This window comes from Neorhizobium sp. PAMB6630, assembly GCF_058242775.1.
This window is the reverse complement of the sequence record NZ_CM177836.1, coordinates 477,081-531,571: the sequence shown is the minus strand read 5'-3', so window position 1 is coordinate 531,571 and position 54,491 is coordinate 477,081. Positions and strand designations below refer to the sequence as shown.

The 54,491-nt window shown below is 60.2% G+C and carries 58 protein-coding genes and 1 tRNA gene (2 of these 59 cut by a window edge); 16 read left to right on the top strand and 43 right to left on the bottom strand.

All coding sequences use genetic code 11. The features are described from left to right. Together argJ and AC4CWF_RS02480 are read right to left on the bottom strand one after the other, a co-directional pair. Positions 1 to 808: the 5' portion of a bifunctional glutamate N-acetyltransferase/amino-acid acetyltransferase ArgJ gene (gene argJ, locus AC4CWF_RS02485; protein WP_491283564.1), read on the bottom strand. Its footprint begins 428 nt before the window's first position; only the first 808 of its 1,236 coding nucleotides appear in the window; it begins with the start codon at positions 806 to 808; the stop codon falls past the left edge of the window. A gap of 67 nt (positions 809 to 875) precedes the next feature. Then, positions 876 to 1,718: a peptidylprolyl isomerase gene (locus AC4CWF_RS02480; protein WP_491283563.1), complete on the bottom strand. Its 843-nt coding sequence runs from the start codon at positions 1,716 to 1,718 to the stop codon at positions 876 to 878. A 261-nt stretch (positions 1,719 to 1,979) separates the two neighbouring features. Here AC4CWF_RS02480 and secA point away from each other — a divergent pair, with 261 nt between their 5' ends. The 4 genes from secA (at position 1,980) to AC4CWF_RS02460 (ending at position 8,032) form a co-directional block, all read left to right on the top strand. Then, positions 1,980 to 4,688 carry a preprotein translocase subunit SecA gene (gene secA / locus AC4CWF_RS02475; RefSeq protein ID WP_491283562.1) on the top strand — a complete coding sequence of 903 codons (2,709 nt, stop codon included), beginning with the start codon at positions 1,980 to 1,982 and terminating at the stop codon, positions 4,686 to 4,688. 197 nt (positions 4,689 to 4,885) lie between these two features. Beyond that, positions 4,886 to 6,310: a lipopolysaccharide biosynthesis protein gene (locus tag AC4CWF_RS02470; RefSeq protein ID WP_491283561.1), complete on the top strand. Its 1,425-nt coding sequence runs from the start codon at positions 4,886 to 4,888 to the stop codon at positions 6,308 to 6,310. Between the two features lie 61 nt (positions 6,311 to 6,371). Further along, entirely contained in the window at positions 6,372 to 7,634 is a 1,263-nt protein-coding gene (locus tag AC4CWF_RS02465) for a GNAT family N-acetyltransferase (protein ID WP_491285164.1), read from the top strand. Positions 7,635 to 7,825: 191 nt separating this feature from the next. Then, the gene (locus tag AC4CWF_RS02460; protein WP_491283560.1) at positions 7,826 to 8,032 is read left to right on the top strand and encodes a hypothetical protein; all 207 of its coding nucleotides are present in this window, start codon (positions 7,826 to 7,828) and stop codon (positions 8,030 to 8,032) included. A 783-nt stretch (positions 8,033 to 8,815) separates the two neighbouring features. Here AC4CWF_RS02460 and AC4CWF_RS02455 read toward each other — a convergent pair. Further along, positions 8,816 to 9,502: a hypothetical protein gene (locus tag AC4CWF_RS02455; RefSeq protein WP_491283559.1), complete on the bottom strand. Its 687-nt coding sequence runs from the start codon at positions 9,500 to 9,502 to the stop codon at positions 8,816 to 8,818. A 967-nt stretch (positions 9,503 to 10,469) separates the two neighbouring features. Between AC4CWF_RS02455 and AC4CWF_RS02450 the strand changes: the two genes are divergently transcribed. Next, positions 10,470 to 11,393, top strand: coding sequence for an SIR2 family protein (locus AC4CWF_RS02450; RefSeq protein ID WP_491283558.1), 924 nt, complete (start codon positions 10,470 to 10,472; stop codon positions 11,391 to 11,393). Next, a complete protein-coding gene (locus AC4CWF_RS02445; protein ID WP_491283557.1) occupies positions 11,390 to 14,152 on the top strand; it encodes a hypothetical protein in 2,763 nt (920 codons plus the stop codon). The genes AC4CWF_RS02450 and AC4CWF_RS02445 overlap by 4 nt, the downstream gene beginning before the upstream one ends. A 502-nt stretch (positions 14,153 to 14,654) precedes the next feature. On the opposite strand, the gene AC4CWF_RS02440 is transcribed toward AC4CWF_RS02445, so the two are convergent. Then, positions 14,655 to 15,494, bottom strand: a complete 840-nt coding sequence (locus AC4CWF_RS02440; protein ID WP_491285162.1) for a DNA adenine methylase — start codon at positions 15,492 to 15,494, stop codon at positions 14,655 to 14,657. 415 nt (positions 15,495 to 15,909) lie between these two features. On the opposite strand from AC4CWF_RS02440, the gene AC4CWF_RS02435 reads away from it, so the two are divergent. Next, a complete protein-coding gene (locus tag AC4CWF_RS02435) occupies positions 15,910 to 16,122 on the top strand; it encodes a hypothetical protein (protein WP_491283556.1) in 213 nt (70 codons plus the stop codon). A gap of 124 nt (positions 16,123 to 16,246) precedes the next feature. Here the strand turns inward: AC4CWF_RS02435 and AC4CWF_RS02430 are convergent, their stop codons facing one another. The 12 genes from AC4CWF_RS02430 to AC4CWF_RS02375 are packed head-to-tail and all read right to left on the bottom strand — an operon-like array spanning position 16,247 to position 25,142. Further along, a complete protein-coding gene (locus tag AC4CWF_RS02430; protein WP_491283555.1) occupies positions 16,247 to 16,591 on the bottom strand; it encodes a hypothetical protein in 345 nt (114 codons plus the stop codon). Continuing rightward, positions 16,575 to 17,027, bottom strand: coding sequence for a hypothetical protein (locus AC4CWF_RS02425; RefSeq protein ID WP_210105706.1), 453 nt, complete (start codon positions 17,025 to 17,027; stop codon positions 16,575 to 16,577). Before AC4CWF_RS02425 ends, AC4CWF_RS02430 begins: the two co-directional genes overlap by 17 nt. Next, complete coding sequence (locus AC4CWF_RS02420) at positions 17,024 to 17,266, bottom strand: hypothetical protein (protein WP_491283554.1); 243 nt, start codon at positions 17,264 to 17,266, stop codon at positions 17,024 to 17,026. The genes AC4CWF_RS02425 and AC4CWF_RS02420 overlap by 4 nt, the downstream gene beginning before the upstream one ends. Next, a complete protein-coding gene (locus AC4CWF_RS02415) occupies positions 17,151 to 17,387 on the bottom strand; it encodes a hypothetical protein (RefSeq protein WP_491283553.1) in 237 nt (78 codons plus the stop codon). The genes AC4CWF_RS02420 and AC4CWF_RS02415 overlap by 116 nt, the downstream gene beginning before the upstream one ends. 1 nt (position 17,388) lies before the next feature. Next, positions 17,389 to 18,330 (bottom strand): glycoside hydrolase family protein, encoded by a 942-nt coding sequence (locus AC4CWF_RS02410; protein WP_491283552.1) that lies wholly within the window; start codon positions 18,328 to 18,330, stop codon positions 17,389 to 17,391. Between the two features lie 56 nt (positions 18,331 to 18,386). Continuing rightward, positions 18,387 to 18,926 carry a hypothetical protein gene (locus tag AC4CWF_RS02405; RefSeq protein WP_491283551.1) on the bottom strand — a complete coding sequence of 180 codons (540 nt, stop codon included), beginning with the start codon at positions 18,924 to 18,926 and terminating at the stop codon, positions 18,387 to 18,389. Continuing rightward, a complete protein-coding gene (locus tag AC4CWF_RS02400) occupies positions 18,926 to 20,194 on the bottom strand; it encodes a hypothetical protein (protein ID WP_491283550.1) in 1,269 nt (422 codons plus the stop codon). Before AC4CWF_RS02400 ends, AC4CWF_RS02405 begins: the two co-directional genes overlap by 1 nt. Then, entirely contained in the window at positions 20,194 to 20,412 is a 219-nt protein-coding gene (locus AC4CWF_RS02395) for a hypothetical protein (RefSeq protein ID WP_491283549.1), read from the bottom strand. The genes AC4CWF_RS02400 and AC4CWF_RS02395 overlap by 1 nt, the downstream gene beginning before the upstream one ends. A gap of 4 nt (positions 20,413 to 20,416) precedes the next feature. Further along, on the bottom strand, positions 20,417 to 23,356 hold the full coding sequence (locus AC4CWF_RS02390) for a phage tail protein (protein ID WP_491283548.1): 2,940 nt from the start codon (positions 23,354 to 23,356) through the stop codon (positions 20,417 to 20,419). Between the two features lie 36 nt (positions 23,357 to 23,392). Continuing rightward, positions 23,393 to 23,827, bottom strand: coding sequence for a GNAT family N-acetyltransferase (locus AC4CWF_RS02385; RefSeq protein ID WP_491283547.1), 435 nt, complete (start codon positions 23,825 to 23,827; stop codon positions 23,393 to 23,395). After that, complete coding sequence (locus AC4CWF_RS02380) at positions 23,827 to 24,492, bottom strand: hypothetical protein (RefSeq protein WP_491283546.1); 666 nt, start codon at positions 24,490 to 24,492, stop codon at positions 23,827 to 23,829. Before AC4CWF_RS02380 ends, AC4CWF_RS02385 begins: the two co-directional genes overlap by 1 nt. A 5-nt stretch (positions 24,493 to 24,497) precedes the next feature. Continuing rightward, on the bottom strand, positions 24,498 to 25,142 hold the full coding sequence (locus AC4CWF_RS02375; protein ID WP_491283545.1) for a hypothetical protein: 645 nt from the start codon (positions 25,140 to 25,142) through the stop codon (positions 24,498 to 24,500). An 833-nt stretch (positions 25,143 to 25,975) separates the two neighbouring features. Here AC4CWF_RS02375 and AC4CWF_RS02370 point away from each other — a divergent pair. Then, positions 25,976 to 26,929, top strand: a complete 954-nt coding sequence (locus AC4CWF_RS02370) for a hypothetical protein (protein WP_491283544.1) — start codon at positions 25,976 to 25,978, stop codon at positions 26,927 to 26,929. 55 nt (positions 26,930 to 26,984) lie between these two features. Here AC4CWF_RS02370 and AC4CWF_RS02365 read toward each other — a convergent pair whose 3' ends face one another. Beyond that, complete coding sequence (locus AC4CWF_RS02365; RefSeq protein ID WP_491283543.1) at positions 26,985 to 29,675, bottom strand: tape measure protein; 2,691 nt, start codon at positions 29,673 to 29,675, stop codon at positions 26,985 to 26,987. 235 nt (positions 29,676 to 29,910) lie between these two features. Between AC4CWF_RS02365 and AC4CWF_RS02360 the strand changes: the two genes are divergently transcribed. Further along, on the top strand, positions 29,911 to 30,888 hold the full coding sequence (locus tag AC4CWF_RS02360) for a hypothetical protein (protein ID WP_491283542.1): 978 nt from the start codon (positions 29,911 to 29,913) through the stop codon (positions 30,886 to 30,888). Positions 30,889 to 31,208: 320 nt separating this feature from the next. Here AC4CWF_RS02360 and AC4CWF_RS02355 read toward each other — a convergent pair whose 3' ends face one another. Continuing rightward, positions 31,209 to 31,817 carry a LysE/ArgO family amino acid transporter gene (locus tag AC4CWF_RS02355; RefSeq protein WP_491285160.1) on the bottom strand — a complete coding sequence of 203 codons (609 nt, stop codon included), beginning with the start codon at positions 31,815 to 31,817 and terminating at the stop codon, positions 31,209 to 31,211. A gap of 99 nt (positions 31,818 to 31,916) precedes the next feature. Here AC4CWF_RS02355 and AC4CWF_RS02350 point away from each other — a divergent pair, with 99 nt between their 5' ends. Further along, positions 31,917 to 32,822: a LysR family transcriptional regulator ArgP gene (locus AC4CWF_RS02350; protein ID WP_491283541.1), complete on the top strand. Its 906-nt coding sequence runs from the start codon at positions 31,917 to 31,919 to the stop codon at positions 32,820 to 32,822. 134 nt (positions 32,823 to 32,956) lie between these two features. On the opposite strand, the gene AC4CWF_RS02345 is transcribed toward AC4CWF_RS02350, so the two are convergent. From AC4CWF_RS02345 to AC4CWF_RS02245, 21 genes are all read right to left on the bottom strand, one after another. Beyond that, positions 32,957 to 33,109: a hypothetical protein gene (locus tag AC4CWF_RS02345; RefSeq protein WP_491283540.1), complete on the bottom strand. Its 153-nt coding sequence runs from the start codon at positions 33,107 to 33,109 to the stop codon at positions 32,957 to 32,959. Between the two features lie 62 nt (positions 33,110 to 33,171). Next, positions 33,172 to 33,585, bottom strand: a complete 414-nt coding sequence (locus AC4CWF_RS02340; protein WP_491283539.1) for a gene transfer agent family protein — start codon at positions 33,583 to 33,585, stop codon at positions 33,172 to 33,174. A 35-nt stretch (positions 33,586 to 33,620) separates the two neighbouring features. Next, on the bottom strand, positions 33,621 to 34,055 hold the full coding sequence (locus AC4CWF_RS02335) for a phage tail tube protein (RefSeq protein ID WP_491283538.1): 435 nt from the start codon (positions 34,053 to 34,055) through the stop codon (positions 33,621 to 33,623). A 39-nt stretch (positions 34,056 to 34,094) separates the two neighbouring features. Continuing rightward, the gene (locus tag AC4CWF_RS02330) at positions 34,095 to 34,526 is read right to left on the bottom strand and encodes a DUF3168 domain-containing protein (protein WP_491283537.1); all 432 of its coding nucleotides are present in this window, start codon (positions 34,524 to 34,526) and stop codon (positions 34,095 to 34,097) included. Continuing rightward, a complete protein-coding gene (locus tag AC4CWF_RS02325; protein ID WP_491283536.1) occupies positions 34,523 to 34,939 on the bottom strand; it encodes a hypothetical protein in 417 nt (138 codons plus the stop codon). The genes AC4CWF_RS02330 and AC4CWF_RS02325 overlap by 4 nt, the downstream gene beginning before the upstream one ends. Beyond that, entirely contained in the window at positions 34,936 to 35,274 is a 339-nt protein-coding gene (locus AC4CWF_RS02320) for a phage head completion protein (RefSeq protein WP_491283535.1), read from the bottom strand. The genes AC4CWF_RS02325 and AC4CWF_RS02320 overlap by 4 nt, the downstream gene beginning before the upstream one ends. Beyond that, positions 35,267 to 35,452, bottom strand: coding sequence for a hypothetical protein (locus AC4CWF_RS02315; protein WP_491283534.1), 186 nt, complete (start codon positions 35,450 to 35,452; stop codon positions 35,267 to 35,269). The genes AC4CWF_RS02320 and AC4CWF_RS02315 overlap by 8 nt, the downstream gene beginning before the upstream one ends. Before the next feature lie 8 nt (positions 35,453 to 35,460). Next, positions 35,461 to 36,060, bottom strand: a complete 600-nt coding sequence (locus AC4CWF_RS02310) for a head-tail connector protein (protein WP_491283533.1) — start codon at positions 36,058 to 36,060, stop codon at positions 35,461 to 35,463. Continuing rightward, positions 36,060 to 36,470: a DUF7302 family protein gene (locus AC4CWF_RS02305; protein ID WP_491283532.1), complete on the bottom strand. Its 411-nt coding sequence runs from the start codon at positions 36,468 to 36,470 to the stop codon at positions 36,060 to 36,062. Before AC4CWF_RS02305 ends, AC4CWF_RS02310 begins: the two co-directional genes overlap by 1 nt. Before the next feature lie 80 nt (positions 36,471 to 36,550). Beyond that, the gene (locus tag AC4CWF_RS02300; protein ID WP_491283531.1) at positions 36,551 to 38,026 is read right to left on the bottom strand and encodes a phage major capsid protein; all 1,476 of its coding nucleotides are present in this window, start codon (positions 38,024 to 38,026) and stop codon (positions 36,551 to 36,553) included. A gap of 27 nt (positions 38,027 to 38,053) precedes the next feature. After that, positions 38,054 to 38,920 carry a head maturation protease, ClpP-related gene (locus AC4CWF_RS02295; RefSeq protein WP_491283530.1) on the bottom strand — a complete coding sequence of 289 codons (867 nt, stop codon included), beginning with the start codon at positions 38,918 to 38,920 and terminating at the stop codon, positions 38,054 to 38,056. Beyond that, positions 38,917 to 40,230 carry a phage portal protein gene (locus AC4CWF_RS02290; protein WP_491283529.1) on the bottom strand — a complete coding sequence of 438 codons (1,314 nt, stop codon included), beginning with the start codon at positions 40,228 to 40,230 and terminating at the stop codon, positions 38,917 to 38,919. Before AC4CWF_RS02290 ends, AC4CWF_RS02295 begins: the two co-directional genes overlap by 4 nt. Then, a complete protein-coding gene (locus AC4CWF_RS02285) occupies positions 40,230 to 42,047 on the bottom strand; it encodes a terminase large subunit (RefSeq protein WP_491283528.1) in 1,818 nt (605 codons plus the stop codon). Before AC4CWF_RS02285 ends, AC4CWF_RS02290 begins: the two co-directional genes overlap by 1 nt. Next, positions 42,031 to 42,498 carry a P27 family phage terminase small subunit gene (locus AC4CWF_RS02280; protein ID WP_491283526.1) on the bottom strand — a complete coding sequence of 156 codons (468 nt, stop codon included), beginning with the start codon at positions 42,496 to 42,498 and terminating at the stop codon, positions 42,031 to 42,033. Before AC4CWF_RS02280 ends, AC4CWF_RS02285 begins: the two co-directional genes overlap by 17 nt. Before the next feature lie 117 nt (positions 42,499 to 42,615). Then, complete coding sequence (locus tag AC4CWF_RS02275) at positions 42,616 to 42,939, bottom strand: HNH endonuclease (RefSeq protein WP_491283524.1); 324 nt, start codon at positions 42,937 to 42,939, stop codon at positions 42,616 to 42,618. Between the two features lie 238 nt (positions 42,940 to 43,177). Beyond that, positions 43,178 to 43,858: a transcription termination/antitermination protein NusG gene (gene nusG, locus AC4CWF_RS02270; protein ID WP_491283523.1), complete on the bottom strand. Its 681-nt coding sequence runs from the start codon at positions 43,856 to 43,858 to the stop codon at positions 43,178 to 43,180. Continuing rightward, positions 43,845 to 45,140, bottom strand: coding sequence for a helix-turn-helix domain-containing protein (locus AC4CWF_RS02265; RefSeq protein ID WP_491283522.1), 1,296 nt, complete (start codon positions 45,138 to 45,140; stop codon positions 43,845 to 43,847). Before AC4CWF_RS02265 ends, nusG begins: the two co-directional genes overlap by 14 nt. Continuing rightward, positions 45,140 to 45,433, bottom strand: a complete 294-nt coding sequence (locus AC4CWF_RS02260; protein ID WP_491283521.1) for a hypothetical protein — start codon at positions 45,431 to 45,433, stop codon at positions 45,140 to 45,142. Before AC4CWF_RS02260 ends, AC4CWF_RS02265 begins: the two co-directional genes overlap by 1 nt. Then, entirely contained in the window at positions 45,430 to 46,071 is a 642-nt protein-coding gene (locus tag AC4CWF_RS02255) for a hypothetical protein (protein ID WP_491283520.1), read from the bottom strand. The genes AC4CWF_RS02260 and AC4CWF_RS02255 overlap by 4 nt, the downstream gene beginning before the upstream one ends. Further along, a complete protein-coding gene (locus AC4CWF_RS02250; protein ID WP_491283519.1) occupies positions 46,068 to 46,634 on the bottom strand; it encodes a hypothetical protein in 567 nt (188 codons plus the stop codon). Before AC4CWF_RS02250 ends, AC4CWF_RS02255 begins: the two co-directional genes overlap by 4 nt. Further along, positions 46,631 to 47,128, bottom strand: coding sequence for a hypothetical protein (locus AC4CWF_RS02245; protein ID WP_491283518.1), 498 nt, complete (start codon positions 47,126 to 47,128; stop codon positions 46,631 to 46,633). Before AC4CWF_RS02245 ends, AC4CWF_RS02250 begins: the two co-directional genes overlap by 4 nt. 105 nt (positions 47,129 to 47,233) lie before the next feature. Between AC4CWF_RS02245 and AC4CWF_RS02240 the strand changes: the two genes are divergently transcribed. The 3 genes from AC4CWF_RS02240 to AC4CWF_RS02230 all read left to right on the top strand — a co-directional run bounded on the left by AC4CWF_RS02240 (position 47,234) and on the right by AC4CWF_RS02230 (position 49,934). Next, the gene (locus AC4CWF_RS02240) at positions 47,234 to 47,647 is read left to right on the top strand and encodes a hypothetical protein (protein WP_491283517.1); all 414 of its coding nucleotides are present in this window, start codon (positions 47,234 to 47,236) and stop codon (positions 47,645 to 47,647) included. Positions 47,648 to 47,676: 29 nt separating this feature from the next. Further along, positions 47,677 to 48,366: a S24 family peptidase gene (locus AC4CWF_RS02235; RefSeq protein WP_491283516.1), complete on the top strand. Its 690-nt coding sequence runs from the start codon at positions 47,677 to 47,679 to the stop codon at positions 48,364 to 48,366. Positions 48,367 to 48,827: 461 nt separating this feature from the next. Then, positions 48,828 to 49,934: a tyrosine-type recombinase/integrase gene (locus AC4CWF_RS02230; protein WP_491283515.1), complete on the top strand. Its 1,107-nt coding sequence runs from the start codon at positions 48,828 to 48,830 to the stop codon at positions 49,932 to 49,934. Between the two features lie 2 nt (positions 49,935 to 49,936). Here the strand turns inward: AC4CWF_RS02230 and AC4CWF_RS02225 are convergent. Further along, positions 49,937 to 50,021, bottom strand: a tRNA-Leu gene (locus tag AC4CWF_RS02225). A 192-nt stretch (positions 50,022 to 50,213) separates the two neighbouring features. Between AC4CWF_RS02225 and AC4CWF_RS02220 the strand changes: the two genes are divergently transcribed. Then, positions 50,214 to 50,729: a disulfide bond formation protein B gene (locus AC4CWF_RS02220; protein WP_491283514.1), complete on the top strand. Its 516-nt coding sequence runs from the start codon at positions 50,214 to 50,216 to the stop codon at positions 50,727 to 50,729. Positions 50,730 to 50,751: 22 nt separating this feature from the next. Here the strand turns inward: AC4CWF_RS02220 and AC4CWF_RS02215 are convergent, their stop codons facing one another. Continuing rightward, entirely contained in the window at positions 50,752 to 51,309 is a 558-nt protein-coding gene (locus tag AC4CWF_RS02215) for an HNH endonuclease (protein WP_491283513.1), read from the bottom strand. A 100-nt stretch (positions 51,310 to 51,409) separates the two neighbouring features. After that, positions 51,410 to 52,051, bottom strand: a complete 642-nt coding sequence (locus tag AC4CWF_RS02210) for a DNA-3-methyladenine glycosylase family protein (RefSeq protein WP_491283510.1) — start codon at positions 52,049 to 52,051, stop codon at positions 51,410 to 51,412. A 33-nt stretch (positions 52,052 to 52,084) separates the two neighbouring features. Here AC4CWF_RS02210 and gluQRS point away from each other — a divergent pair, with 33 nt between their 5' ends. Further along, positions 52,085 to 52,966, top strand: a complete 882-nt coding sequence (gene gluQRS, locus AC4CWF_RS02205) for a tRNA glutamyl-Q(34) synthetase GluQRS (protein ID WP_491283509.1) — start codon at positions 52,085 to 52,087, stop codon at positions 52,964 to 52,966. On the opposite strand, the gene AC4CWF_RS02200 is transcribed toward gluQRS, so the two are convergent. Continuing rightward, a complete protein-coding gene (locus AC4CWF_RS02200; protein ID WP_491285158.1) occupies positions 52,931 to 53,881 on the bottom strand; it encodes a YihY/virulence factor BrkB family protein in 951 nt (316 codons plus the stop codon). The genes gluQRS and AC4CWF_RS02200 overlap by 36 nt on opposite strands. An 80-nt stretch (positions 53,882 to 53,961) precedes the next feature. On the opposite strand from AC4CWF_RS02200, the gene AC4CWF_RS02195 reads away from it, so the two are divergent. Next, positions 53,962 to 54,491, top strand: partial view of an SDR family oxidoreductase gene (locus AC4CWF_RS02195; protein ID WP_491283508.1) — the 5' portion only. It continues 304 nt past the right edge of the window; the window shows 530 of its 834 coding nt (coding positions 1–530); its start codon is at positions 53,962 to 53,964; its stop codon lies off the right edge, out of view.

Here is a 54,491-nt window from a genome sequence, read left to right as displayed (position 1 = left end):
GGTCGTTGAGGGCCGCGCGAAATCCGTCGATGCGCGGATCATCTGCTGTTTCCACCCGCACCTGACCGTCCGCCTTGCCCGTTGCAAAGAGAAGCAGCGTATCGGAGGTGGACGTATCGCTATCGACCGTCACCGAGTTGAAGGTGGCGCCGACGCCGGCCGACAGCAGTGCCTGCAGAGCGTCCGGCGCGATATCGGCGTCCGTTGCAACAAAGGACAGCATGGTCGCCATGTCGGGTGCGATCATGCCGGCACCCTTCGCAATGCCGTTGAGGGTGACGGTCACGCCGCCGATCTCTGCGGTGCGGGTGGCAACCTTCGGATAGGTATCCGTCGTCATGATGGCCTTGGCCGCTTCCAGCCAGAAGCTGCCGGTGGCAGCACCGTGCATATCACCCAGAACGCCGGCAAATTTCGTCGCATCCAGCGGCTCGCCGATCACGCCGGTCGAGGCGAGATAGACTTCGCCGACATCGCAACCGACCGCCTCGGAAGCCGATTTTGCCGTCAGCTCCGTCGATGCCTTGCCCTTCACACCCGTAAAGGCATTGGCATTGCCGGAATTGACCACAACCGCGCGGGCGCGGCCGTTGCCGAGGTTGGCGCGGCAAAAATCCACCGGTGCCGAGGGGCATTTCGAACGGGTAAACACGCCCGCAACGGAGGCCGGTTCGTCAAACACCATCAGCAGCACGTCGGTGCGGTTCTTGTACTTGATGCCGGCAGCAGCCGTTGCCATGCGCAGGCCCTTGATGGCCGGCATGTCGGGATAGGATTTGGGAGCGAGGGGAGAAACGGTTGCGGACATGTGCTTCAAGACCCGGACAAGAAAAGGCCCGCAAATGCGGGCCGGTTGATGAAATATCGAAAGCGGCTTATTCGCCCTTGGTCATGTCTTCATAACCCTTACGCAGGGTTTCGTCGACAATCTCGACCTTCTGGTCGGCCTTGGCCGCATCGATGATGGCAGAATACTTCTCCTGCATGACGATCTGGCGAACCTGCGGCTCGACCTGGTCGAATGCCGGCGGCTGCGCATCACGCTTGTCTTCCACCTTGATGACGTGGAAGCCGAACTGCGACTTTACCGGCGTCTTGGTGTAGGTGCCCTTTTCAAGCGCAAAGGCTGCTTCTTCGAATTCCGGAACCATGCGGCCCTTGGTGAAATAACCGAGATCGCCACCGTCGGACTTGCTGGTGTCTTCCGACTTTTCCTTGGCGAGTTCCGTGAAATCCTTGCCTTCATCAAGCTGCTTGATGATCGCCTTGGCCTCGTCCTCGGTCTTCACCAGGATGTGGCGGGCGTGGATTTCCTCTTCCTTCGGCATGGCTGCGACTTCCTTGTCGTAGCGGGCCTTGACCTCTTCCGGCTTCAGCGTTTCGAACTGCTGGCGCAGATAGGCATTGTGCAGTTCGCGTTCCTGCAGGAAGGCCATGCGCTTCTTGAAGTCGTCGCTGTTCTGCAGGCCGGCTTCTTCAGCCTTCTTCGAAACAAGCTTGATGTCGATGATCTGCGACAGCGCTGCGACCTTCTTCTGGTCATCCGGCATCTGCTGATACTGCTGGCTCAGATTGGCGATGGCCGCGTCGAGTTCCGACTGATGGATTTCCACGCCGCCAACCTTGGCGACCAGGGCATCGTCCTGTGCAAAGGCGGGCGCCTGGAAAAAGACGGCCACGGCCACAGCGGCAGTCGCGAGGAATTTATGGCGAAACATAAGGAACTACCTTTCGAATTGGGCACCGGCCCCGGATGTCGAGACCGGCCGGAACACTGTCAGAAACACCGGATTGTGGCCATTCTGTAACGGCGGGAGCCGTTGACATCATTCGACCCCCCTCTTATCTGTCACGCTACTTCGCGTCCAGAAGAGTTTCCGGGCCGGTGTTTGTATTTTGCCTGTCGCACAGACAGTGCAAAACCACCTGCCGGAAGATGCTTTAAGGGATGCCACATCAGTTTGGAAAGGACCACTCGAATGGTCAGCTTCGGTGGGATAGCCCGCAAGTTTTTCGGTTCGGCCAATGAGCGCCGCGTCCGTGCCTATCGTTCCCGCATCGAAGCCATCGGTGCGCTGGAAGAAAAGACGAAAGCACTCTCCGATGAGCAGCTTGCCGCCAAGACGGTGGAATTCCGCGAACAGCTGGCCAGTGGCAAGACGCTGGACGATCTGGTCATTCCAGCCTTTGCCGTAGTGCGCGAGGCTTCGCGCCGCGTCCTGGGCATGCGCCCCTTCGACGTGCAGCTCACCGGCGGCATGATCCTGAATGACGGCGCCATTGCCGAAATGAAGACCGGCGAAGGCAAGACGCTGGTGGGAACGCTTCCGGTCTACCTCAATGCGCTCTCCGGCAAGGGCGTCCATGTCGTGACCGTCAACGACTATCTCGCCAGCCGCGACGCCGCCATCATGAGCAAGCTCTACAGCTTCCTCGGGCTCACCACCGGCGTCATCATGCATGGCCTCGATGACGACCAGCGCCGTGCCGCTTACGGCTGCGACATCACCTACGCGACGAATAACGAGCTTGGCTTCGATTATCTGCGCGATAACATGAAATATGATCGCGGCCAGATGGTGCAGCGCGGCCACAACTACGCGATCGTCGACGAAGTCGACTCGATCCTGGTGGACGAAGCCCGCACGCCGCTGATCATTTCCGGCCCGCTGGATGATCGCTCGGACCTCTACAACACCATCGACGCCTTCATCCCGGCGCTGACGCCCGACGATTACGAGATCGATGAAAAGCAGCGCTCGGCCAACTTCTCCGAAGCCGGCACCGAGAAGCTGGAAAACCTGCTGCGTGAGGCAGGGCTTCTGAAGGGCGAATCGCTCTACGACGTCGAGAATGTCGCGATCGTCCACCACATCAACAATGCGCTGAAGGCCCACAAGCTGTTCCAGCGCGACAAGGACTACATCGTCCGCAACAACGAGATCGTCATCATCGACGAGTTCACCGGCCGCATGATGCCGGGCCGCCGGTATTCCGAAGGCCAGCACCAGGCGCTGGAAGCCAAGGAAAAGGTGCAGATCCAGCCGGAGAACCAGACGCTCTCCTCGATCACCTTCCAGAACTATTTCCGCATGTACGAAAAGCTTGCCGGCATGACCGGCACGGCCTCGACGGAAGCGGAAGAATTTTCCAACATCTACGGCCTCGACGTCGTGGAAGTGCCGACCAACCTGCCGATCCAGCGTATCGACGAGGATGACGAGGTCTACCGGACCGGCGAGGAAAAATTCAAGGCGATCATCGAGGAGATCAAGGCGGCGCATGCGCGCAACCAGCCGGTTCTCGTCGGCACCACCTCGATCGAAAAATCCGAACTGCTGGCCACCATGCTGCGCCAGGACGGATTTGAGAATTTCCACGTTCTGAACGCCCGTTACCACGAGCAGGAAGCCTATATCGTTTCCCAGGCCGGCGTGCCCGGCGGCGTGACGATTGCCACCAACATGGCCGGCCGCGGCACCGACATCCAGCTCGGCGGCAATATCGACATGCGCCTGGAACGTGAACTGGAGGGCATGGAGCCCGGCCCGGAACGCGATGCCAAGGAAGCGGCGATCCGCGAAGAGGTCAAGCAACTGAAGGCCAAGGCGCTGGAGGCCGGCGGCCTTTACGTGATTGCCACCGAACGCCATGAAAGCCGGCGTATCGACAACCAGCTGCGTGGTCGTTCCGGCCGCCAGGGCGACCCGGGCCGCTCAAAATTCTACCTGTCCCTTCAGGACGATCTGATGCGCATTTTCGGGTCCGACCGCATGGATTCGATGCTGCAGAAACTGGGTCTCAAGGAAGGCGAGGCCATCGTCCATCCCTGGATCAACAAGGCTCTGGAGCGCGCGCAGAAGAAGGTCGAAGCCCGCAACTTCGACACCCGCAAGAACCTTTTGAAATATGACGACGTTACCAACGACCAGCGCAAGGTGATCTTCGAGCAGCGCATCGAGCTGATGGACGCGCCGGATCTCACCGAAACCGTCACCGACATGCGCCATGAAGTCATCGACATGCTGGTGACCAAGCATATCCCCGAGCGCGCCTATGCCGAGCAGTGGGATGCCAATGGCCTGAAGGAGGGCGTCGAACGCCTCCTCAACCTCGACCTGCCGATCCATGAATGGGTGCAGGAAGAAGGCATTGCCGAAGACGATATTCGTGAGCGCGTGCTTGCGGCAGCCGATGCCGCCGCCAAGGACCGCACCGAACGCTTCGGCCAGGAAATCATGACCTATGTCGAGCGCTCCGTGCTGCTCCAGACGCTGGATCACTTGTGGCGCGAGCATATCGTCAACCTCGACCACCTGCGCTCCGTCGTCGGTTTCCGTGGTTATGCCCAGCGCGATCCGCTGCAGGAATACAAGGCGGAAGCCTTCGAGCTGTTCCAGGCGCTGCTTGCCAACATGCGCGAAGCTGCAACCTCCCAGCTGATGCGCGTCGAACTGATGCGCGACGCACCACAGGCACCGGAGCCACCGCCGGTCATGCAGGCGCACCATCTCGACGCCACCACCGGCGAGGATGAGTTTGCCACCGCCGCCCTCCTGCCGTTTGCAGCACCCGAGGACCGCGATCCGAACGATCCCGCCACCTGGGGCCGTATCGGCCGCAATGAGCTTTGCCCCTGCGGCTCCGGCAAGAAGTTCAAACACTGCCACGGCGCCCTGATCGCCTGATCGGCAGGCATGAAGCACAGCCCTCCAAGGCATGATTCGCACAAAACAAAAGGGCCGCTCCGCAAGGGCGGCCTTTGGCGTTATGGCGGGAGAAAACCCGCACATCCCATGCCGGTGAGCCTCCGCCGCAATCGTTTCTTAACAGTAAAGACCGCATGATCGGGGCTGGATCCTTGCCCCAGTAGAACGTGCCCTTCATGACGGTCATCGACACAGCGCAGAAATTGCTGCCGCTCAGCGTGAAGACGCGGCTGTCACCGTTGCTGCGCGGGCTCGAACCGATCCTTGCCGGCAGCGATGAGACCGCACGCGCCCAGCGCATGGCGATCATTGCCTTTGCCATCCGGGTTCTCAGCGCGGCCATCGCCTTTGTCGCACAGATCGTCATGGCGCGCCTGATGGGCGAGTTCGATTACGGCATCTTCGCCTTCGTCTGGGTTCTGGTCGTGGTGTTCGGCAATCTCTCCTGCCTCGGCTTCCACACCACCGTCATCCGTTTTCTGCCGCAACATCAGGCGCGTGGCGAGGATGATCTGGTGCGCGGCCTCAACTGGACGGCGCGGGTGTTTGCCCTGTTGTCGGCAAGCCTGCTTGCGGGCGTCGGTTTTGCCTTCCTTGGGCTTTTTGACGAAGCGGTGGCCGATTACTGGCGCGTGCCGGTGTTTCTCGGCCTGTTCACCTTGCCCATGATTGCGCTTGGCGATGTTCTGGAAGGCACTGCCCGTGCCAATGGCTGGGCGGTTACGGCGCTCAGCCCCACCTATCTCATCCGCCCGCTGCTGATCCTTGTCCTGATGTTGCTTGCCATCCAGCTTGACGAACCGCGCACCGCAACCACCGCGATGACGGCAGCCCTTGCCGCCACCTATCTCACCACGCTCTTCCAGTTCATCCGCGTTACCTGGCGCCTGCGCCGCCACCTCGGCCCCGGTGGCCTTGCCTTCGACATCCGCCCCTGGACGCGCTTTGCACTTCCCCTCTTTCTCGTGGATGGCATCGGCTTCCTGCTCACCAATTCCGATGTAGTGGTCGTCGGGCTTTACCTGCCGCCGGACCAGGTGGCGGTCTATTACGCGGCGGCAAAAACCATCGCATTGGTGCAATTCGTCTATTTTTCGGTGAAGGCCGCCGCCGCCCCCGGTTTTGCCGCCATCATGGCAGGCGGCGACAGGGCCGGGCTTGCCGTCTTTGCCGGAAAGTCTGCCCGCTGGAGTTTCTGGCCATCGCTTGCTGTCGGCCTTGGGGTCGCGGCACTCGGACATCTGCTACTGTCGCTGTTCGGGCCAGCCTTCACCGAGGGCTATCCGTTGATGCTGGTGCTGCTGGCCGGCATTCTGGCAAAGGCCTCCGTCGGCCCCGGCGAAGTGCTCCTCAACATGGCAGGCCGGCAAACGCTCTGCGTGGCGCTTTATGCCTGTGTGCTCTCTGCCAGCATCGCCCTCAATATCGTGCTCATTCCACGCCTCGGCCTGATGGGTGCCGCAATCGCCACGGCGTCTGCCATGACGCTCGAAGCGGTGCTGCTGCATATCGCTGTTCGCCGCACCCTCGGCATTGTCATTTTCGCGTTTGCGCGGCCGTGCCCCGCTATTTCAGATGAAAGGCCGGACGGTCATGACTGAACATCCGCCGATGACGAAACCGTTTGCCCAGGCGGCAGAGGTCCGGTCACCCCGTTTCGAGATGCCAGCACCCACCCGTCTATCGACCGAAGCACCCGCGGCGGCTGTTTCGCGACAACGGCCGGCAAGCCCCGTCGCACCGCTCACCATTGCCACCGGCCGGCCGGGCCGCTCGCTTGCCATCTATCCCGGAGCCATGGGCTACGATCTGGAGGAAGAACTCGATTTTCTCTCCAACCGCGTCATGGAACCGAACATCTTCTTTGCCGGACGCGTGCTGGCACCGGCCATGCCGCGCATCGAAGACCGCAAGGTGCAACTGGCGCTGATCCGCGACGAGACCGAGCGCTCCAGCCGCATGCGCTTGCTCATGCCGTTTTCCGTCGAAAAACCCGGCTTTGCGCTCGGCGCGCCAATTCTTCGGGCGTGGTCAAACCCGTATGGGCCGCTTGGCACACCCCTGGTGGACGCCGAGGACGCGGCCGAAACGCTCGATAACCTGCTGGAGGCGCTGGGAGACCGGCAAACCTCTTTGCCCAAGGTGCTGGTTCTGCCTGATCTCAGGCTGTCCGGCCGATTTTCCCAGTTGATCCGCGCCGTGGCCGTCGGTCGCAACCTGCCGGTTTCCGTTACCGGCACCTATCAGCGCCCGATCCTGCACAGCAGCCTCGATGGGGAAACCTATCTCAGGCAATCGCTGTCTGCCCACCACCTGCGCGACATGCGCCGCCAGTGGCGCAGGCTTGCGGCATCTGGCACCCTCACCCATGATGTCGCCCGCCAGCCCGCCGATATCCGCCGCCGCACGGAAGAATTCCTGGCGCTTGAGGCGCGCGGCTGGAAGGGAAAGAAGCGCTCGGCCCTGATCAATGACCGCTACCATGCAGCCTTCGCCCGCGAGGCCATCGGCAACCTGGCCGAGGTTGACGGGGTGCGCATTCACACGCTCAATCTCGACGGCCGCGCGATCGCCTCGCTCATCGTTTTCATCATGGCCGGTGACGCCTATACCTGGAAGACGGCCTATGACGAAGCCTATGCAGGCTTCTCACCGGGTAAGCTGTTGATGATGAAGCTCACCGAATGGCATCTGGACGATGCCAATATCACCCGTTCCGACAGTTGCGCTGCCTTCGATCATCCGATCATGAGCCGTTTCTGGCGCGAACGCGAAACCATGGGCACGCTGGTCATCGGCCTGCAGGAAAGCCTGGACCGCGACACCCGCCAGGTGGCGACCCAGCTTCACCTCTATCGCAACACCCGCAACATGGCCCGCCTGCTGCGCGAAAAGATCCTGCGGCTGCGGGTCCGCGAGGAATGATGCCCCGCCCTTGGCGCCTGATCCCTTGCACTTTAACGGTTTTTGCAGGTCGTTTTGATATCGAAATGCCCGACATCCGGCCTACGCAACCGCACACCTGCTTTCTGTCGCCCACGCCGGCATGGTCCGCACAAGGAAGCGCATGGCATCGGTTCTGCAGAAAGCCTATGCCCCCGCTTCGAGGATAGACAATGATGGACCTGATCAGCTTCAAGAACACCCATGACCAGCAGATCTACATCAACCCGCAGCACGTGGTTTATGTCGCCCGTTTCGAGGATCAGGTCACGGTCGTTGCCCTTGCCATCCCCCATAACGGCAGCCACTTCCAGTTCTACGTGCGCGGCGCGGCCGAACAGGTCAGGCAGAAACTTCTGGGGCCGCAGCACGGAAGATAATGAGATATTTTCACGGCCTTGAACTGGGGCCGGACGTAACAGGAGGAGCTGCCGACAAATCGGTTTAAGCTGAGTGCAGATCGAGATCCGCTTCCCCCACCTCAATTCGAGTGCGGGAAAAGGCCAACATTCCACAACGAAAACAAAGTCGAATTCGTAAAGTGGTGCCCCGTGCCGCCGTAGAATACGACTGTGATTTCAGGTGCTTGAGCATCCCTCACCGCCATACCGTGGCAGTTGGATTATTTCAACGATCTGCACAACCTACCGCACCTGAGATTATTATCGATCGCGATCCAGGACTAGTTAATGGTTCTCGGTCAAACCAGCCACCGGACCGAAGAACAAGATCAGAAGAGGCAAGTGCCTGGCGGGGAACAAGGTCGTCCGCGCCGCAGGACCAGCGAACCCGGTCGGCCTATATCTTCGGCGCGATTTGTCCCAAGTTTGGAAAGGCTGCCGCTCTTGTCACGCAGTGGTGAGAAACCCATGCCATGAACCAGCACCTCATCGACGTCTCGCGCCATATCGCTGACAATGCCAACGCCATCCTCATCATGGACCAGAACAACGCGGGTTGGCATATGTCCAAAAACCTCGTCGTTCCACAAACCATCACAATCCCGCCACTACCGCCCAAATCGCCCGAGTTGAACCCCGTCGAACCTATGGCAGTTCACGAGGGACAACTTGCTCTAAAACCGCGTCTTCAAGTCCTAGGAGGATCGTTGAACTGTCGACCACAGCTGCTACGCTTGGAGGACACTGCATCCTTTGGTGGCATCAATTTCTTCTCAGCACAGCGGTCACGTCCCTGCCATTCCTCTCAATCTGTTCAAAAACATATTGCGCGCCATTAGCCCAGGGCACCGAACAGGTTCTGCTATATGGACAGGCCTCTACACCCCGACCCGGCACTCTTGTCTGCACGCCTGACCGACTGTCGTAGATCGCGATAATCTCAGCGAGCAATCTGCCTGTTTGATCACAAATAGTCATGCCGACCTTCAGTCTAACTACCTCGGTATCCAGCGCCTCTGCTGCCAAGCAACCGTTGGCCGGTGCAGAAGACATCGGTGCAGCGATTGACGCCAAAGTCTGCGTAGGTTTCATTTTCGCCAACGCTACGGCAATAAGATTCTCGATTTGATCCGGAGTGACAGACGAACCCGCTGGTCCCTGTGGTCCCCGATCGCCCTGTTTACCTTGTGGCCCAGTGTCTCCCTGATCCCCTTTTGGGCCTTGTGGGCCCGCTGCGCCGCGTGGCCCGGCACCTGACACACCCTGGGTTTTTTCAAGAATGGTCTGGAGCTGGGTTACCTGCCCTTTGAGCTGCGCAACCTCCTGTTGAGAATTATCGACCTGGTTTTTGAGATTTCCTACCCATACTCCAAGAGCGATAAGCGCGCCTGCAACAGTCACTAGACTTGGCAAGTCCCCGATTAACCGCTTCAACCATCCCTCGGTCATGCTAGCTCCGACATAAGAAATACCAATTATATTCTGAGCTTACGACAAGAAGGAGTCGAGTATTAACTGATAAACTATGAAAATTTTGCGACAATATCCCCAACATATAAACAACCTTCTATTTAGACACCATTCTATTGACGGTATAACGGCGGTTCGAGTCCGTCCTCGCCCACCATTTTCCTTTTTTCAGGATGATAGGTTGTCTTCGCCGTCTGGGCTTGCTCTCTCACATGCATCCAATTCCAATGAATCTCGGCGGTCTGGTCCTCGAGGACGGCGGCGACCCGGAGGGCCTGCGAAGCTGCTGCGCAATCAGATACTTAGAAAAAGGGTTAGCCAGCCATGTTCATATATTGCTCCAGAAACTGGGCTAACCGCCTGCGCCTTGGACTACAGATCTCATTCAATAGCAGCGGCACCTATGGAGCCGGAAGCACGCTGTTCGATTTTGGCGGCCCAGGGTGAATACCTGGGTATGCGCCGCCGACCACCATTGTCGCTTTCGAGCTAGTTGCGAGCGGTCAGGCTACTCGTCACCGCCGTGTCAAACTTGTCATTCGTATTGGAATCGGCTTCCAGGCTTCATGATGCAGGAGGCAAAGGCAGCATCTAGCTGTTCAATCGAAAAACAGGGCAATAGATTGAAGAAAAGGATTCGTGACCTGAAGGCTTAAGGGCTGTGCCAGACAATACGATTGTTGAGGATAGAGTTATACAATTAGGCCGCGGGCTATCCGCAATCCCGGAGCGGCTCCTTCTGGCTCATGCGCGGGGGGAGGTCCTGTTCATTTGCGGTGCAGGCATCTCCCGGCCCGCCGGGCTTCCGGATTTTCGTCAACTTGTACTCGACGTCTATGCCAAACTCGATGCTTCGACGCACAGCGTCTTGACGGGCTTGCCACCGAGAGCTTGCAACCAGTGGCAGGCCAATTGTGCTGGCCTGACAGATCGGCAGACAGCGGAAGTGAAACGGTTCATCTCAGGGGACTATGATGTTGTCCTCGGCATGCTTGAGCGCCGATTAGACGATCAGACACGTGGCGATAGCCAGGTGAGGCGCACAGTAGCGGCGATCCTACGTTCAGGTGCAGCAAGCCCAGCCGCGATCCACAAGGCGCTCATTGCCCTTGCCGATCGCGGCGGAGCCAAGACCATCGTGACAACAAACTTTGATCTTTTACTTCAAACCGCCGCGCAACGGCTTCGGTCACCCTTAGAGACCTATTCGCTCGGCTCGATCCCAAGGCCATCGCGGAATTCTGAGTTCTCTGGCGTGCTTCACATCCATGGCGCGCTCGACAAGCGCTCCGAACGAACTTCTGAAGTTGTTTTATCCGATCAGGATTTCGGCGAGTTCTATCTGCGCCGCCGCGTTGTTCCGGATTTCATCTACGATGCTGCGCGCCTTTATCATTTGGTGCTGGTCGGCTACAGCGCCAACGATCCGCCTATGCGTTACCTGCTCAACGCGGTCGCAGCGGACGGCAAACGGTTTGACGATCTGAAGGAGCGCTTCACTTTTTTCGGCACGAACTCGCCTGACCCGGTCGCAGTTGCGGACTGGAATGGGCGCGGTATCACACCGATCCACTACGACTCAGCGAACGACCACCACGCGCTAAGGGCGACCCTAGAACGATGGGCGGCTTTGTCTGCGATCAATGGGAAGAAAGAAATCGTCGATGCAGAATTACGAAGAATTGTAAGAACATCGCGGTCTGCTGCTAAGGACCCTGACCGCGACCTATTTGACCATTTCTTCCGGAGAAGCAACGCAAGCGAACGCGTGCGTCTTTCGGCGCTCGTTTCCGACGCGAAGGCAGAGCTCAGCTGGCTCGATGCAGTTATAGAGATTTGCGCTGAAGCCGCGTGGGGGCGGAAGCCATGATCCGGCCCTGGGCTTCTCTTGATCCGCGAGACCGCGAGACGTTCCGAGCGGTAATCGCCTTCCTGAACAAGCGCCTTGCTGAGCAAGGAACGATCGATTGGGCTCTGAAGCTCAAAGCCGGGCAGCGGGTGGAGCGTATTGCAGTTGAGGATTTGTTGACCGCCCCAGTTGCGCACAATCTTCCAGAACCATGGGCCTCGGCATGGCGGCTGATCGAAGAAAGCTGGGCAGCGCCTTATTCGGACGGAAACCATGGAACTGCTATTTACGACATTCAGAAGCGGCTACAGGGAGGAGATCGGTCCGGTGCAGCGATCGCCGCAATTGTTGATCTTGTTGCGCCGAGACTTAAAGTCGAGCCGATTGATGCGTGGCGATGGACCTACATCAAGAAACCGCGCAAGCCGAAGATGGTCGAGGACATTCTGTCAGCCGGCCTGACGAGCGGAGATCTGGTTGATCTGAATATACTCGAACTGGCTAACCTCAATGATGTCGCTTTTCTGACGTCGCTGGCCAATGCGCTGGAAGCCGCCGTCAATCACGGCCTCGACACTGCTCGCAGACTGGGCTGGGATGGACAAAGGCGCCTATGGCAACTTGGCGATATGAGACGCGCCTACTACGTAGCTAACGCTCCAAAAGCGCGCGAGGATGGTGACCCAGACGCGTACCATCGTGGCATCGCGCCATCAGTGAAGCTGCTGCATGCCGTCGTCGCTAGAATTTCGGAAATTGATCTCGCTGGTGCGCGGAGTTTTGCTGGGCGCTGGAGGCTGAGTAGCTCGCCGGTTCATCTTCGTTTGTGGGCTGCGATCTCTCGGAACGAACAGATTACGCCCGCTGGAGAGGTGTCAGCCTTCCTCACTGCCCTCGATCAGCACCGGTTTTGGGATGTGCAGGGGTTCCCGGAAATCGCTGAGCTTCGCGCCGTCCGATTCCGCTACATGAACGCACAAGAGCAAGCCGCAATAGTCGCCAGGATTCAGAAAGGCCCTCCGCGGGATCGTTGGCCGAAGAAAGTGGATGCCGCGGAGGTAAAGAATGCACGGCTGTTTTGGTCCTTGCGGGAACTACGGCGCATCGAAGTCGGCGGAGGTGTCTTACCGGATCGAGTTAAGACTTGGCTTGATGCGCGGACGGCGCAATTTGCCGAACTCGCGGAGATGACAATCGATGAAGGTTTTTCCGGCGGGGTTACCGTCACTAGTCGTGAAGCGAAACCGGATGCGAAATTCGATACGGTTTCAGGCGTGGAACGGCTCAAAGCGCTCGAAGCAGCCTTGGGAACCGGACGTCGTGGCTGGGATGATGATCCAGCGGAACGCGCCAACGACTGGATCAACCAACGGGGCAATGCAGACAAGGTGCTAGCTGACTTCGAGACCACGAGGAATGGTGGCGACGACTTCCCGAAGGTCTGGAACCGCTTTGGCTGGGCGCATAAATTGCGCGAGCAAGCCGGCGATGAGGCACAGGATGCACTGCTAAGCAGAGAGGCTGGCAGGGTTCTCGGCTTGCTGAACCAACTGTCCGATACAGCCTTTTCGAGCTCGATCGATGGAATTTGTGCCTGGCTGGATGCTTGGGAGAAGCTCGCCGTTCAGCTGCCATTGATCTTGCCGATCTGGCTTCGTCTCTGGCCAATCGCGGTTGAGGTCACGAATGGAAGGCCCGAAAATGTGGAAGGTGAGGACCTGAGCGTTGTCGCGCGCGCTGGAGATGATGACCGCCAGTCGATGGATCTCGACACGCTCAACACGCCTGCTGGCAAGCTCGTTGGCGTGTTTCTGGCTGCATGTCCAAGACTGCCGCCGGGAGCACAAGCTTTTCCCGCAGATTCGATGGAAAGGCTAATGCGCGACATCGTCATTGCAGCGGAAGGCCGCAGTGGGCTTATCGCCAAACACCGGATGATCGAGTCGTTGCCCTACTTTCTGCGCGCTGATCCTGATTGGGCGCAGGAACATCTCATCGCGCCTCTGCTCAAGGATGATGGAGACGCTTTGGCGCTCTGGCGAGCGGTTGCAAGGCGCACGCACTTTACCGAAGTCTTGGAAAGCATTGGTGCGGCAATGGCCGAACGCGCGAATGATCGCCGATTGAGCCGAGAAACACGCCGTCGGCTAGTTTTCAGCCTCGTGATCGAATCCCTTCACGCTTTCCACGAGAACCGTGCACCTGCAGTGCCTAACCAACGCATTCAGCAGATGCTACGAACGCTGGATGATGAAGTGCGCGCATCGGCGGCGAATGCAATCCAGCAATTCGTTCTTGAACTCTCTGCGAATGCAGAAACCAAAGCACCAAAAGATGGCAAAGAGCAAGAAGACCCTGCAACCGCAGCCGCTCTCTTTCGCTCAAGCGCCGCACCGTTCCTTCGCGAGGTTTGGCCGCAGGAGCGTTCGCTGGCGACGCCTGGGGTTAGCGAGGCGCTTGCTGATCTTCCGGCGACATCAGGTGAGGCATTCGCCGAAGCTGTGGACACAATTACCCGCTTTCTCGTGCCTTTCCATTGCTGGTCGATGGTCAACTATGGCCTTTATGGCGACGATGGCGAAACAAAGAAGCTCGCCGTCATCAATGATGAAGCGAAGGCGCGGGCTTTATTGAAGCTACTTGATCTCACAGTCGGCACCTCGGAAGGTGCTGTCATTCCTCACGATCTCACTGATGCATTGGATCAGATTTTGAAGGTCGATCCTGCACTCTCGACAAGCGCAGTGTTCCGTCGCCTGGCTACTGCCGCTCGACGCTAGAAAATATGGCTGCGTTCCCCGCTCCGTACTACGAAGCGAACGGGCGGAAAACACCTCAAATTCTGATACTCTTTCTGGTTAGGCGAACGGCAGCTTCTAGAAAATTCCACGGCGAGCTGAATGGCCGATTTAAAGGCCCAAAGCAGCCACTCACCCCACGCCATAAACGACGCACTCCTTCACCCCCCTACCGCGCCGCCTTGGTCATCACCCACTCATTCGTCCCGATATTCCCACAGTTGCGACACCTGAGCTTCAACCGGATCTCCTCCAGCGGCTTCCTGGACCCAAACCGACGCTCCATTGCCCGGCGGTCAACACCCCCGCTCCTCCCGCATCGGCTGCACACTGCACCCAGCAGATACCATTCCGGCACGGTCTCAAAGGTCGCCGGCCTGTCAAAGACAATACGGCTGTAATCGTCAGGCCGAAGATTGATCCCGCGCCGGAGTTTCATGTTCTTCTTTTGTTCTAGTATTGAAGGCTCGTCAATCGGCGCACATCAAATCAGCGGCAGGTTTGCAATCGATGGGTGCCTGCCGTCCATGATGATTACCTCCCCCACCTCTTTGCCAGCACCACCGCGGATGGTGTAGGTGAGCGCCGCTTGCGCCATCGGATAGCGACTGAATATCTCCCTCACCTCTGGCGTATCATTCAGCGAGATCATGAAGCGGCCTTTGATCGAGGCCAGGCGCTCGGCCATCTCGGCAAAATCATCCCGGCTGAAGACGTTTTTTCCATAATCGTTCTCGCACCCATAATAGGGCGGATCGAGGTAGAACATGGTGCCGGGGCGGTCGTAGCGGTCGATGAACTTGCGCCAGTCGAGGCATTCGATGACGACCCCGGAAAGCCGCTCATGAACTTCCTCAAGGATCGGCGCCAGGCGGGTGAGGTTGAAGCGTGCGCCGCCTGTTGTATCGACACCAAAGGTGCGGCCGGTGATCTTTCCACCGAAGGCAAGCTTCTGCAGATAGAGAAAACGCGAAGCCCGTTCCAGATCGGTGAGCGTGCTCGGATCAAGCGACGCCAGGCGCTCGAACTCCCGTCTGGAGGTGATCTGGAATTTGAGCACATCCATGAGCTGGGGATAGTGCCGCTGCAGGATCCTAAACAGCGTCGTGACGTCGCCGGACACATCGTTGATGACTTCAGCACGCGGCACAAGCCGGCGCCGAAAGAACACGCCACCCATACCAGTGAAGGGCTCTGCATAGAGATCGTGGGGGATTTGTTCGAGCATGGAGGCGATCCGCGCCGCGAGCTGCTTCTTGCCGCCTAGATAGGCAGCAGGAGGAGAGACGGGACGAACCTCGGAAAAGTGAAAGCTGTCTTGCATTGTGTACGACCATATTTTCTGACAAACCGCCCCGGCCTGCGCAGGCAGCGGGTGCGGCAATGATCGTGAGTGATTGTCGAGCGGGGTATGACGCCAATCTGAACCCGCTGTTGCAGCCATGATGGCTGCGACCACCCGTGCCCGGGCGGCAGACCTTGGCCGGAAGGGAAAACCCTTCCGGCCATACATGGTGTTTTGAGAGACCTGATACGGTCGCCAAAATCTCGTCGCGCCGTTACGCCCGACGCTCACCGAATTCGACTGAGGGCGGTGCAGATGAGAACATCATCTGAAACGCTCATACGTTCTGTAGCCGCACGCGAAGCTGGCGCAGTCAGACGTTCAAGCGCACCATTGCCTATCGCGGGCGCTTGCCATAGCGTGCCGCCTATAGGTAGCGGAAAGAAACAGCTTCATGACCTTGCGAACCGGCACCATCGTGCTTGCCCTCCTGGCGGCAACCGCAACCTCAGCCTTCTGCGAGGATGCTCCGAATACGGTGCTGCAGACCGAAGCTACGGATGGCCTGCCGGATGAGGCAAAGCCGGTTGCGGTGCCAATCGTCAAACCACGCCCGGATGACAGTAAACTGGCAGATAGCATCGATGACGGTGCGGAGGGCGGCTGAAGAGCTAAAGGCGACGTCTGCATTCGCCCTCAGCTCATTCTGCCGGTGAATAACCCGAGTGCCTTCAGCACTCAACGCAGTTGCGAATGATCCCCTCGTTGCTTTGAAACTGCGTATGCGCCGATCACATATCGTCGCGCCGTTGCGCCCGTCGCAGCTCCCGCTCCAGCCGCATTTCCTCGCGAACCCGCCCCAGCTCGATCCCAACGATTTCATGCGCACGCGCCAGACGCTCTCCGATCTCGACTATGCGGTGCATTTCGGCGGTGTGATCCTCAAGCACGGCGGCTGCCCTATTCAACGCGGTTGGATCGACAATCACGGCTGCCACCTGTGCAGCGGCCGGTGAGGTTGCCGGCGATGTGCGCGCGCCCTGCATCAGGCCGAGGTGGCGAACGGCGAAGATAACCGCGATCGTTGCGCCGAATGTCATCAGAGCAAGTGGCGGCAGATTAGCCAGTTGTTCCATTGCGGATTTCCCCTTGATCGCGGGCTGCGCGATGAATGTTAATCAGCTCGCCAAGGGCAAACAGCGGGTAGACGGCAAGCCAGGTGCTGGCGACATCGGAGGAGGCAAAGCCGTAGGAGATGCCCGACCAGATGACGCAGCCGATCGCGGCCGAGAGCTGGCGGATCTGCGGTGTCACCCGTTCACGGGCACCGTTGATGACAAGGCCAATGATGCGCAGACAACCGATCAGCAGCATCGACCAGCCGAGGCAGTCTTCCGAGGGGACAAGATCGCGGAAGGACCAGAACTGCGGCTGATTGAACGTCTCGGCCGGCAACAGCAGCACCCAGCCGAACATGATCATGTGGCCGGCCATCATCCATTCCATCATGCGCGGGCCGAACCTGTGGCGGATGCGGATCCAGATACCGGGGCCGAGATAGCCTTGGCTCATGGCCTCCCCTCCCCGTGTGCGCCGCATTCGGGTTTTGACCAGACGTCAGCGGCACAGAGGGCAACGACGGTGCGGTCGATTCTGCGCTGGTCGGCAGGCGTTGCGCCACGCGCGCCGATCAGATCAGTTCCGACCACGCGGTGAAGTCCCGCGACACTTGCCGGCGCCGTAGTCCCACAAGCCGTGAGGGCAAGCGTCGAAACGAGCGCGAGCATCATCGGCATTGTTACCTGCTGCATTGTCCTGCCTTTCGATGGAGATGCGCGCATCATTGCCGGCCTGTTTCCAGAACCAGATCCCGAAGGCGCCAAGGATTGAGAGAGCCGCCAGGACGGCCGCGATTTTGACGGTCGCCGGCATGTCACACCTCGACCGCTTTGCCGCGCCAGGTGTTGAAGCGGCGGGCGATGAGATCGCGGTTGCGATACGCGACGTAGGCTAGGGCAATGACGACGGCGCCAACGGCCACCCACGCCCAGGGCAGACCCGCCGCCCAAGCGGCCGCCGCCGTCCCTGCCCCGCTGCTCCCGGCTTTCGTCAGTGCCTCACGGGCGGCCGAACCATCGCGCCGGAGCTGAGCGAGCGTTGCCGGCCCGATGATGCCATCGGCGACCAGGTGCGGATGCGCCCGCTGATAGGCAATGACGGCGGCCTTGGTCTTTTCGCCCATCCAGCCATCGATGGCACCGGGATTGAGGCCGGCGGCCGTCAGCAGCTCCTGCGCCTCACGCACGACAGGATCTTGCCCGGCAGGTTTGGTGTCGGTTGCCGTGCGAGGCGCACCTTCCGGCATTGCGCCGGACACACCGGTGTAAATGCCGGTGGCGAACAGCAGCGCCTCCTCCTTGCGCCGCCGCACCAGGCCGGGAAGCTTTTGACCGCCCGCCGTATTGTAGTGGCTGGCGAGGTAGTCGGCGGCCGCCTTCAGCTTGCCCGCCCGCCAAAGCTTTGCCCATTGCCACGTCATGGCGCCGACGCCGAGATTGAAGCAGGCAGAGGCGGCGGCATCGAGCTGGTACTGCGTGCGATCGCTCGGGCTGTTTGCTACCACGGCCGGCACGAACTCCGAGGCCATGACGGCATCGAGGATCGCGTCGGATTGTTCGGCGGTGACCCTGGTCTTTCCGGGGATGAGCTTGGTGATGCCGATCCTGGCCAGCTCACGCCGGCAGCTTTCGCTGCCCATCGTAAAGCCCGTGCCAATGGTCGGGATTTTGCGGCTATCGAGATAGCAGGTGAGCGGATTGCCTTCGAGCAGGCGCACGAAAGCCCTCCCCGGTGCGGAGATTGCGGTGACTGGCACGGATGCCTCCTTGGATTATGATTGAAGGTTGCGCGGGAATGCGCGTGCGGTTGGACCTAAAGCGTGGTTACAGGCCAACGGATCGGCGCGAGTTCGGAGACAATCTGCTCGACGGTCGGCTGCGGGCGCTCTCCCGCCTCGACCCTTGCCAGTTCGTCATAGGCAAAGGCCCAGACGCTATCGCGCCAGGCGATGAAGGCTTGCGCCTCGGCCGCCCAGCGCGGGTTGGTTGAGTTGGCGTAGGAGGCAAGACTGTTGCCGCTGTCATAGAGGCGAGCCTGCGCCGTGCGATCGACCGTTGCCTGAATGGCGGCCCGATAATCATCAAGGCTCAGTGGCGCAACATAGTCAGGCATGACGTCATGAGCGCAGGGTTCGTCATCCGGCCCATAGGGCACGATGACCTGCACATGAACGTCACCGTCCTGTCTGAAGACGGGAGCGGCAATAAGATCGCAGTCGATCTGTGCCTGCGTGCGAACTGCGGAAAGATCAAAGGCGTGACCGTTGATCGTCAGCGTTTCGCCTTGCGTGCTGCACTCGATGGTCAAGGCACCGTCACGACGCTGTGGTGTTTGATAAAGACGGATACCCATCAGAACCACCTCCCAATGGCAATATAGCCGGGATAGCCAGTTTCGGTTTGTCCAAGCGAAACCATCTGCAGAGCCGTGGCTTGGGTTGTCGTGTTTTGATTGGCGAGAAAAGGCCACACCGCTCCCGTTGTGGCGGACGTTCGAGCAATGACCGGGACAACAAAAGGCGGGGCCGAAAACACCGATGGAAACACCATCGATACCGGGCCAGTAAGGATATAGAACGGCCCGTAGGCCGCGGTCGCTGTCGATAAGGTCGGGCTTTTGGCCCAGCAGATCATGGTGCCGTCGGCATAACGCACAAAATCGCCATTCGCATTGCTGCCTCTCTCGATGATGGCCCCTGTTGGAACACCACCAGCTTGCGCGACCGATCCGAGGACATTGTCTTTCGCATAGGCTCCCGCCGCTTTGACCACGGCAAGCACGTCTGCGGCCGACAGCCCCTTCAGCGCCTTGCCACCATTGCCGTCAAAGCCAGCGACCTGGCCATTTGCAACGCCACCGGCAGGGCCGACCACATCCCCGGTTCCCGTGCCGTCGGCGCCTTTCGGCAATGACAGATCGAGCCGCACGGTATCGGCATCCACCTGCACCACGTTGACGGATGCCGGCTGGCCAGAGGCCAAGGTGGTGACAGGTCCAAACGTCAGTTCCGTCAGTGGTCCGGCAGGCCCCTGGACACCAGAGACGTAAAACGGCGCGCTCCAGTCAGCCGCTGTCGCTGATCTCTTGGTATAGAAGGCCGAGCGGTTATTGCCGGCATTGGCGACCAGCACCCGAAACCCTTTGGCCTCCCGATCATAGGCGGCGCGATCGGCCAGAGCTGCCACTTCCGCATCGAACTTCACCGCCTGGACGAGATCATCCTTGGCGATTGTGCCGAAGACGCCAGGACCCATGGCGATCGGGATCTGCTGCTCATCGAGCTGCAGCTCGGCAAGGCTGGTGAGGTTGCCCCTCGACAGTGAGGCAAACAGCCGGCGCATGGCATCAATGGCAATGACCTGCGGACTGGTCAGCTCGACCTTGTACGGCGCCTGCTGCTGCGATGGCCCAGGCCAGGCATCCGCCAGGGTGATTTGCGTATTGCTATCGACGCTTTCGATGAGGATGGGGCGACCAACATGGAGGCCGAACTTGTCGCCGGCCTTGATCGGGGACAGTCCGCCGTCTTCTGTCCGCCATCCGGTGCCAAGGCCGGTGACGATACGCTCGCCTTGCACGACCGACGCCGTGCCGGTGCTGTAATAGGCAGATCCTGCCATCACTCGTTCTCCTCGTGTTCGCTGCCACCTTCGGTACGCAGCAGTTTTAGATCAGCCTCAAGGCCAGTGATGGTTTCCGAGAGCTTTTTGTTCTCCTCGGACGCCACTCGAAGCGATTGCGCGAGGAAGAGATTGCGCTGCTTGAAGAACTCTTCACGCGCAGCCGCCTCCTGCAGGGCGACCATAGGATCGACCTGCATGCTGTTTCCTGTTGTCATGGGATCACCTTTTGTAGGCTGAAGCACAGATGGAACGCCCCGAGATGCGCAGCGAACCTGTCGTGTTGACGTTGAGGGAAAAGGTTGTTGCTGCCCGCCCGGCAGGCGGATCAAAGCGGTAAAACCGGGTAATTGCCCCAGCCACCCGAGTTGTGCTGTCAGTGCCATCGACGGTGAACTGTTCCAGCACCACGCCGTCCGTGTCGTTGCGGACGACACAAGACGTGTAGTTACTGCCGGTAGCAAAAAACGTGATGTCCACCCGCACGCGCGGAGATCCAACCCCGTGATTGAGGGTGACGGTGGTTTCGCCAAACTCGACAGCAGTGACAGCGCCAGCTTCAATGTTCGACGTGCCCACCACCAGCGAGCCGATAGTGGCATTCGAGATATCGACATTGCCGAGATTGGCCGACAGCGCCGACAGGCTGTTGACCTTGACCTGGTCGAGGTAAAGCACACCATTTTGAAACACGAAGGGCCGCGCGATAGTGGCATCGTCGTCGCTCACCATGACCACCTGCCCTGCCTTCATGATGATGCGCGAGGGCAAAGCGGGATTGGCCGGCACATCCATCAGGAAGGATGCCGCCCGGTACCGCCCATCGTTGACGGCTGCCTGAATGCCATAGCGCGCCGCATAACCTGCAGGTGCTGCAACCGCCGACCAGGCCACATTGACGCTGGCATTGTTGCCGCCAAGCGCCGCGCTCAGGTTTTGAACCCGGCCGCTTAGTGCCGCATTGGCATTGGCAACAATCTCGATATCGTCACTCAGCTGCGCAGTGGCCGCCCCAAAGCTCACCTCAAGCGTTTCCAGCCGGGTGGCAACCGCCTGCGTGGCCGTCAAACCGACCTCGATCTTCTCGCGATATTCCGCCCGAGCCGAACCCAGCGACACCGAAAGCTCGCGGCGGATCTCCTGGGACTGCGTAAACGCCTGCGTGGACAATTCCATCTGGCCGGCAATCAGGCCGTTGATGGCATCCTTTGCCGTTCTGACACCATCGCGCAGCCAGCCGAGCGCACCGTCGATGCCGGTGAGATCGATATCGACATAGACATCCTTGTCGGTCAGCAGGACGTTCGGCGTGGTGACCGGGATGAAGCCCGACCACAGCACCGGCCTGTCGCCCCGCGGGATATAGCGGGCACGCACCACATAGGCTTCTAAGGGCAATAACCCTTGCGAGATCAGCAGCGACCCCGCCTGTGGCTGATCGGTGCGGCCTTCATGGACGCGGTCAAGGCTTGCCTGCAGGCGCACCTCGTATTCGATGCCGATCACGTCATCGAGGCGGCCATCGGAATTATCCCAGGTGAGGCGAATGGCCGGCCGGCGATCGCGCCCGACACTGTCCTTGACGGTGGCCGGTTCCGCATACCAATCGACCAGGGCTTGTGGCGCCGGGCGAATGATGCCGACTGCGCCATCGACGGGCGGCTTGAACTCTTCCGATGACGTCCAGCCGTGGTCGGCCGGATCGACCTCTGTGATATCGATCATCACATCGAGATTGCCGCGATCGACAGCGCCATCGATCCGCATCAGCTTGTTCACATAGCCGTTACGCTCAGACGTCCAGGAGAACACCGCGCACGGCGTGGCATAGGCCCAGAACTTTGGCGGCAGCACGATCGTGTGCCGGCGAAACCGCCTTGCCTCCTCCAGCGCCGACTTCATCAGGCGCTGCACCTGCTCGGCATAGGGCACAAACGTCAGTTCGACATCGGCCATCAGACGGCGGTTGCCGTCATTGGCTTCGAGATCCGGCCGGTAAAGCGGCGGTGCAGTCTTGACGACCCAGCCATCGGCCGGCGACGGATAGGTGGCCGAGACGCCGTTGATGGTATCGGCCAAGCCGAGGAAGGGAGTAAACTCCTGTTCTTCGGTCGAGAGGATATCGTCATCGGTAAAGGCGATCACCGGTGCATCCGGCGCCCCGCAGTGAAGCGTATAGACGCCGCCGACTTCAGAGATCTTGCCGTGGCATGCTGTCAGCAGCGCTTCGAGTGCGGCAGTCAGCGGCGCCTGCACCTGCACTTCGCCACCGCTTCGGAAGGTGGCGACGATACCGCCCGCCTCCTGAATGCCGGCGCGGTTCTTGTTGATCTGGGCAATCCAGTTGGCGACAGGCAGTCGTGCGGCCGGCATGTTCTGCAGCCCGTAGAACCATTGGCCGTTAAACGTCAGGCCACGCAGGAGATTGTAGATCTGCACGGCCGGCAGGAAGTCGCCATCACCGCCCCAGGTGGCGGGATCGGCATAACGCTGCGGGCCATTGCCGCCGACCGAGCTGTCGCCCGAGGGATCGTAAAGCCGCAGCCCATCGATGACGAACTTGAAGGAGGGAACGCCGCTGAACATGTTCTGCGACACGCGCGCCGTGACGATCACATAGGCGACGCCTCGCCCGATGCGATCCGGGTTCCACCAGCGGTTATTGTTCGAGGCCGAGTTGAACAGAAAGCCATCGGCTGTGGTCTGCGTGCCGTCGTAGAATTTGACCCAGAGGCAGTCGGGATATTCGTTGATGGCATAGCCACGCTCGGACAGTGCCCCAAGCGTCACCTTCTCACCGTTCACGAAGACGTCCGCCAGACCCCGCACCGGCAGATCGGACACCGGGATGACCTGTGTGAGGAAGGCGTTCGGTGTATCGCCATCGCGGCCCCAGGTGTTCACCCAGGCAAGCGAGCCTGCCGTCATGGCACGGCCGAGGAGGAAGGACCGCGAGAGGTCGCCGCCGCCTTGCAGCGTGCCGTTGATCGAGAACGTCGGATCCTGCGGCTTGCCGGCCAGCGACTGCGCCAGCAGGCTGGTGCCAAGGCCCACGGCTGCCTTGAGGACAAAGGAGCCGATTGCACCAAGGCCGCCGATAAAGGTCGAGACAGCCGAGATCGCACCGCTGATCAAGGCAGCAGCGCCGGAGAAAATAGCCATTGATGTTCCTGAAGTATTTAAGCGCCGCTGCGGAAATCAGAGAACGAGCGGTTTTGCGAAATGGGTTTCGATCGGCGCATAACCGCGCCGCTCAAAGATCCGCGAGACGTCATTGCTGGAAAGCGACGCCATGCCCGCCGAGCTGCAGCCGATACCTTTGGCCCAGTTCTCATAGGCATCGAGCATGGCAAGCCCCAATCGGCCGCGGGCTTTGGAAGAGACAAACCAGACGGTTTCCTTGGCCATGCGACCGGCGCCAAACGGATGTTCATAGGCAACGGCCAAGAGGATGCCGCAAGCCGGCTCGCCAGCGACCAGCACACAGGCCATGGGTGAGGCCAGGTGCTGTTGAAACAGCCGGTCGGCATAGGCTGCCTGGAACGGGAAGGTGAAGCCGGCCGCCGCATGGCTTTCGCGCAGGAGCGCCACCACGCGGTCGCGGTCTTCTGGGCGAGCGTGACGAACCGTCATCAGAAGAGGCCTAAAAACTTCTTGCGCTTCTTCTGGGTCGGCACGACGCCCTTTTCCGAGCCCCAGAAGAACTCCCATTCCGTCACCGTGTCGGCATCCTGATAGAACATATCCCCGGCCTGGCGCAGGATCTGCGTGGCATGGCTGCGGGTGACGGGATTGGAGCGGGTCATCTCTTGTGTGTGGCTGGCACAGGTCATGGTCACAGAGCCCACCTCGTTCTCGGACGGCGTCTTGATCACCACCTGGTCGATGACGCCGACAAAGCGGCATTCGGCCGGCGCCACCATCTGGCGCGTGTCGGGATCGAACAGGCCGCGATAGATCTCCACCCTGCCCTGTTTGCAATCGTAGAGCCGAACAAGCGTCTGGACGTGTTCGCTCACCTGCGACATGCGGATGGTGACGTTCTGCACCGAAAGATTGGCAACAAGCGGAATGTCATCGACACCGATCAGCGTTCCTGATCCATACCAGTCGCGGGTAACAGGAATGCCGGTATCGGGATGGATGACGGCAGCAGAAATATTGCCGACGTCCGACCACACGCCATCGGTCACCGGTGCGCCGCTTGCCCGATCGCGAACGGTAAACCAGATGAAGTCACGGGCAACCAGCTCGCGCGCCTCAAGGGCGGCAAGGTTCTGAGCCGAGATGTTACGCATGGATGTTACCTTGCTTCGATCGCCTGAAAGCTGATCGCCCCTCGCCCCGTGCCGGGATCGGCAGACGAGGAGACCGAGCCCGGCACCACCGTCATCAGGCAGGCGGGTTGTTTGACGGTGACGGCAACAGGGGCGGAAACCCCTGGCCAAAGATGCGGACGGATCTCGAACTGCGGAGAGACGCCATTCTCATCCACCACAGCCGCTTCCACGACCTGGTGCAGATCCTTCTCCCCGATCTGGAGATAATCCCCGATCGAGAAGCGGTAGCCGGCTGGAAAACCGGACACCGAGACAGCCTTGCGATTTGCGGCAATAGTTGCGATCGAGCCGACGCCGGCAAAGGCGTCTCCCATCAGCCATGACCCTTTGGGATAGGCAATGGGAAACCAGCGGATTTTTGGAAAGGCCCGGAACGTCTTCAGGCCGTTTTCCAAGGTCGTCAGCCGTGCGCGCCAGTAGTCCAGCTCGTTCGGCTTCAGGCTGCGGGATTGCGCTGACAGCCGCCACAGCGGTGACCCGAAGTCCTTCACCACGGTTCGACCGCCGGCCGTGCGTGATTGCTCCTGGCGCCACAGAAGATCGAAATCGGTGGTGATGCCGGGGAGGCTTGCCAGGAAGGGTTTGTCGAGCGGATAGGTGATGGGCATGGGGGCCGGCTCTGTGTTCGGTTGAGAATAAGGACAGTTTCGGGGAGCGGTGAATGATGCGCTTTCAGAGCAAGGGGCCGCTTTGGGAAATATTTGGGGTGGTGCAACGACCAGAGTGCCGAGCGTAAATGAACGCTTACCGCAATACTGTTACCGCCTGTCCACACTCTACTTAGTCAACCAAGTGGCGAACACGCGCCTGCTAGACACGCAAATATTCTCGATTTATCGTTTCTGGATTAATCCAAAATATTAATAATGGCCGACCAGTGACGGAACATTTCGACGATATTAGACTACCGCACTTTTCTATAACGATGGACGATGGACGGCTCGCATGGCCAGTTGCCGAAGCCAACGGCGTGACGCTTGAGGAATTCTACTATCGCCTCAGTATGCGCTGGTCCGGCCAAAAAGCGGCAACGCATACGGCGCCTTCAAGGCAGAGAAGATCGCCACCACAGCGGCCATCGCTCAAGCTGTCGACGTTCCTCGCCGATGGTCGATTGGCTTGGCCCGTTGCCGCATCAAGAGGCGTCAGCGAGACCCTGTTCTATGCCCGGTTAAAAAGGGGTATGACGCCAGATGAAGTGGTATTTACACCGGTGATGTCGCGGGGGTGGCGGCGGCACCGACGTTAGTAGATCGGTTAAATGGGAGACGCGGGCTCTATGACGAAGAGCTCAATTAGGGCCCTCGCCGCCCGTATCGATTCAAGTTTCCCGCAGCATTACGCCCTGAGTTCTGAACAAGGTTATGCAGAAAGAATCCACAGGATCCTAGTGTAAATACGCCGGCGTGCTGTATGGTAAAATAGGTCAGGAGGCCCGTGCATGGACTCGAAGACACCCCCGACTGCAAACGGATCATTATCCGCGCCTTCACCGAGCCCGGATCAGCAGGATTTGCTGCCGCCTGCTACGACTAATGTCATTACGCCCGCTCCAGAACCGAATAAAGAACCGTCGCTATTTCACATAATTAAATCGATGACTGTCCGCGAGTGGGTGGCCGTTATCAGCACGGTGTTTGTTGTTTTGAGCACGGTCGTTGGCGCCGCCACGTCGATTGGGAAAGCCCGCGAAAAAGAGCAAAGGGACGCCCTGATACAAGCAGCGCTGGTTCCGCTCCAAACGGAGCTAAAAGCAGCAACGAACAACTTGGCAGCCGCACAGGGGGAGAATGCGAGGCTAAAGAGCGCGAATGGTGCGATGGAAAGTCAAATGAACGTCTTGATCACCAGACTTCAGGCTGAAAATGCGTTCTCCCTCTTTGCAGAGGAGTACATCAACTACCTTGCGGCTCCTTCGAGCACGACCCAAAACATCCTAGCCGACTTGGTCTGCAAGCTATATCGCGACAGCCAACAGGCGAGCACCAACGTTAGTTTCACGCCGGTACGAATAGAGGAGATAGTGCGCGGGGATTTCGCGACCAGCTTGGATGATCTGGCCGCCAGCGGTTACAACGTTGATGTCTTGAAGGAACTTCGCCAGCTGCAGACGGAAGGGCGGGTCACCCGACCTATGCCCGAGGTGTCGCATCTCATCGGGCGGTCCGTGTCACCGCAAATCTCGCTGCGGCCAGTGGTGTCGCCTCAAACCATACCTCGTCCGATTCTACGAAGTGAAGATGCCGCTCCGATCATCGCACAAGCTACAAAGCAAATCGAAGGTGCAACCGGCAGATTGATTAAGATCGTGACCTTTCCCGGCCACCCACCTTTCACCATGCCGGCACCCATTGCAGCACAAGTGCATTCGGATCCAAGTTGCCGGATCCGCTAACCGAACGAAGAGCGTAGCCGCTGTGCTTTGCCATGGAACGCCAGTTGCGCCACGTTCACCGCAACTTCACATTCTTCCCCGGCGCCTCCCGCACAGTCGTGAGGATGGTTGCCTTGAGGTCGCGCTGCGTTCGCTTGAGGCTTTCATCGATCCGTTTGACCGCCTCGACATCGGCGCCACGCGCATCGATCACAGGCGCGAAGGTCATGCTCATGGCCCCAGACGACGCTCGCATCTGCGACATGTCGGGCAGTTTCGGCATCGACGGCACACGCGGGACGATCTTGCCGTTTTGATCCGGAACGAACAGTTCCGGGCGGTTTTCCCCGACGACATAGGGCTGCCCCTTGCGCACCGGCCCGCCTGTGGCACGGAACATGTTGCCGAAACCGGAAAACAGGCTGCCAAACGCGCCGCCGCCCGAACCGCCTGAGGCCGGCTTAAATAGCGAATCAAAGGCACTGCTGAGCAGCATGTTACCGAGCTGCTGGGCGAGATTGGCAAGTGCATTGCCGAGGCTCTTTGCCCCCGTGATGGCATCAAGCGTATTGCTCTTGAAGTTGTCGTAGAACTCACGTGCGGCATCATCGGCGCGGTCCTGCGCTTCGGTGACCTGGCGCAGGATATCGGCCTGGCGCGCATAGGCGTCCGAGGCCTCATCGATCTTCTGCCGCTGCTCGGCGGAAAGCTGGATGCTTTCCAGATCCGTTGCCCCCTTGCGCCGCGCCTCCTCGCGCAGATCGGCAAGTGCCGACTGTTCAAGGTCGAGTGCCAGGCGCCGCTTTTCCTGCTCCCGGTAGGATTGCCCGACGATGTTCTGTTCCTCGATCAATGCCGCCGTGCGGTCGCGGATCGCCTGAATATCGCCGTCAAACCGGCTGTCAGCCGTTGGCTTGATCGAGCTGGAGCCCGAGCGCCCGGATTTGTTGCGGGCTTCGGATGCTGCGACATTGGCGGCCGCCTGTGCCTTGATCTGATCTTCCGGCAGGAAGCCGCCCTTTTCCGTGAGATCCTTGCGGATCGAGGCGATTTCCTTCTCGATCGCCAACTGCTCACGGCTCAAACCGTTCTGGCGCTGGGCTTCTTCCGAATAGGCCTTGCCGATCCGCAGCATCTCCTCGCCTTGCGCACGCGAGGCGGCATATTGCTTGTAGCCGGCAATCTGCTCTTCCGAGAGTGTTGAACCCGTCGTGCCAGCCAGTTCCGCACGGGCAGCCTTGGCGCCTTCAACGACCTCTTTGAGACGATCCAGCAGCGGCGCAAATGCATCCGCCACCCCCTGAAAATCAGGGTTCGAATTTGCCAGCGCATAAAGTGCGTTCTTGGCACCGGCTGCGCTGACGCTGCCATTGTCGAGACCGGCTTTCAGTTCTTCAAGCTGGGCGAGCTGTGCCGGCGAGATCGTATCGCGATCGACGTTCCTGAACAGATTGTCGAACAGATCGGAAACCGCTTCGGAGGCTTCAGCCGCCGCGTTGGTGGTTGCAGCCACTTCCTTCTGCAGCTTATTGACCAGCACCGCGTTGATACGGTCGCCGGCATCTTCCGTCTTTTGGGCAGCTTCGTTTGCCGCCTCGCCCATGCGCTTCAGGCGCTCTTCAAACAGAGCCGCCCCTTCGCTGGCTTCCGCGGAGCCGGAATAGAACAGCGCCAGCGCCCCGACAGCCGTGGCGCCGATCACGGCACCAATCGGGCCGGCGGCGACCGTGAGGCCGCTCATGGCAGTGGCGAGACCGGCAATGGTGCCGGCCGCACGAATGGCGGCCACAAACCGGAAGACCGCCGTGGTGGCGAGGCCGAGGCTTGCAATCATTCCAGCAATGGAGCGGCCGACCAGGGCGCCGGCAATGATTGCGGCGACCTTCAGCACGACATCCGCCGTCTGCTCGAAATTGTCAGCAAGCGCATTGAGGCCGGCGACCAGGCGCGCGCTGGCGCCAAGGCTTTCATCGGTCTGGCCGATATATTTGGTGAAGGCGTTGTTCACCTTCGTCATGCCTTGCTCGATCGTCTGCGTGGCATTGGCGGCCATGGCCTGAATGCTCGGCAGCCCCTTGAGGAAAGCCTGAAAGAACTGCTGTCCCGACACCTTGCCGTCGTTGACCAGCTGTTTCAGCTTCGACACAGATCCGCCGGCCTCATCGAGACCGTTGGCGACCGCCATCAGGATCGGCCGTGCGCCTTCGTTGATCGAGTTGAATTCTTCCGCCTGCACGCGGGTCTGGCCGAGCAGCTGCCCGAGCTGGGTCAGCGCGCCGGATGCTTCAGCTGCGCTCTTACCCTCCACCTTCAGTGCCGTTGCCACGCCGTCCGAGAACTTGAGCAACTCGCCCTGGCTTGCGCCCAGCACGTCGGAGGCCTGCGAAGCCTTGCCGAAAAGATCTGCCAGCGCCCCGATCGGTGCGGCATTGTCCTGCGCCGACTGATACAGGCGATCGAGAACCGCCGTCTGGTTATCGCCAACCACGCCGGCCACCGCCAGGCTGTTCTTTGCCGTGGTCCAGGCGTCGGCATATCGCTGGACGGCATCCACCGACAGCGCCGCGCCAATGCCGAGCAATGGCGTCGCGAGGCTATGGGCCATGTTGCGGCCGATATTGTCGAGCCGCTTGTTCGTCGCAAGCCACGTCGTCTCGACCTTGCGCGCCGTCTGCGCCGTGACGCCGTTGACCTTCTGCAGGTCCTTCATGAAGGGGTTGAGCTCCATGCGCATGACAGCGCGAAGCTCATCAAGGGTGACGGCCATGATGTGTCCTGATTGGGTTTTATGAGTTCTGAAAAGGGGCCGACTAGCGGGTGCGGGCGTGCATTCCGGGCATCAAGGCCACCGCTGCGAACATGCGGAACGCTAATCAGCCACATCAGAGAAGGTCGGACTAACTTAGTATAATTACGTATTTTTGGTTATAAAAATTTGTATATTATCGTCATGCCCAAATATGTAAGGTCTTTTATAATAGCGACAACATTCGGAGGCACATATGGTTGAAATGCCATGGCGAAGTGCGGCCCGCCTGTTTAGGATGCAAGGCGCTCGCCCTGCAGTATTTTCCCTGGTAGTTGCCTTTGTTATAGCTGTTTTAGACAGCGCGACCACAGCTGTCATTCCCGCCCTAGGCACTTGGCTCAGGGACGCCCTGTGGCCACCGGCTTTCACTGTAGAGCTAACAACATCAACGAAGATAACAGGCGTCTCCCTTTCTTCGCTTGAAGATGAAACAGAACACGACGTCAAATTCACGCAACGCGGTGACAAATATCTCACCATAAATGCAGCGACCGGCAATTATTATATGACTTTGCGTCAGCAGACCGACGGTGTTGAGCGAAAGCTGATTACCAAGGCGGACCTGCTTGTCGGCGGCCAAACGGTGACTGTGAAGACAGAGACAAGCAATTGGGCATCGGTTCAAGAACTTAAGAGCATCGGTGACACCGCGGCCACGCCAGGAGGCGTGCTCAAGTATACCCGCTGGACAAGCACAAAGGATGATGAGCTATCGCTTCTCGGCGCAACGGGTGCAACAGGGCGAATATTGAAAGCGGCATTTGGCGAACTCGGCGTTCACGAGAATGACTCCACGGCCGATGCAGAACGTATCGCGCAATATTGGAAGGCAGTCCCGAGTTGGCCGAAATCCCAGAATACAGCGGGCGTCCCATGGGGTGGCACGTTCTTGAGCTGGGCAGTTGAAGAGGCAGGCGTAGCTTCACCGAAGTCGGCATCTTTTTTCGCTTGGCAAAATTGGGGCAAAGCGGTCCAGAGAGATGAAGCCGTTCCCGGAATGATCGGCATCGTTCCCCAAAGCGAGCTGACGCAGGCTCCCAGCCGACTGCTAGTCGGCATAATTTTGCGCCGGTTGCCGGAATGCACGGAAATCGTGGCGGGCAACGTTGCTGATCGCGTTGTCGTGACCTGCGTCAAAGACGACAGGATGATGGTTCGGGCACCTATCTAGTAGATTTCTCCGGTCGCCTGGACGCCCTCAACTCTGGAGCAGAGATCCCGCTCCCTTACCCCGCCAACCTCCTCAACATCTCCTGATGCTGTTCAAAGCTCGGTGGCTCCGGCACCTCGTCCGCCCCATTGGCCTTGGCATAGCCATCGGCGCAGGCAGCAAATGCCCATAACATTATGCTGTCCACCTCAGACGGCGCAAACCCCATGATGGGGCCGAGGCCATATAAGTCCGCGAAGACCAGGCGCCCTCGCCTTACCTACATTTCAAGGCGCGAAGAAACAGAGGGTTGATCATCCGATCTTTCCTATTCTGGATGTTCAAATGCCGGTCAGCAGCTTGAACGCAATCAGCCACATCACGCATGCGATGACGGCTTCGAGAATGCGCCATGCCGACGGTCGCGAGAAGATCGGTCGAAGGCGAACTGCGCCATATCCCAAAGAGAAAAAGAAGAGGAATGAGCCTGTCGTTGCTCCGGCGGCGAACTCGAACTGGTGTCCCGGGAAACGAGTCGAGATCGTCCCAAGGAGCACGACGGTATCCAGATATACGTGAGGATTTAGCCAGGTTAGAGCGAGGCACATCGCCAAAGTTCTGGCGAAGCTCACCGACGTGCCGTCGTTAATCTCAAGAGCACCGGAAGCTCTAAGCGCGGACAGCAGGCTCTTCGCCCCGTACCAGAGCAGGAAGGCTGCCCCTCCGTACCGCATCATGGGATCGAGCCAAGGGAGCCACCGTACGATCTGCTGAAGACTGGTGACACCCAGAATGATCAAGATTGCGTCGGAAAGCGCACACACGAAGCAGACGGCGAAGACGTGTTCGTTCCGAAGGCCCTGACGCAGCAGAAACGCGTTTTGGGCACCGATTGCGACGATCAGGCTCAGCCCCATCGTCATCCCAGCAAGGAAGGCAGTTAGATTCATGGTGGCGACCTGATCGTCCGCAGTGATGGACCGATCCATAGACGCCACTCCCACATTAGGATAGTTAAACATACTTACCGTGATTAAGTCTGGCTAACCATGTTCGATTATAGCGCCCTCCGAGTTCTCCTCGCCGTTGTTCAATCCGGCAGCTTTGAGAAGGCTGCCTTGTCCCTGAACGTAACGCCATCGGCGGTCTCTCAACGCATTAAGCAGTTAGAGGAGCGCTTCGGCACCGCCCTTGTAGTGCGGGGTAATCCTTGCACAGCGACCGAGAAAGGGGATCAGCTTTGCAGTCATATGGAGAATGTCGGGATTCTCGAACACGAGCTCTTCACGAGGTTTCCTGCGCTGGTCGATAATGACGACCTACATCAACGATATACTCTGCGGGTAGCCACCAATGCCGACAGTCTAGGTACGTGGTTCCTTGAAGCAGTTTCCGAGTTCTCGAAGTCATCCAACTTTCTCTTCGAAATATCGGTCGATGATCAAGATTATACGGCAGAATGGCTCGCCCAAGGGAAGGTCATAGCGGCCGTGTCAGGTTCCGAGAAACTCCTGTCGGGATGCCGCCGTTATACGCTCGGCGCACTTCGATATCACGCAACGGCAAGTCCAGCATTTGTCGCTAGGCATTTCCCTGCCGGCGTCACACCGGAGGCCCTGTCCGATGCACCAACTCTGACGTTCAACCAGAAGGATCGACTTCAAGCTAGTTGGGTCCGGCGCAATCTGCATGCCGACGTGCGGCTCCCCACTCACTGGTTGCCTTCAACACAGAGCTTTGTGGACGCGACAATCATGGGCATGGCATGGGGGATGAATCCACAACACCTCGTCCGGAACCATCTATCAGCAGGTCGCTTGGTGGAACTGATTCCTGGCAGGACGTTAGATATCCCATTGTACTGGCACATCAACCGCTTCGCAGCAGACCGTTTGGCTACGTTGACAGCCAAGATCGTTGAGGTCGCGGAGCGAACACTTCATCAAGCCGAATGATTGCACTGGGCCGATTTAGGAGTGCTGCGTTAGGAACTTGTGCCCCGAATTTTCTGCCTGACACGTAGATTAACAATAGGCTTCCGAAGGCGACAATAGCAATCTCGCGAACAGGCAACCTCGCCGGCATCTCACTACCCCACCAACCTCCTCAGCATCTCCTGATGCTCCTCAAAGCTCGGCGCATCCGGCACGTCTTCCGCGCCATTAGCCCTGGCATAACCATCGGCACAGGCGGCAAACGCCCATAACATCATGCTGTCCACCGCAGCCGGCGCAAACCCCATGATGGCTCCCGGCCCATAGAAGTCCGAGAAGACTAGGCGCCCGTCGCCCTCGTCTTCCCGGTCTACGGCTTTCCCGGCCGCTCGCCCTCCGGGGCCGTGAGCGCGTGATGCAGGATGGCGGCTGCGATCCCGACATTGTCGACCAGGGGAGATCGCGCCATGTCATCGACATAGCGGGTGACCATGCCAAAGGCGTCGGTCGGCGTCATGCCGGCGCCAATCAGCCCAAGGCGAATGGTCTCGCGCACATCCTCGACGCGCCAATCACCGCCAATGCCGCGCAACAGGGCATAGGCATTGAAGTCTGCCAGAAAGTCCGGGTCGGATGCGCCGAGCGGATAGTTCTCCGGGTCCGGCCGCCTGGCATTGGCGGCCTGCGGCTGCGAGGCCATGAGGCGCGCAAGGATCGTGGCGGGTCCGGCATTGCAGGCGAGCTGCAGCTCCTGCAGCTGGCCGATGGCCAATCGGAAGGCCATGCTTTTGCCAGCGAATGGAAGGGCGAGTGGTGCGCTCATGCCGCACCGACCCAGACCACTTCACCGTCAGACTGCAGCGCGATCGTGCAGGACACATAACCCTTGCCTTCCTTGGCAATGCCAAGCGACGTGATGACGTAGCGCCCGGCATAATGGCCGCCGCCTTGTGCTGCCGGCAGGTCGATCAGCACGCGGGCATCGATCGGCTCACCGGACAGCTGCTGGTCGCGCAGACGCCCGTAGCTCATCGGGTCCATGGTGCCGGCGCCATTGATGCTGGCAGAGAGCGTATCGACCGAGCGCAGCACCCAGCCGGGGGCATCTGGGTTTTCACAATTGGGGTCGGTGGCATCGGTGGTCGTCGCCTCGACGGTAAAATCCTGCGAGGTGTTGATGGTGCAGGCATGCGAGAAGGCCTGCGGATTGGCGCCGTCGCCAAACTGCACCAATAGCTTTTTAGTCGTCGCCATGACGATGGTCTCCATGATCGGGATTGTTTGATGAGGGTTTCAGTCAGCCTGCGGCTGGGTCTCAACCGACAGTTCAAGGCGCGCACGGCGGGTGACGCCATCGGGGTCGCGGCTGAAGGTGATGTTTTCGACGCGCATGCGGTCGAGGACGTGGCCTGCAATCGCCAGGTCCTGTTCATGCAGGCCGATGCGAAGAACGCCCGCAATACGCTTGGCTTCAGGATAGCCGATCGTCCGCGACCAGACGTTGAGATTGATGAAGGTGGTCGAGCGGTCAAAGCAGTCTTCATCAATCGGCACGAGCTGGCCGTCGGCGATCGAGATATAAGGAAAGTCCGCGCCGGTATCGGCAATGCGCTCAGCTGCCGCCGGCACATCATCGTAGACGCGGCCGGCGACCTCTTCGCGCGTCAGCTCGGCCACGCGCGCCACAAGCGCCACCTGAATGGCAAGGCTTGGATCATCGCTCATCCTTTACCCGCCGTCTTCAGCGCCCGGCGCACGGCAGCCCGAACACGCGCCCTCGCCTTTTTCTTGCGCACCCGGATGGCTGGCAAGAAGAATGGATTGGCGGGCATGCCCTCGCGGCCGAACTCTTGCCCCAGCGCATAGTCATAGGTCGGGGAATTGCCCTTCTCCGAGTTGCGCACCGGCTTTGTGGTCGCGGCACCGCCGGCCCTGATAACCACGCCGATTTCCGGGTCGGGCAGCGGCTCGGAACGGATTGTGCCGGCAAGCGTCAGATCATCCTTCGGCACAAGCGACCGCTGCAACATATTGATTTCTCGTCCCTGCAGCATCAGCTCGGCTTTTGCGCGTTTGCGCACCTCGGCCGGAATGCGCTCGAGGCGCCGGCGCAGCTTTTCCAGTCCGATGAACTTCATGAGGCAACCCCGCTGATGACGGTGAGAAAGACGCAAAGCGGATCGGTGACGGCATCCACCTCGCGGATCGCATAGACCGTGCCGCGCCTCACATCGCGCAGCTGCCAATCCGTGCCGATGGTTTTGGACAAAAGATCCTTGCGCAGGCGCACTTTGAGGATCGCCCGACCCTGCAGGCGCTCGGCAACAACCGCCTCGCTGCCACCGGCATAGACAAAGGCTGCCCGGCGCTGGAACTGCTCGACAAAGTCAGAGCGAGTATTGCCGGCGCCATCATTCACCCGCGCCCGCTTGTCGAGCGCCACCCGCTCTTTCAGACTGCCGGCATCAAGCATCGCTGCCAGCCTTTGGCGCCGGCCGCGGCGCCCTGACGGTCACCGCCGCCTTTGCGGCCAACGCCTGGTCGGCGCAGTCGCGTTTGACGGTGTAAGTCTCGCCACCCTTGTAAGCGATGGTCACGCCAAACACGGGCGGCCGGTAGTCAAAATCTCTGAGGAACCGGACACGGGCCATGGTCACTCCTATCGATAGATGCGGTAGGGCTGCAAAAGCGCATCGACCGCAAAGGGGAGATTGACCGCACTTTGCCCGATCACCACGGCCTCGCGGTTCCGGTACCAGTGCGCAACGAGAAGCAGGATGGCAAAGCGGATCGGCTCCGGCACATTCACCACCCAGACCGCCGGCATGCCCGCCGTCTTGGCGCAGCCGACCCTGTAACGAATGATGACACGCTGATTGCGCCCGGACACGAATGGCCAGGCGCCGGACAAGGGATAGACGCCGCCCGCATCGATCTCATATTCGGCAGGCGGGATCTTCTCAAAGCTATCGGCGCCGATGCGGACCCGGATCGAGACCAGCTCCAGCACCGGACTGAACGGCAGGTGGATGTAACCGTCAGCGTCAGAGTGGAAGTCTTCCATGGCATATTCGAGCGTCTGGATGCCAAGCGCCCGCCCAAGCCAGCCGGTCGGGCCATCGATCCAGGTCGTGGCGGCCAGAATGAGGCCTTCGACATAGGCCTCGTCTTCCTCTGGCAGTTCGGCCAGGTGCCGGCGGGCATCCTCCAGCGTGACGATCGGTACGGGTGGTTCAACCACCCTGAGATCGGCCGCCATCACTTTTTGCCCTTGGTGCCGGCCGGTTCTACGCCGGGTTCCGATTTGGACAGAGCCGCCACCTTCTTTTCGGCATCGACCAGGGCAGCCGTCTTTGCGCCCAGCTGCTTTTCCAGATCCGCGATGCGGGCGGTTTTGTCGGCCAGCTCTGATCGCAGGGTTTCGAGCTCGGCCGCCTGAGAGTCCTTGGCCGCCTCCCTCTCCTGCTCGGCCGACTGTCTGGCGGCCTCGGCTGCCTGTTGCTCGGCCTCGCGTTCGGCCTTGGCCTTGGCCTCGGCTTTCGCGTCATAGGCAACAAAATTGCCCTTCTGCAGCAGCGCCTTGCCCAGGCGGTCATCGACCGTGATCACCTCGCCCCGGCGCACATTGCCGTATTCGCCATACGAGCTGCGTCTCGCTTTGATTTCCATGTGGGTTCTCCCTCGCTTCATCGGGCATCACCGGGCGGGCAGCGTTTTGCTGCCCGCCGTCATCAGCCGATCACCGTTGATCAGGCGGCAAGGGCCGTGGTGAAGTCGCCGGCAACCAGGGCCTTCGGCCGCTTGACGGCGAGCGCCAGGCGCTTTTCGGCGCGAACGGTGAGCATGTTTTTGACGAAGTTGTCGCGGTCTTCCGAGGAGATCGCGACTTCCGTATCCATGCGATCCCAGACCTTGGCCGCCATCTTGAAGGCACCGGCCAGGAACTCATCCTGCGCCATCGCCTGGGTGGAGATCACCGGCCGGCCCCAGAGCTGCGGGCCGAGCATCTGAATGATGGTGGCAAACAGATAACGGTTCTCGCCATCCTTGGTGAGTTCGATATCGGCCCAATCGATCGGGTTCAGCACAATGCCATCGGCCGGATATTCAGCCAACGACGCCTGAAGCAGCGCCAGGCGCAGCACATCGATCTTGGTCTTGGCCGCAACCGTAATGCCCGCCGGCTCGGCATAGTCGGTCGCCTGCGGCACCAGACCGTGCAGGTTCTGGCCGAGACCGTCGCCCTTCAGGATCTGGGCTTCCTCGACAAAATCGAGCCCATAGCGCAGCTCGCCATCGATTTCGCTCTGCAGCTGGGGAATGTCGTCCATGGCCTGGCGCGACACCGGCACCCAATGGGCAATGGTGCGCACCGGCGCATCGGCCGGCTCATAGGTGTAATTGGATTCCGGCTTCAAGGCCCCTTCGGCGACTGCGGCTGCCGCATTCACCCGCGCCACCATGCGGGCAAACTCGATGCTGTTTGAGGTCGTGGTGCCCACCTGCAGGAGCTGACGGATAAAGAACTGCCGGCGCGGCATGCCGACAATTTCCGCATCACGCTGCGGGGTAATGAGCGCACCGGCCGAGCCGACCGAGGTGGTGATGGCGTTCTGCACCGAGACGTTCACCGTGCCCTTGGCACCGGCTGCGACAAAGGCTTTTACATTGGCATGGTCACCGACCATCTGGCCAAGCGATTTCGGCTCATCCTGATTGCCGCCCCGGCGCGAGGCCAGGCGCTGTTCCAGATCGGTGTTGCGGGTCGAAAGCTGCTCGACCTTTTCCGTCAGTCTGTTCTGGGTATCAGCAAGCTTGGCCTGATCGGACAAAAGCTTGTCGGCCTTCTGCTTGATCTCGTCGGAAACGGAGCCTGCAGATTTCGCCTGGCGAAGGGCTTCTTCGGCGGTCTGCTTGACGCCGTCGGAGACTTCCTTCAGCGAGGCCTTCACGTCGGCCAGCAGCTTTTCGACATTGGCCTCGTTGCGAACCGAGCCGATGATGCCGGAGGGAAGCGCGGTCATCAGGAGTGATGCAGACACGGCCGGCATGCGGGCCTTTCGAAGGCTCTGGGGATGGGCGACCATGGCAACCATCGCCATGGCGGGCGGATGGGTCGTGGCAATCGAGGTGAGATGCGCCACCAGGTCGGAAGACGGCATGGCAAAGCAGGCGGTGGCGATCACGGCAAGCGCGATCGCTCCGCAAAGAGCGAAGAGTTTCATGGGAGATGTGTCCTTTGGGTCCGGGCGTTAGACGGACGTTTTGAAGGTGTTGAGCGTGGATTTGAGGAGGTCGTTGACCTCCGTGAGGACGGCAGCGTCGTGCATGCCGGTTGAGGCAGCGCCAGGCATGCCCCCTTTTAAAGCCGCAATCAGATCGCGCCGCTCGGAGCGCGGCACGTTGAGTTGCGCCAGAAGATCATCGACGCGGTGAGCGGCGACCCGCGTCTTCGCAGCGGCCGAGTTTTGCGGAGAGGCGGCAATTTCGTCAGAAGAGAGAAGCGCATCGGCCAAACCCTTTTCGACCGCTTCTGCCCCGCCGATCCATGTTTCCCGATCGAGCATTTTTGCCACGTCTTTGGCATCCATCCCCGATCGCGCCACATAGATATCGACGGCGGCCGCATCGAACGGTTCAAGGAAGTCTGCGACTTCGCGGAGCTGGTGACGGTCGCCCTCGGCCACGACCCAGGCATTGTGGATCATCAGGAAGCCGGCGCGGGCGATCTGCACCTCGTCGGCCGCCATCGCGATCACGGAGGCGGCCGAGGCGGCCACCCCGAGGATCTTCACCGTCACCTTGGCCTTGTGTTCGCGAAGCGTGTTGTAGATCGCCAGGCCCTCAAAATAGTTGCCGCCCGGCGAGTTGATGTTGACGACGACATTCTGGTCGCCGATCGAACGCAGGGCTGCGGCCACACGTTTGGCCGTCACCCCCTCGCCCCAGGCATCATTGCCGATCACATCGAGAACCGAGATGGTGTTCTCGATGGTTTCAGCCGTGCCGGCGACTTGCCGGATATCCGGGTTCCAGTTCTCGAACGCCCGTGCCGTCACTTTCGAATGCAGGCCAGGGCGAATACCAATGGCGGCACTTGGGAGAATACGAAGGGTCATGCGGCCACCTTATCTGTTTCGCCTTGCAGCCAGGCGCGCATCGCGGCGCGGGCTGTATTGCCATCACTTGTCGCGCCCAGCCCCGAAAGCGGCGCAAGGTTTGTCTGGGCTGTCAGTTCGTCACCGCCATCAACACGCGGAAGATTGAGCTTTGCCCGGCCTTCGTTTCGCGTCATCAGGCCGTTTTGCGTCATCACCGACAGGAACGAGGCCTTGGCGGCACTGTCCATCTGCAACAGCGCCTCGCGGTTGAACTCGGCATAGCGCCGGCGATTGCCACTTGGCCGGATCAGCTGCTTTTTGATCCGCGCCTCGATCCGATCGCAGAGCGGATCGATGCCAAGCGTCAGCCAGGCGAGCAGGATCTGCTCGACGCCCGAGCCCCACATCGTCTGCCCTTGCGCGGCGTGCCCGATGATGATCGGCGGCATGCCGAACCACCGGCACATTTCTTCCACCGAGAAGCGGTGGTTTTCCAGCATCTGCGCATCAACGGGCGAGAGCGAGAGCCGGTCGTATTTGAGACCGGCTTCCAGGATCATCAGCTTGCCGGCATTCGAGGAGCCGACAAACCGGCTCATGATACTTTCCAGATCTGCCCGCTGTTTCGGATCAAGGATCTTTTCCGACGACAGGATGCCGCTGGCCTGCAACCCCTTGCCAAACAGCCGGCCCGCCGCCTCGTCAATGGCGATTGCGGAACCAAAGGTCTGCGAGCCGAACTGGATGGGAGAGAGGCCGACATCCCCGCCAAAACCAAAGCCTTTGAGGTGAAAGACTTTTTCCCGTGGCAGGATTTCGCTTTTGCCGCGATCAATGACGTTGAACTTCAAGGCGCCGTCAGCATCCCGGAACGGATGGCAATGCGTGCTGGGCATTGGCTGCAGCGCACTCAGGCGCGTGCCGATCTCGACCTTTTCCGCATAGGCATTGCCCGTGGTCATCAGCCAGGCGACCATGGTTTCCCAGAATTCGAGCGGCGTCTGGTCTTCGTTCGGGCTTTCGCACAAGACATCGACCAGCGCATCGTCGGCCTCGACCTTCACGCGGCTATTGTCGCCGCGTTTCTCGAAGATCGACAGCGGCAGGCAGGACACCGCCTGCGCTGTCAGGCGAACGCAGGCCCAGACGGTCGCCAGCTGCATCGCCGTATTGAGCGTCACGGTTTTTCCGGCATGATTGCTGGTGCCAAAGGCTGCCGCCCATCCGGCACTGTCCTTCAGGCTCAAGCGCCTTTCCTTGGCAACCAGCTCCTCGCGCGTGACGTTGGATGGCACAGTCGCTGCACCGCGTTTGCTACGTTTCGCCATCAGATACCGACCATCACGGGGTTTGAGAGGAAGTCGTCGAGGTTTTCTTCCGGGCGTTGGCGACAGAGCGCGATGCCCACAGACATCGCCGTCGACACCATGCCGTCGATACGCCCAAAGGCGTTTTCCTTGTCGAACATGCGGTGGCCGGTTCGGTTTTCCGCATAGACGACGCTTGCGGCGCAGAGATCGAGCATCGGGTTCGGATCGATCTCCATCCGCTGTTCGTAAAGCGCGTTTTCAAACATGTTGATGCTGTGCGGCATCCAGAGATAGAGCTCCTGCTCGCCCTCTGGCGCGTCTCTGTCCCGGTCGATGATCCGCTTCTGGAAGCCCTGCGGGTGGATGGTGATCGGTAGGGACACACCATCGCCCGACAAATGCTCCTGGAGCTGCTCAAGCCCGTATTGGTCACCGCCGATTTCGAGCGGGGCATAGAGCGCGCAAAGCCTGGCAAGCGCTTCTGCAAGCCAGGAATATTTGAGCCGCTGGCCAGGGACTGCCTCGATGTGGTCCTGGTCGCACCACAGCTCATAGGGCGCCTGATCGGTACTCGCCCGATCCTTCAGCGTATCGGCCGGCGTCCAGAACCATGTCTTTGACGCAAGCCGCTCGGCATCTTTTGTCGCATCCAGCACCCAGGTCAGCGTGAATGCGGTAAAGTCGCGCGTGCGTGACAGATCAAGCCCGCCATAACAGGGATAGCCACCGGCAATCAGCGCCGGAAGATCCAGATCCTTGCGGCAGGCGACCCAGGCTTCCCGCTTGATTGCCGCATTGACCGATTGCGTCCATTCGCAAAAGTGCAGCCGCGCAATGCCGTTGCGCTTGCCAGGCATCTGGCGTGCCTGTTTCACGACGCCTTCGAGATAGTCCGTCGTGACGGTGACATCCAGAAGCGGATTGGCCTTTACCCAGCACGACGGATCGTTCTCCCAATCGTCACCTTCATCAAGCGAGCAGACGAATGACAGCGTCGTGTCGTCCTCGATGATGCCGGCTGCCACCTTCACCGCATGTTCGTGCTCTTCCCAGCAGACAGACTTGCGGTCCGAGCCGGAATTGGTCGCCATGACCAGGAGCGGCTGGCGGCGGAATTTAAACCCGCGCTCCAGCATTTCCATGACGTCGCGGTTCGGATGCTCATGCACCTCATCGCAAAGCGCGCAGGACGGACGCGGGCCCGATTGCGCAGCATCCGACGAGATCGGCTTGAAGAACCGCTTGTCGCCCTTGGTGCTGATGTAGGTGAGCTGCCAGACCGGATCGATGCCCGATGGCTTGATGCGCTTGGCAAGCTCCGGCGACTGGTCGCGCATGGCAACCGCATCACGGAAGAGAACCTGCGCCTGGTCCTTTTTGGCAGCCGCTGCATAAACTTCGGCGCGCGGCTCGCCATCGGCCACCATCATCGCAATGCCGATACCGGCCAGCAGCGGTGACTTGCCGTTGCCCTTGCCCTCTTCGTCATAGAAGCGACGGAAGCGGCGAAGCCCGGTCTCGGCCCATTTCCAGCCAAACAGCGAGCCGACACGGAACGCCTGGCTTGGATGCAGCTTGAATGGCCGACCCTCGAACTGGCCGCCATTCAGGCGAAGCTTGTCATGGAACCATTTTATGCGCTTCTTGGCCTCTTCCAGATCCCAGACCAGGCCACGATCCGGCCCGTCACGCAGATCGAGAAGATGGCGCCGGCAGGTATTGCGGACATGCGGTCCGGCAATGACGTTGCCGCGAAGCACGTCAGCCGCCCAGGCGGTGACCGGATCGTCTTCGTAGCTGATCTCCGGGATCTCGACGTCAATCGAACCCTTCATTGTCTGTGAAGCTGAAGCCAAGTTGCCCGCCTGCCTGCAATCCGCGTTCAGCCGATGGCGTCATGCCAAAATCGCTGGCAAGCGCCCGGATCTGCCGCCATGTCTCGTTAAGCTGCCCGACTTCGGGGCGGCTCTTCTGCTGCTTGCCGTTGCGGGTTTTGGTCTCATAGGTTTCGCCATTGTCGGTGATATCGACGCGCAGCCGCTCATGGCGCTCGACCGTCCAGCAGAGCTGCTCGAACATGAAGACATTCGTGTCGTTCAGCCGGTTCTTGCGTGGATCGCACAGCGACGGCGACAGCCGGTCCCAGATCACAGAGACCGTAAACGGCAGGCCTTCCGGTTTCAGCTCGCGTGCCCGCTGCAGCGCACGCGCCTCAAAATTTGCGCCGCGTCCCTCGTCTTCGGTGAGCGGCACGACGTTTTCGGTCAAAGGCTTTCGGCCCTTCATGGATGGATACCTCTAGAAAGCAGTGGCTTTTTGCCTCCAATTCCCGCTCCCTGCGAAGAAAGGGTGGGAGCCGGTGTGCGGCAAAGAGGGCGTTTGACTTTTGACCCGCCCTCCCCCTCATCGGTTCGCGGGATGGCGCGGATCGATCGGCCAGCCGTCAGCTCCTGCCGCCGTGGAGAAGCCGCGATGTTCTTCCGCCTGCTTTGTCGCATCGTGATGGGGGGTACACAGCGACTGGAATGGCCCGCCCCAGAACTTTTGCGGATTGCCGTTGTGGCGCTCGACGTGATCGCAGACGGTGGCGACTGTGATCTTGCCCTGCAGCCGGCACATGCGACACAGCGGCTCGATGGTCAGCTGGTGCTTGCGGGTCTTGCGCCAGCGTGCCAGCCCATACCAGCCACGCCAGGCCCTTGCCTCGTCTGATCGTTGATCGCGCATAACCCTAAAACGAAAAAAGCGACCCCGAAGGATCGCCTTGTTCAATGTCGCTGGTTTGATCTCAACAGATGGGATCTGGACATAGCTTGCGCACCGGCCCTGAAGCGGTCTCTCTGGGTCGAGAGCGTCAGGGTGGGGGCTGACCGGTGTACCGACCTCGGGAGGATTACTCCCCGCATGCTACTGCGTGTTCAGAGGCTCACTTCAGGATCATCAGCGTGTCCGTTCTTGCTTATAGTCATGACCGTTCGAGGATTGCAAGAGGCACGACCATCGCAACCGTGCGGCCCATCATCGAGAACTCGACCACCGCATCCCCGATCGTGCCCGATGGCGCCGTCACCACAGTGCCCTCGATCCCGCCAAACGGCCCCTCGGCAATCGTCACCTTCTGCCCCTTTCGAACCGCAATGCCCGGTCGATCGTAATCATAACCGCCGTCTGCGGCCTTCTGCCGGTAGCGCTTGATAAACTCGGTATTGATCGCAGCCGGTGCTTCCCATCCGCCCAGCACCCCGATCACATGCTCGATGGTGTTCAAGCCTGCCATTGCCGTGGCCAAGGGCACGCAGCGCACCAGCGTGTAACCGATCAGAACCGGGATATCGGCGGGCGGAATGACACGGCCGCGACGGCGATATTCCGGTCCCTTGCGCGTCGGCACCATCGCCTCGATATCGAGCGCCTCAAGCGCTGCCTCGACCGCCTTCTCCCGCCCCGTCATCACCCGAAGGCAGATCCAGCGGGCATGCTCGGGATAGACGGCGGCAATGCGTCGGCCGGCCATCCCAAGCCAGCGCTTGTGGCCGGCCTCACGATCGGCAATGCGCTGGAGCTTGACCAGACCACGTTGTGAGATCTCGCTTGTCAGGTCGTTGCTGATATCGGTCCCCAGGGGATTGGCCTTAAACTGGATCATCGGAAAGGCCCTCGCGAATGGCTGACAGGAAACTGGCAAGTGCTGCCTCGACGGCAACGCTCAAATCCTCGGCCTCGGCATCGACCGCGGGGAAGTAGACCCATTCCGGCGCATACTCGATGAACGGCCAGCCGCGGGCCTCATGCAGCGCCTTCCAGGCGGCAAACACCGCACTGTCGCGGTGGATCGGGTGGAAGCCTGCCACATGCGGCAGAAGCGCAAGCGAGGTGGTAAACGGCTCGCGACGGCGGGCGAGATCACGCATGGCATTGACCAGCGGCCAGCCATTGTCGCGCCGCTTGTCGTGCATCAGCTGGTCACGCGAGATCATGCCCTTTGCAATCCGCGTCTCGTCAAAAGCCGTGATGTGGATCGGACCTGTCGGGTCTTTCGATAGCGTCTCAAGCCGCGTTCCCATCCAGAGCTTCCCGCAGGGTTTTGCCACGCCATGGGTCTTTTCCGGGGTGCCGAGCAGGTGTTCGGGCAGATCACGCCAGTGGCGGTTCTTGAGATAAACCGCCGCTGCCATCAGCTCCGATGGCTTTGCCCACCTGAGATAGGCCGGTGTGTGTTCGATGCATTCGCCGCGCTCTTCTGGCGACAGGGCAAACCAGGCATTGCGAGCAAAATCCACATCGCCCTTGCGCCACGTCGCAAACCACAGCGTGAACGCATGCTCGCTTCTCTTCCGATCAGCCCGTCGCAAAGCTCCCTCCTCCGCGACAGCGGTTGGGCTGGCGCTTGCGCCTGCAGTTGGAGAGTTATTTGGATAGTTAGCTGGAAGTATCTTATCTTGGTGGAGCTCCTCCACCACCTTCAGGTCGTCAGTTCCGCCACCTTCGCGAACCATTTCCACCACCTTCCCCCCGCAAGGCGGTGGAGCTCCTCCACCACCTTCAAGGGTCCGGCAGGTGTTCGAACGTGGTGGAACGCCTCCACCACCTTCATGGCCGTCACAAGGTGCCGGCTCGCCCGTGAGGTCACGACCAGGCCAGCGCGCGACATACTCGTTGCGCTTCCATTTCTGCCCACGAAAGCCGTGCTGGCCGACTTCGATCCAGCCGGCGCGTTCGGCGATCTCCAGGTGCTTCAGCACGGTTTTCTTGTCGAGGCCCGTCAGCTCCACAAGCTCGGAGATCGGCGGATAGCAGGAGCCACCCGTCGCATCCATCTTGAGGCCAAGTGTGTGCAGCACCAGCCGCGTGATCGGCGGCAGGCCGGACTTGCCGACCGCATGCCGCCATGACCAGGCACGCGAGGTTGCGCCGTGATCCGGTTCCATCACCACACGCCTCCCATCTCGGCCTTGCCGCGCAGGTAGGACCGTGCTGTCTCGACGCCCGACATGATCGCCGCCGGCAGTTCGCCATCGGCCATGCGTGTGGCGTTGATCGCGGCAAACTCCACATCGAGCGCATCGACGCCACGCGCAAACTGCGCTGCCGCCAGGATCCGGCGAATGGTGCCATAGTCCCGAAACAGCAGGCCCTTTGGCAGCCGCAGCAGCCAGTCGGCTCGCTCGGCGTCAGACTGGCAGTCCATCAGGAGTTCCAAAATCGGCGTCACATCATTCATCGGCCGATCTCCCGCTCGACCTTGCGCGCCAGCGCCCGATAGGCGTCCATCTGCTTGGTGAGATCTGCGTGCGCCTGGCGTTGGGCGGCTGTCGCCTGCTCGGCTGCCGCACAGCTGTCGGCATAGGCCCGGAAGGACTTTTCCAGATCTTCGGTTTCGCCGATGAACTGGTCATAGAGCGGGTTGGAGCCGGCAGGCCCAAAGAACTGCTCGCGCACCTGCACCACCCAATCGCGGGGAACACCCAAATCCTTGGCAACGGCTGCATCCGTCCATGGTGCCTTGTACGCCTCGCGGCCATAGACCTCATCGAGCTTGTCATTGATGATGCGGCGATCCTCACGGCCCAGCTCACGCGGCTTGTCGGCCATCGGCGCGGTGTTCGTCATGGTCTTTGGTCCCTTGCGTTTGGCAGGCGTCGAATGCTTGCGGCAGAAATCCGTCTCCGGATCGCCGCCGACCACCCAGCCCTTGTTCTCAAAATGCTGAACCGCCGCACCCGGCGCATCAGTCTGGCTGCCGGTCGCAACCGGGAAATAGGCAAGGCCACCGCAGTGAGCGCAGGTGATGCGCATCGCCTTGGTGGCCTGGTTGCTGCCGAACGGTATGGAAACTTCCGGAAAGATGCGGATGCTCATCGGCACCCCCGCTGCACCCAGGTCTCAAAATCAGCCCGCAGCTGGATGAAGGCGCCTTGTGCTTGGCCTTGGCGGTTGAGCTGGCTTTTGCTGGTGATGCCAAGCAGCGATTTGAACACCGTGTCGGCGTGTTCGTTGGTGTGAATGACACGGCTTGCGTCCTTGCGCTCCAGGAAGCGGTGGAACTCGGGCTTGGCCAAGAGCATCGCGGCGTTGGCGGCAAAGTCGCCGGGTTTCAGCGTATGCGGTGCAGGCTTGGCCTGGCGCTGCAGTTCGTTGAAGGCGATGACGGCGCGCTGGCGAAGGGCCAGGAAGAGGCATACGTGTTCGAGCGCGCCGCTGATCAGTTCGATTTCGTCAGCAAGCGCCCCGTCGTGGATCGTGCAGAGTTTTGCGTCCTCGCCGGTTGCGCGCCGGGTCGTGATGTGGATTTCCCGCGCCTCGGCCGTGATCGACCACTGGTCACGTCCGCAGCGCTCGGCAATGTCGCCCAGGCGCGCCAGCCGTGCCCGCTCCTGGTCGCGCGCCGTCTGAGCAGGTTGTGATGAAGCAACCCGGATCATCGGCCGGCTCCGACCACGCTCAAGCCGAGCTTCTGGCCGCCGCGTGCCTTCACCCCCGCAAGCGCCCGGCGCAGTTCGCCAAGCCCTGCCTCCAGCTCGGCGGCATCGCGGTCCATCTTCGTCGCCTCGGCCGGCGTCACCACCATGTCCGAGATCGCAACCGCCCCGCCCGAGATCAGGTCGCCGGCCTTGCGCACCATGTCGGAATAGGCCGCCACCACGCATTGCTCGACAACCCGCTCGCTCTCCGGGTCCGACAGCCGGCGCCCGTTCAGTTCCGCCATCGCAGACGTCACAACCGGCACACCGCATTCGCTTTCCAGCGCATAGACCGCATGAAGCGGCATCAGCTCCGGGTCGGTTGCGTTGTTCATCCGCCCGATATGGCTCTTCGAAATCGACGACACCTGTGCGGCCCGCTCGATACCGCCAACCAGCCGGATCAGATCCCGTTGGGCCGCCTTGATGCGGTGAAACCATGCGTTTGAAATCATGAGACAAAACCTTTCCCACGCCGGGAATGACCCAGCGTTTTTCCCATGGTGGGAAGTGACCAAAATTGTGAGATTGAAGCGGTTACGACGCTAAAGGAGGCCCGCATGGAAAATGAAAAATACCCGCGCCGGGAAAGACCAGGTCAATCGCACCGGCGCGGGTCGCAGCAGGCCGGGAGGTGTGGCCGCGCGAAGGGGATGAAGGGGGAGCGGTCATTCGGGGAGCTCTGGCAGAGCAAAAAACTCTGCTGGGATGAGATCGATATTCCGCTCGCGAGCATAGGCCAGCAGAACCGACGCCTCGCGCTGAGGAATGAGCCCGCCGGTGCCTCCCCTGTCTTTGGGATACATCCAGCGATAGACACGCGAGACATGCTTCCCAGTGACAGCAGACACTTTCTCGATGCCGATTTTGGCTATAATGGATTTAGCTGGGTCCAGGTGCTTCGCGTTCATATCGCGATATTTGCGATTATCGCGATATTAGGTCAAGCAATTTTTGCGAATTACGCGATATGAATATTTGCGCTTTTCGCGAATATGATCCCATGAGCGATCCGCAGCACGAAATCCGCACCTGGTTGAAAAAAAATCTCGACTCGATGGGCCACGGCTCTAAGTCGAGGCTTGCGGCGTTTCTGAACGTCAAGCCGGATGCCGTCACTCGGATGCTAAACAGTAGCGGACACGAGAAGGAAGTCAGAGCGATCAAAGCTCATGAACTAAATGCGATGGCGCGGTTTTTTGGTAAGGAGCCACCAGGAGGCGATCCGAGCGCCATCCGCTTCGTACCGATCAGGGGCTTGGCGGGCGCAGGACCGGAAGGCTCTGTGCTCTACTCTTCAGGCGATGGGAACTTCGGCGAGATCGAGGCCCCACGCGATGCAAAGGACACAACGGAAGCGTTGGAAGTCCGTGGGAATTCTATGTACGGCGTTGCAAACGATGGCTATCTGATCTTCTACGAAGACAAAGAAGAGCCGTCTGAAAGTCATATGGGCCACATGTGCGTCTGCTTTTTGCAAGACGAACGGGTTCTTGTGAAATTCCCGTCGCCAGGATCTGCGCCAGGATTGTTTCACCTGGAAAGCGTCAACGCACCGATGATGAGGGACATTCCTGTGCGGTACTTCGCGATCGTGACCGACATCAAGACGCGATACGCGGCTCAAAAATTTGCTCGGCGGAACCCGCACATGCCCATAGAGGACGTGACGACTTCGGGGAAACGGATCTAGCACACCGCTTCGCGAGAGCGCGCGATTCAGATCAAGCACACCCAAGTGTGGCAACAAATACCCCACACCTTTCAATTGCGGACGCCTCAGCAGCGGTAAAATCGCGAGCTTGGCGCCCCATCAATCCGCCATTGTTTGCGATTAACGCAAATTTAGATTGACTGTAATCGCGATTATCGCGATATTTTCGTTCGAAATGTGAGTTGGTGCGTTGTCGGTTGAGGCAACGCGTCGCCGATACACAGCCCGCGATGTCCCGCATCCCGATCGAAGAGATACCGCAACATGACTGCAGTCGCCTGGATTAAAAGCGCGGACCTGAAACGAATGGCCGCCATCGCAACAGAACAGAATGTCACGGTAGAGGTGACCGAAGCCGGCCGCACAATCCGAGTGGCGCCAGCCGCATCCGCTATGCCGTCCCAAAATCAACTTGCTCCGCGAGGCGGAGTACGACTTTGATGAAAACCATGCCACGCAAGCTGCCGCTCAATGTGATCAAGGAAAGAAACCGCCACGGAACGGTGGTGTTCTATTATCGCGTCGGCAAGGGCCCACGCACCAGGCTTCGTGGCGTGCCAGGTTCCGAAGAGTTTAAGGCAGCGTATCGAGATGCCATAGCCGCCGAAAAACCGGCCCGCACGAGACAGAGAGGCGACACCAGAACCTTGAAGTGGCTCTTTGGCCAGTACATGGAAAGCCGCAAATGGGCGGAGCTATCCGTCTCGACGCGACGAGCGCGCGGCAATCTGTTTTTGCAGATGCTGAAGAACGCAGGCGAGGCGTTCTATGCCGACATTTCAAAGAAGGACGTCGAGGCTGCACTTGAAGCCCGCTCGTCCACTCCTGGCCAAGCCAATGCCCTTCTGAAGGCTTTGCGCGGCGTGTTCGAGTGGGCCATCAAATCTGATCTCGCGGAATTCGATCCGACGCATGGCGTGGAGCGGCTCACCTACAAAACGGATGGCTTCGAACCTTGGACGTCCGAAGACGTGCATCTCTTCTGCAGAACGTGGCAAATCGGCACAGCGCAGCGCCTGGCGATGGAGCTGCTGCTTTGCTCAGGCCTGCGGCGCTCAGACATTGTTCGTGCTGGCCGTCAGCATATGACGGGAAATGTGTTCTCTATGCGCACCCGCAAAACCGGGGCCGACATTACTGTGGAATTTCCCGACCGCCTCATGAAGGTGATCGAGGAAACGAAAACAGGCGATCTTGCCTTTGTCGTCGGAGAGAACGGCCGGCCCTTCACAGTCGAGTCTTTTGGAAACTGGTTTCGTAAGCACTGCACCGCTGCGGGCGTCAGCAAGAGCGCGCACGGACTGCGGAAATTATCCGCCACGCTTGCTGCAAACGCTGGCGCTTCGTCTCACGAATTGATGGCGCAGTATGGGTGGGCGACGTCTCGACAGGCCGAGGTCTACACGAAAAAAGCGGACCGAAAGAGGCTTGGAATTCGCGCTTCAAAGTTGGTTGCAGAACAGATCGAGATCGAACTTTCCCCGCACCTAAATTCTAGTGCGGGAAAAAACGGAAATTCCACAAGGAAAACAAAGTCGAATTCGTAAAGTGGTGCCCCGTGCCGGAATCGAACCAGCACTCCTCTCGGAACCTGATTTTGAGTCAGGCGCGTCTACCAATTCCGCCAACGGGGCATCGAAAGTGGTGGCAGGCATCTAGCACAGCCTTGGCGGCCTGCGCAAGCGCTGCGAGGGCATCGGGACCATATCGCGCGAAGTCACGGAAATTTGGCTGCGGCAAGGGGTAGCGGTGCGGTGAGGCGCATTTACAGATGCAAGGCAGCCCTCTAGAGCAGGTCGTTGACCGCTTCCCCAAGGAGAAACCCCATGCTGTCCGCTGATCGACATCGCTCGCCGCTGATCAAATATTCGCTGGCGCTGGCGCTCGGCATGACGGCAACTGTGGGAACCGCGCTCGGTTTCCAGCATATCGGCGGTTATATTCCTTGCGCACTCTGCCTGCTGCAGCGCGAGCCTTATTACTGGGCCATTCCTGTGGCGCTCGGGGCGCTTGCAACAGCTGCCTTTCGCCTGCCGCCTGCTGTCACCCGCGGCCTTCTCGGCCTGATCGGCATCATGATGCTGATCGGCGCCGGCATCGGCGTCTATCATGCAGGGGTTGAATGGGGCTTCTGGGCGGGGCCTGCCACCTGCTCGACCAGCGCCAACGGGCTGACCACCAATGCCGGAAACCTGCTGTCGGACATCAACACCGTGCATGGACCTTCCTGCACGGAAGCGGCACTGCGCGTACTCGGCCTGTCTTTTGCCGGCTGGAACGTGATTGCAAGCGTGATCCTTGCCGCCATCGCCTTCAAGGGCGCTTTTACGCGCCGCGCCTAGGACTTTTTCCCGTCCAAAAAGCTTAAGGCTGAAGTTCGGTATCCCAGTAGAGATAGTCCATCCAGCTTTCGTGCAGATAGTTCGGCGGAAACAGCCGGCCATTGTTGTGCAGGTCCTGCACCGTCGGCTGATAAGGTCTTTGCGCCGGATGCATGCCCGCCTGCTTGGGCAATTTGCTGCCCTTGCGCAGATTGCACGGCGAGCAGGCCGCCACGACGTTTTCCCAGGTTGTTTCGCCGCCATGGGCACGCGGGATCACGTGATCGAAGGTCAGATCCTCGTGAGAGCCGCAATACTGGCACTCGAACCGGTCGCGCAAAAACACGTTGAAGCGGGTGAAGGCCGGGTTTCGGGTCGGCTGGATATAGGTCTTCAGGCTGACGACGCTTGGCAAGCGCATGGAAAAGGTGGGCGAGGAGACCGAGTGATCGTATTCCGCGATGATGTTCACACGGTCAAGGAAGACCGCCTTGATCGCGTCCTGCCAGGACCAGAGCGACAAGGGGTAATAACTCAGCGGCCGGTAGTCAGCGTTCAAGACGAGCGCCGGCAGGGCCTGCGGGGAGACTGCAATCGTCAACGGACGCTCCTCACCGATTCGGCTTATGTCCCTTCTATATTAGGTCTGTTGTTACAGGAATGTGAAGCCCCCTTGATGCCGCAGTTGACATCGCAGCGAATCATCCAAGCGGCAGCACGTCGCGGCGCATCACACGGGCGTAATAGGCCCAGAACAGACGGGCGGCCACGGCGCGCCAGGGGCTCCAGCGCAATGCTTGCGCGGCAACGTCCTGCGCCGTCGGCCGCTGCGGCCAATGGAAGGCGTGGCCGACGGCTGCGCGAAGTGCCACATCGCCCGCCGGAAAGATATCCGGGCTGCCGAGGCAGAACATCCGGTAGACTTCCGCCGTCCAGGGGCCGATGCCGGGAAGCGCCACGAGCCTTGCCTGGATTTCTTCGTCTTCCAGCCCTGCCAGCCCTTCAAGATCAAGCCGGCCCTCGATCACGGCGCGGGCAAGTGTTTCGAGGGTCTTTGCCTTGGCGCGCGACAGGCCGAAGCCTGCCACAACCGCTGGCGCATGGGAAAGATATCCGGCCGCATCAACCGGCCCTTGCGCCTCGATACGCCGCCAGATGGCGGATGCACTGGCCTTGGAGACCATCTGCGACACGACGATATGGGCAAGCCCCTGAAAGCCCGGCTCGGCAAGACGCAGCGGCACCGGGCCTGCCGCGTCCACGACATCGAGAAGGCAGGGATCGAGCCCACAGAGAGCGACAATCCCCTCTGCAATATCTGCCTCGCTCTTGATCTTCGCCATCGTCATTTTCTCCAAGTCGTCGTAGAAAAGAGCATGCACAGCCCGTCCCGTCAAAATCCCGTCTTCCGTTTTGCCCCGAGCCCCAATGGCTTCCTCCATCTTGGCCATGCGCTGTCCGTGCTCACCAACGAGCAGATGGCGAAGGAGGAAGGCGGCCGCCTGCTGCTGCGCATCGAGGATATTGACCAGACCCGCTGCCGGGCGGAATTCGAGGACGAGATTTTTCGCGATCTCGCCTGGCTCGGTCTTGAGTTCGAAACGCCGGTGCGGCGCCAGTCGCAGCATCTGGAGGAGTATCACCTGGCCCTGTCGCGACTTGAAGCACTGGGTCTTGTCTATCCCGCCTTTCTCACGCGCGGCGAAGTGAAGGCAAAGCATGCAGCGGCAGAGGCAAAAGGCAAGGCCTGGCCCCGCGACCCGGATGGCGCACCGCTCTATCCGCCGGATGACCGGCAAAGGCATGGCCGCGAGCGGGCGCATCTGTTGAAAAGCGGACTGCGGCACACGCTTCGCCTGGATATGCAAAAGGCGCTTTCGCTGGTGGCAAAGCCCCTCACCTTTCAGGAAACAGGCGATGGGGGCAAGGGTACGATGACAGCCGATCCCGCAGCCTGGGGCGATGTGGTTTTGTCACGCTCGGATGCGCCATCCAGCTATCATCTCTCCGTCGTGGTGGACGATGCGGCGCAAGGGGTCACCCATGTGGTGCGCGGGCTTGATCTCTTTCACGCGACGTCCGTGCATCGCCTGCTGCAGCATCTGCTCGGCCTGCCGGAGCCGCTTTATCACCATCACCGGCTGGTGCTGGGGCCGGATGGGCGCAAGCTGTCGAAAAGCGAGGGCTCGACGGGGATTGCGGCGCTGAAGGCATCCGGCCATTCACCGGCCGATATTCGCGGCCTGCTCGGATTCTGAGGCCGCCTCGCGTGCCCGTTTGCGCCGCTTGCCGCCCATCAGCCGCGATTTGGAAAGCGCCGACAGCACGCGGTACTTCATCAGGGCGGCGTTCACTTCTGCGCCCAGCATGAAGATGACGCCGACCATATAGAGAAACACCAGCACGATCATGACGGAGGCAAGACCGGCATAGGTCGCGGCATAATTGGCAAAGGTTGCCAGATAAGAGGCAAAGATCAGCGCAAAGGCGCTCCAGCAGAGGATGGTGAGTACGATGCCCGGCAGGATGTCGATGAGGCGCCGCGAGCCGGCCGGCAGCCATTTGTGGCAGACGATCAAGCCCAGCACGAGCACGATGACGGTGCCGATGACGCCATAACTTGAGATATTGGCCAGTTCGTCCCGCAGCCACGGCATGTGCGATCCGGCAAAACGCACCGCAATCGGCAGCGCCACGAGCACGATGCTGATTGCGGCAAAGATCACCACCGCGACGATCACATACCCGAGGCTTGCAAGGCGGGTCACATACCAGGGACGGTTTTCCGGCACGCGATAGGCACGGTTCAAGGAAATGCGCAGTGCCTCGACGCCATTGGAGGCAAAATAGGCAGCAGCCAGCACGGAAATCGTCAGCAGGCCACCGCGCGGAATTTCCAGCACGCGGCGGATTTCAGCAGCCAGCGGCTCGGCGATTGCTGTCGGCCAGGTATCGAACAGCAGATGCACCGCCGTTTCGGAAAAGCTGCTGGCACCGAGGAAACCGGCGAGTGCGGTGCCGAAAATCAGGAACGGAAACAGCGCCAGAAGCCCCGACAGCGCGACATGGCTTGCCAGCGCCCAGCCATCGTCATCGTTGAAATGACCATAGGCGTCGAAGAAGACCTTGTAGAAAAACTGATACCATCGAAGTTTCGGCGGTTCTTCGGCCAATGCGATCTCCGTTGTCACGTCCGCTCAAATATGGGAAACGCAAAGGCATTGTACAGGGAGAGAGCCTGTCGGGAGGAATAATGTCGCAAGCGCGCACCATTATCGTCACTGGATGTTCATCCGGGATTGGCGCCCATTGCGCGCGCGCCTTGAAAGCCGATGGCTGGCGGGTGTTTGCAACCGTGCGCAAGCCGCAGGATCTTCATGCGCTGGAAGCGGATGGCATCGAGGCCTTCCTGATGGATTATACCAAGCAGGAGACGATCGATGCGCTGGTGGCCGACGTCATCCAGCGCACCGGCGGGCGGCTCGATGCGCTGTTCAACAACGGCGCCTATGGCCAGCCGGGTGCGGTGGAGGATCTGAGCACCGATGTGCTGCGCCTGCAGTTTGAAACCAATGTGTTTGGCTGGCACGAATTGACACGGCAGGTCATTCCGCTGATGCGGGCGCAAGGCCATGGCCGCATCGTGCAATGCTCATCCATTCTCGGCCTCGTGCCTTATCGTTATCGCGGGGCCTACAATGCCTCCAAGCATGCCATCGAAGGGCTGAACGTGACGCTGCGCATGGAACTCGATGGCTCCGGAATCTTCGTGAGCCTCATCGA

Coding starts and splice junctions, on each gene's coding strand:
- AC4CWF_RS02480 (WP_491283563.1), bottom strand. CDS start 1,718: ATGTTTCGCCATAAATTCCTCGCGACTGCCGCTGTGGCCGTGGCCGTC.
- secA (WP_491283562.1), top strand. CDS start 1,980: ATGGTCAGCTTCGGTGGGATAGCCCGCAAGTTTTTCGGTTCGGCCAAT.
- AC4CWF_RS02470 (WP_491283561.1), top strand. CDS start 4,886: ATGACGGTCATCGACACAGCGCAGAAATTGCTGCCGCTCAGCGTGAAG.
- AC4CWF_RS02465 (WP_491285164.1), top strand. CDS start 6,372: ATGCCAGCACCCACCCGTCTATCGACCGAAGCACCCGCGGCGGCTGTT.
- AC4CWF_RS02460 (WP_491283560.1), top strand. CDS start 7,826: ATGATGGACCTGATCAGCTTCAAGAACACCCATGACCAGCAGATCTAC.
- AC4CWF_RS02455 (WP_491283559.1), bottom strand. CDS start 9,502: ATGACCGAGGGATGGTTGAAGCGGTTAATCGGGGACTTGCCAAGTCTA.
- AC4CWF_RS02445 (WP_491283557.1), top strand. CDS start 11,390: ATGATCCGGCCCTGGGCTTCTCTTGATCCGCGAGACCGCGAGACGTTC.
- AC4CWF_RS02440 (WP_491285162.1), bottom strand. CDS start 15,494: ATGCAAGACAGCTTTCACTTTTCCGAGGTTCGTCCCGTCTCTCCTCCT.
- AC4CWF_RS02435 (WP_491283556.1), top strand. CDS start 15,910: ATGACCTTGCGAACCGGCACCATCGTGCTTGCCCTCCTGGCGGCAACC.
- AC4CWF_RS02430 (WP_491283555.1), bottom strand. CDS start 16,591: ATGGAACAACTGGCTAATCTGCCGCCACTTGCTCTGATGACATTCGGC.
- AC4CWF_RS02425 (WP_210105706.1), bottom strand. CDS start 17,027: ATGAGCCAAGGCTATCTCGGCCCCGGTATCTGGATCCGCATCCGCCAC.
- AC4CWF_RS02420 (WP_491283554.1), bottom strand. CDS start 17,266: ATGCAGCAGGTAACAATGCCGATGATGCTCGCGCTCGTTTCGACGCTT.
- AC4CWF_RS02415 (WP_491283553.1), bottom strand. CDS start 17,387: ATGCCGGCGACCGTCAAAATCGCGGCCGTCCTGGCGGCTCTCTCAATC.
- AC4CWF_RS02405 (WP_491283551.1), bottom strand. CDS start 18,926: ATGGGTATCCGTCTTTATCAAACACCACAGCGTCGTGACGGTGCCTTG.
- AC4CWF_RS02400 (WP_491283550.1), bottom strand. CDS start 20,194: ATGGCAGGATCTGCCTATTACAGCACCGGCACGGCGTCGGTCGTGCAA.
- AC4CWF_RS02395 (WP_491283549.1), bottom strand. CDS start 20,412: ATGACAACAGGAAACAGCATGCAGGTCGATCCTATGGTCGCCCTGCAG.
- AC4CWF_RS02390 (WP_491283548.1), bottom strand. CDS start 23,356: ATGGCTATTTTCTCCGGCGCTGCTGCCTTGATCAGCGGTGCGATCTCG.
- AC4CWF_RS02385 (WP_491283547.1), bottom strand. CDS start 23,827: ATGACGGTTCGTCACGCTCGCCCAGAAGACCGCGACCGCGTGGTGGCG.
- AC4CWF_RS02380 (WP_491283546.1), bottom strand. CDS start 24,492: ATGCGTAACATCTCGGCTCAGAACCTTGCCGCCCTTGAGGCGCGCGAG.
- AC4CWF_RS02375 (WP_491283545.1), bottom strand. CDS start 25,142: ATGCCCATCACCTATCCGCTCGACAAACCCTTCCTGGCAAGCCTCCCC.
- AC4CWF_RS02370 (WP_491283544.1), top strand. CDS start 25,976: ATGGACTCGAAGACACCCCCGACTGCAAACGGATCATTATCCGCGCCT.
- AC4CWF_RS02365 (WP_491283543.1), bottom strand. CDS start 29,675: ATGGCCGTCACCCTTGATGAGCTTCGCGCTGTCATGCGCATGGAGCTC.
- AC4CWF_RS02360 (WP_491283542.1), top strand. CDS start 29,911: ATGGTTGAAATGCCATGGCGAAGTGCGGCCCGCCTGTTTAGGATGCAA.
- AC4CWF_RS02355 (WP_491285160.1), bottom strand. CDS start 31,817: ATGAATCTAACTGCCTTCCTTGCTGGGATGACGATGGGGCTGAGCCTG.
- AC4CWF_RS02350 (WP_491283541.1), top strand. CDS start 31,917: ATGTTCGATTATAGCGCCCTCCGAGTTCTCCTCGCCGTTGTTCAATCC.
- AC4CWF_RS02345 (WP_491283540.1), bottom strand. CDS start 33,109: ATGGGGTTTGCGCCGGCTGCGGTGGACAGCATGATGTTATGGGCGTTT.
- AC4CWF_RS02340 (WP_491283539.1), bottom strand. CDS start 33,585: ATGGCCTTCCGATTGGCCATCGGCCAGCTGCAGGAGCTGCAGCTCGCC.
- AC4CWF_RS02335 (WP_491283538.1), bottom strand. CDS start 34,055: ATGGCGACGACTAAAAAGCTATTGGTGCAGTTTGGCGACGGCGCCAAT.
- AC4CWF_RS02330 (WP_491283537.1), bottom strand. CDS start 34,526: ATGAGCGATGATCCAAGCCTTGCCATTCAGGTGGCGCTTGTGGCGCGC.
- AC4CWF_RS02325 (WP_491283536.1), bottom strand. CDS start 34,939: ATGAAGTTCATCGGACTGGAAAAGCTGCGCCGGCGCCTCGAGCGCATT.
- AC4CWF_RS02320 (WP_491283535.1), bottom strand. CDS start 35,274: ATGCTTGATGCCGGCAGTCTGAAAGAGCGGGTGGCGCTCGACAAGCGG.
- AC4CWF_RS02315 (WP_491283534.1), bottom strand. CDS start 35,452: ATGGCCCGTGTCCGGTTCCTCAGAGATTTTGACTACCGGCCGCCCGTG.
- AC4CWF_RS02310 (WP_491283533.1), bottom strand. CDS start 36,060: ATGGCGGCCGATCTCAGGGTGGTTGAACCACCCGTACCGATCGTCACG.
- AC4CWF_RS02305 (WP_491283532.1), bottom strand. CDS start 36,470: ATGGAAATCAAAGCGAGACGCAGCTCGTATGGCGAATACGGCAATGTG.
- AC4CWF_RS02300 (WP_491283531.1), bottom strand. CDS start 38,026: ATGAAACTCTTCGCTCTTTGCGGAGCGATCGCGCTTGCCGTGATCGCC.
- AC4CWF_RS02295 (WP_491283530.1), bottom strand. CDS start 38,920: ATGACCCTTCGTATTCTCCCAAGTGCCGCCATTGGTATTCGCCCTGGC.
- AC4CWF_RS02290 (WP_491283529.1), bottom strand. CDS start 40,230: ATGGCGAAACGTAGCAAACGCGGTGCAGCGACTGTGCCATCCAACGTC.
- AC4CWF_RS02285 (WP_491283528.1), bottom strand. CDS start 42,047: ATGAAGGGTTCGATTGACGTCGAGATCCCGGAGATCAGCTACGAAGAC.
- AC4CWF_RS02280 (WP_491283526.1), bottom strand. CDS start 42,498: ATGAAGGGCCGAAAGCCTTTGACCGAAAACGTCGTGCCGCTCACCGAA.
- AC4CWF_RS02275 (WP_491283524.1), bottom strand. CDS start 42,939: ATGCGCGATCAACGATCAGACGAGGCAAGGGCCTGGCGTGGCTGGTAT.
- nusG (WP_491283523.1), bottom strand. CDS start 43,858: ATGATCCAGTTTAAGGCCAATCCCCTGGGGACCGATATCAGCAACGAC.
- AC4CWF_RS02265 (WP_491283522.1), bottom strand. CDS start 45,140: ATGGAACCGGATCACGGCGCAACCTCGCGTGCCTGGTCATGGCGGCAT.
- AC4CWF_RS02260 (WP_491283521.1), bottom strand. CDS start 45,433: ATGAATGATGTGACGCCGATTTTGGAACTCCTGATGGACTGCCAGTCT.
- AC4CWF_RS02255 (WP_491283520.1), bottom strand. CDS start 46,071: ATGAGCATCCGCATCTTTCCGGAAGTTTCCATACCGTTCGGCAGCAAC.
- AC4CWF_RS02250 (WP_491283519.1), bottom strand. CDS start 46,634: ATGATCCGGGTTGCTTCATCACAACCTGCTCAGACGGCGCGCGACCAG.
- AC4CWF_RS02245 (WP_491283518.1), bottom strand. CDS start 47,128: ATGATTTCAAACGCATGGTTTCACCGCATCAAGGCGGCCCAACGGGAT.
- AC4CWF_RS02240 (WP_491283517.1), top strand. CDS start 47,234: ATGGAAAATGAAAAATACCCGCGCCGGGAAAGACCAGGTCAATCGCAC.
- AC4CWF_RS02235 (WP_491283516.1), top strand. CDS start 47,677: ATGAGCGATCCGCAGCACGAAATCCGCACCTGGTTGAAAAAAAATCTC.
- AC4CWF_RS02230 (WP_491283515.1), top strand. CDS start 48,828: ATGAAAACCATGCCACGCAAGCTGCCGCTCAATGTGATCAAGGAAAGA.
- AC4CWF_RS02220 (WP_491283514.1), top strand. CDS start 50,214: ATGCTGTCCGCTGATCGACATCGCTCGCCGCTGATCAAATATTCGCTG.
- AC4CWF_RS02210 (WP_491283510.1), bottom strand. CDS start 52,051: ATGGCGAAGATCAAGAGCGAGGCAGATATTGCAGAGGGGATTGTCGCT.
- gluQRS (WP_491283509.1), top strand. CDS start 52,085: ATGCACAGCCCGTCCCGTCAAAATCCCGTCTTCCGTTTTGCCCCGAGC.